At 63.1% G+C, this 57671-nt stretch carries 43 protein-coding genes (2 of these 43 cut by a window edge); 22 read left to right on the top strand and 21 right to left on the bottom strand.

Features of this window, described 5'->3' with window-relative positions; genetic code table 11:
• From ppsR to AC4BBN_RS02705, 3 genes are all read right to left on the bottom strand, one after another.
• A protein-coding gene (ppsR, locus tag AC4BBN_RS02715; protein WP_490590408.1) for a posphoenolpyruvate synthetase regulatory kinase/phosphorylase PpsR crosses the window boundary here: on the bottom strand, positions 1–540 show its 5' portion. It extends 282 nt beyond the left edge of the window; 540 of the gene's 822 nt are visible here — the first part of the coding sequence; its start codon is at positions 538–540; its stop codon lies beyond the left edge, outside the window.
• A gap of 102 nt (positions 541–642) precedes the next feature.
• A complete protein-coding gene (locus AC4BBN_RS02710; protein ID WP_490590407.1) occupies positions 643–1311 on the bottom strand; it encodes a transaldolase family protein in 669 nt (222 codons plus the stop codon).
• A 14-nt stretch (positions 1312–1325) separates the two neighbouring features.
• Positions 1326–2282: a carbohydrate kinase family protein gene (locus AC4BBN_RS02705; RefSeq protein WP_490591377.1), complete on the bottom strand. Its 957-nt coding sequence runs from the start codon at positions 2280–2282 to the stop codon at positions 1326–1328.
• Positions 2283–2656: 374 nt separating this feature from the next.
• On the opposite strand from AC4BBN_RS02705, the gene AC4BBN_RS02700 reads away from it, so the two are divergent.
• Entirely contained in the window at positions 2657–4834 is a 2178-nt protein-coding gene (locus tag AC4BBN_RS02700) for a sensor histidine kinase (RefSeq protein ID WP_490590406.1), read from the top strand.
• A gap of 32 nt (positions 4835–4866) precedes the next feature.
• On the opposite strand, the gene AC4BBN_RS02695 is transcribed toward AC4BBN_RS02700, so the two are convergent.
• Positions 4867–5499, bottom strand: coding sequence for a LysE family translocator (locus tag AC4BBN_RS02695; protein WP_490590405.1), 633 nt, complete (start codon positions 5497–5499; stop codon positions 4867–4869).
• 220 nt (positions 5500–5719) lie between these two features.
• Between AC4BBN_RS02695 and AC4BBN_RS02690 the strand changes: the two genes are divergently transcribed.
• Complete coding sequence (locus AC4BBN_RS02690; RefSeq protein WP_490590404.1) at positions 5720–6340, top strand: response regulator transcription factor; 621 nt, start codon at positions 5720–5722, stop codon at positions 6338–6340.
• Between the two features lie 122 nt (positions 6341–6462).
• On the top strand, positions 6463–7761 hold the full coding sequence (locus AC4BBN_RS02685; RefSeq protein ID WP_490590403.1) for an MFS family transporter: 1299 nt from the start codon (positions 6463–6465) through the stop codon (positions 7759–7761).
• Between the two features lie 58 nt (positions 7762–7819).
• On the opposite strand, the gene AC4BBN_RS02680 is transcribed toward AC4BBN_RS02685, so the two are convergent.
• Positions 7820–8728 (bottom strand): LysR substrate-binding domain-containing protein, encoded by a 909-nt coding sequence (locus AC4BBN_RS02680; RefSeq protein ID WP_490590402.1) that lies wholly within the window; start codon positions 8726–8728, stop codon positions 7820–7822.
• Positions 8729–8832: 104 nt separating this feature from the next.
• Here AC4BBN_RS02680 and AC4BBN_RS02675 point away from each other — a divergent pair, with 104 nt between their 5' ends.
• The 5 genes from AC4BBN_RS02675 to AC4BBN_RS02655 all read left to right on the top strand — a co-directional run bounded on the left by AC4BBN_RS02675 (position 8833) and on the right by AC4BBN_RS02655 (position 15684).
• Positions 8833–9477, top strand: coding sequence for an NAD(P)-dependent oxidoreductase (locus tag AC4BBN_RS02675; RefSeq protein WP_490590401.1), 645 nt, complete (start codon positions 8833–8835; stop codon positions 9475–9477).
• A gap of 207 nt (positions 9478–9684) precedes the next feature.
• Positions 9685–10638: an ABC transporter substrate-binding protein gene (locus AC4BBN_RS02670; RefSeq protein WP_490590400.1), complete on the top strand. Its 954-nt coding sequence runs from the start codon at positions 9685–9687 to the stop codon at positions 10636–10638.
• A 154-nt stretch (positions 10639–10792) separates the two neighbouring features.
• Positions 10793–13168: a putative bifunctional diguanylate cyclase/phosphodiesterase gene (locus tag AC4BBN_RS02665; RefSeq protein WP_490590399.1), complete on the top strand. Its 2376-nt coding sequence runs from the start codon at positions 10793–10795 to the stop codon at positions 13166–13168.
• Positions 13169–13213: 45 nt separating this feature from the next.
• Entirely contained in the window at positions 13214–13702 is a 489-nt protein-coding gene (locus tag AC4BBN_RS02660; RefSeq protein WP_490590398.1) for a hypothetical protein, read from the top strand.
• A 374-nt stretch (positions 13703–14076) separates the two neighbouring features.
• Positions 14077–15684, top strand: a complete 1608-nt coding sequence (locus AC4BBN_RS02655; protein WP_490590397.1) for a methyl-accepting chemotaxis protein — start codon at positions 14077–14079, stop codon at positions 15682–15684.
• A 146-nt stretch (positions 15685–15830) separates the two neighbouring features.
• Here AC4BBN_RS02655 and AC4BBN_RS02650 read toward each other — a convergent pair whose 3' ends face one another.
• The 3 genes from AC4BBN_RS02650 to AC4BBN_RS02640 form a co-directional block, all read right to left on the bottom strand.
• Positions 15831–16352, bottom strand: a complete 522-nt coding sequence (locus AC4BBN_RS02650) for a hypothetical protein (protein WP_490590396.1) — start codon at positions 16350–16352, stop codon at positions 15831–15833.
• Positions 16353–16423: 71 nt separating this feature from the next.
• On the bottom strand, positions 16424–17107 hold the full coding sequence (locus AC4BBN_RS02645) for an alpha/beta hydrolase (RefSeq protein ID WP_490590395.1): 684 nt from the start codon (positions 17105–17107) through the stop codon (positions 16424–16426).
• A 21-nt stretch (positions 17108–17128) separates the two neighbouring features.
• Entirely contained in the window at positions 17129–17980 is an 852-nt protein-coding gene (locus tag AC4BBN_RS02640; RefSeq protein WP_490590394.1) for a DODA-type extradiol aromatic ring-opening family dioxygenase, read from the bottom strand.
• Positions 17981–18076: 96 nt separating this feature from the next.
• On the opposite strand from AC4BBN_RS02640, the gene AC4BBN_RS02635 reads away from it, so the two are divergent.
• Complete coding sequence (locus tag AC4BBN_RS02635; protein WP_490590393.1) at positions 18077–18970, top strand: LysR family transcriptional regulator; 894 nt, start codon at positions 18077–18079, stop codon at positions 18968–18970.
• Positions 18971–19132: 162 nt separating this feature from the next.
• On the top strand, positions 19133–21163 hold the full coding sequence (locus tag AC4BBN_RS02630) for a hypothetical protein (protein WP_490590392.1): 2031 nt from the start codon (positions 19133–19135) through the stop codon (positions 21161–21163).
• Positions 21164–21312: 149 nt separating this feature from the next.
• Here the strand turns inward: AC4BBN_RS02630 and AC4BBN_RS02625 are convergent, their stop codons facing one another.
• Complete coding sequence (locus tag AC4BBN_RS02625; RefSeq protein WP_490590391.1) at positions 21313–22965, bottom strand: sensor domain-containing protein; 1653 nt, start codon at positions 22963–22965, stop codon at positions 21313–21315.
• Positions 22966–23392: 427 nt separating this feature from the next.
• On the opposite strand from AC4BBN_RS02625, the gene AC4BBN_RS02620 reads away from it, so the two are divergent.
• Together AC4BBN_RS02620 and AC4BBN_RS02615 are read left to right on the top strand one after the other, a co-directional pair.
• Positions 23393–24382 (top strand): diguanylate cyclase domain-containing protein, encoded by a 990-nt coding sequence (locus AC4BBN_RS02620; RefSeq protein ID WP_490590390.1) that lies wholly within the window; start codon positions 23393–23395, stop codon positions 24380–24382.
• 2 nt (positions 24383–24384) lie between these two features.
• Entirely contained in the window at positions 24385–30000 is a 5616-nt protein-coding gene (locus AC4BBN_RS02615; protein WP_490590389.1) for a PAS domain S-box protein, read from the top strand.
• A gap of 128 nt (positions 30001–30128) precedes the next feature.
• Here the strand turns inward: AC4BBN_RS02615 and AC4BBN_RS02610 are convergent, their stop codons facing one another.
• From AC4BBN_RS02610 to AC4BBN_RS02600, 3 genes are all read right to left on the bottom strand, one after another.
• Positions 30129–31562, bottom strand: coding sequence for a 3'-5' exonuclease family protein (locus AC4BBN_RS02610; RefSeq protein WP_490590388.1), 1434 nt, complete (start codon positions 31560–31562; stop codon positions 30129–30131).
• Between the two features lie 75 nt (positions 31563–31637).
• Complete coding sequence (locus AC4BBN_RS02605; RefSeq protein WP_490590387.1) at positions 31638–32780, bottom strand: YVTN family beta-propeller repeat protein; 1143 nt, start codon at positions 32778–32780, stop codon at positions 31638–31640.
• A 50-nt stretch (positions 32781–32830) separates the two neighbouring features.
• On the bottom strand, positions 32831–33643 hold the full coding sequence (locus AC4BBN_RS02600) for a creatininase family protein (RefSeq protein ID WP_490590386.1): 813 nt from the start codon (positions 33641–33643) through the stop codon (positions 32831–32833).
• Positions 33644–33855: 212 nt separating this feature from the next.
• On the opposite strand from AC4BBN_RS02600, the gene AC4BBN_RS02595 reads away from it, so the two are divergent.
• On the top strand, positions 33856–34677 hold the full coding sequence (locus tag AC4BBN_RS02595) for an HDOD domain-containing protein (protein WP_490590385.1): 822 nt from the start codon (positions 33856–33858) through the stop codon (positions 34675–34677).
• A gap of 15 nt (positions 34678–34692) precedes the next feature.
• Here the strand turns inward: AC4BBN_RS02595 and chrA are convergent, their stop codons facing one another.
• Positions 34693–36045, bottom strand: a complete 1353-nt coding sequence (gene chrA, locus AC4BBN_RS02590; RefSeq protein WP_490590384.1) for a chromate efflux transporter — start codon at positions 36043–36045, stop codon at positions 34693–34695.
• 75 nt (positions 36046–36120) lie between these two features.
• Here chrA and AC4BBN_RS02585 point away from each other — a divergent pair, with 75 nt between their 5' ends.
• On the top strand, positions 36121–37173 hold the full coding sequence (locus AC4BBN_RS02585; protein WP_490590383.1) for a DMT family transporter: 1053 nt from the start codon (positions 36121–36123) through the stop codon (positions 37171–37173).
• A gap of 233 nt (positions 37174–37406) precedes the next feature.
• On the opposite strand, the gene AC4BBN_RS02580 is transcribed toward AC4BBN_RS02585, so the two are convergent.
• From AC4BBN_RS02580 to AC4BBN_RS02545, 8 genes are all read right to left on the bottom strand, one after another.
• Positions 37407–38561, bottom strand: a complete 1155-nt coding sequence (locus AC4BBN_RS02580) for a HupE/UreJ family protein (protein WP_490590382.1) — start codon at positions 38559–38561, stop codon at positions 37407–37409.
• On the bottom strand, positions 38558–39703 hold the full coding sequence (locus tag AC4BBN_RS02575) for a tetratricopeptide repeat protein (protein WP_490590381.1): 1146 nt from the start codon (positions 39701–39703) through the stop codon (positions 38558–38560). The genes AC4BBN_RS02580 and AC4BBN_RS02575 overlap by 4 nt, the downstream gene beginning before the upstream one ends.
• Positions 39704–39843: 140 nt before the next feature.
• Entirely contained in the window at positions 39844–40101 is a 258-nt protein-coding gene (locus AC4BBN_RS02570) for a hypothetical protein (RefSeq protein WP_490590380.1), read from the bottom strand.
• Positions 40102–40128: 27 nt separating this feature from the next.
• The gene (locus tag AC4BBN_RS02565) at positions 40129–41754 is read right to left on the bottom strand and encodes a DUF4331 domain-containing protein (protein ID WP_490590379.1); all 1626 of its coding nucleotides are present in this window, start codon (positions 41752–41754) and stop codon (positions 40129–40131) included.
• A 211-nt stretch (positions 41755–41965) separates the two neighbouring features.
• Positions 41966–44476, bottom strand: coding sequence for a cation-translocating P-type ATPase (locus tag AC4BBN_RS02560; protein WP_490590378.1), 2511 nt, complete (start codon positions 44474–44476; stop codon positions 41966–41968).
• 22 nt (positions 44477–44498) lie between these two features.
• Entirely contained in the window at positions 44499–44927 is a 429-nt protein-coding gene (locus AC4BBN_RS02555; RefSeq protein WP_490590377.1) for a universal stress protein, read from the bottom strand.
• A gap of 133 nt (positions 44928–45060) precedes the next feature.
• Positions 45061–45909: an HDOD domain-containing protein gene (locus AC4BBN_RS02550; RefSeq protein WP_490590376.1), complete on the bottom strand. Its 849-nt coding sequence runs from the start codon at positions 45907–45909 to the stop codon at positions 45061–45063.
• Positions 45910–46026: 117 nt separating this feature from the next.
• Positions 46027–46647: a flavin reductase family protein gene (locus tag AC4BBN_RS02545; protein WP_490590375.1), complete on the bottom strand. Its 621-nt coding sequence runs from the start codon at positions 46645–46647 to the stop codon at positions 46027–46029.
• 290 nt (positions 46648–46937) lie between these two features.
• Between AC4BBN_RS02545 and AC4BBN_RS02540 the strand changes: the two genes are divergently transcribed.
• From AC4BBN_RS02540 to AC4BBN_RS02505, 8 genes are all read left to right on the top strand, one after another.
• On the top strand, positions 46938–48206 hold the full coding sequence (locus AC4BBN_RS02540) for an ABC transporter substrate-binding protein (protein ID WP_490590374.1): 1269 nt from the start codon (positions 46938–46940) through the stop codon (positions 48204–48206).
• A gap of 74 nt (positions 48207–48280) precedes the next feature.
• On the top strand, positions 48281–49174 hold the full coding sequence (locus AC4BBN_RS02535; protein ID WP_490590373.1) for a carbohydrate ABC transporter permease: 894 nt from the start codon (positions 48281–48283) through the stop codon (positions 49172–49174).
• Entirely contained in the window at positions 49171–49989 is an 819-nt protein-coding gene (locus AC4BBN_RS02530; RefSeq protein ID WP_490590372.1) for a carbohydrate ABC transporter permease, read from the top strand. The genes AC4BBN_RS02535 and AC4BBN_RS02530 overlap by 4 nt, the downstream gene beginning before the upstream one ends.
• 11 nt (positions 49990–50000) lie before the next feature.
• The gene (locus AC4BBN_RS02525; protein WP_490590371.1) at positions 50001–52247 is read left to right on the top strand and encodes a glycoside hydrolase family 2 protein; all 2247 of its coding nucleotides are present in this window, start codon (positions 50001–50003) and stop codon (positions 52245–52247) included.
• A 42-nt stretch (positions 52248–52289) separates the two neighbouring features.
• Positions 52290–53372: an ABC transporter ATP-binding protein gene (locus AC4BBN_RS02520; protein WP_490590370.1), complete on the top strand. Its 1083-nt coding sequence runs from the start codon at positions 52290–52292 to the stop codon at positions 53370–53372.
• 76 nt (positions 53373–53448) lie between these two features.
• On the top strand, positions 53449–54144 hold the full coding sequence (locus tag AC4BBN_RS02515; protein ID WP_490590369.1) for a FadR/GntR family transcriptional regulator: 696 nt from the start codon (positions 53449–53451) through the stop codon (positions 54142–54144).
• Positions 54145–54457: 313 nt separating this feature from the next.
• A complete protein-coding gene (ppsA, locus tag AC4BBN_RS02510; protein ID WP_490590368.1) occupies positions 54458–56851 on the top strand; it encodes a phosphoenolpyruvate synthase in 2394 nt (797 codons plus the stop codon).
• 142 nt (positions 56852–56993) lie between these two features.
• Positions 56994–57671 carry the start of a VC_2705 family sodium/solute symporter gene (locus AC4BBN_RS02505; protein ID WP_490590367.1) on the top strand. 1593 nt of this gene lie beyond the right edge of the window, so the window shows 678 of its 2271 coding nt (coding positions 1–678); its start codon is at positions 56994–56996; the stop codon falls past the right edge of the window.

The raw sequence follows: 57671 nt of genomic DNA, 5'->3' as shown, positions 1-57671 counted from the left end.
GATCAGAGGGTAGTTGGCGGCCTTCAGACCGTATTGCATGGCCAGGTACAGGGTGGTTGGCGTCTTGCCGCTGCGGCTGACGCCGACCAGGATCACATCGGCCTGGGCCAGGTCGCGGTGGGTCTGGCCGTCGTCGTGTTCCAGGCTGAAATTGATGGCCTCGATACGGTCGTGGTAGGCCTGGCTTTTGCTCACGTCGCTGAAGCGGCCGATACGGTGGTTGGACTTGATGCCTAGCTCGTTTTCCAGCGGGTTCACAAAGGTGCCGAACATGTCCAGCAGCATCCCCTTGCAGTTCTCGGTAACCACCTTCAGCACCTCCATGTTCACCAGGGTGCTGAACACGATGGGCCGCTTGCCTTCGATTTCGGCCGTGTGGTTTATTTGGCGTACCGCCTGGTGGGCCTTGTCCACCGTGTCCGTGAAGGGCAGGCGCACATGGCGTGGTGCCATGGAGAACTGCGCCAGGATGGCATTGCCAAAGGTTTCGGCGGTGATGCCAGTGCCATCGGAGATGAAGAAGACGGTGCGGTCGGACATGGAAGGGCCTCTTTCAAGGGCGGCGCAGCCACCCAGGCTTGGTTCTGGATGGCCTCCATCGTAAACGCAATACCGCCCACCGTTGTGGTGGGAAGCGGTGGCTTACGCCCCCAGTGCCGCCGCGTCGGCCAGGAAGCCGCGCTCGGCGTCCAGCGTGGCCTGGTGGTCGAACAGTTCGGTGAACAGTTTGGGCGGGATGGTGATGGAGCCCACGCCCAGCTCCAGCAAGGCCAGGTAGGCCGCGCGTGAACGCACGCTCGCCACCAGCAGCCGGGTGCTGGCGCCGCTGCGGCTGATCAAACCCTGCATCTGGCCAATCAGTGCCATGCCGTCTACGCCTGAATCCTCCAGCCGGCCCAGGTAGGGCGCGGCATAGGCGGCGCCCAGCTGCGCTGCGAAGTGCGCCTGCTCGGGGGCGTACACCGCGGTGTAGGTGACCGGAATGCCTTCCGCACTCAGTTCGGCGCCGGCACGCAGACCGTCGCGGGTGGCGGGGATCTTCACCACCAGTTGGCCGGGGTTGAATTCACGCACCAGCTGGTGCGCGTCGGCCAGGATGCCGTCGGTATCGGCGGCATGCACCTGGGCCTGCACCTGGCGTGCGCCCATCTTGATGCAGGTGTTCAGCAGTTTGGGTAGCGTGGCGCGGGTGATGCCGGCGCGGCGCAGCAGCGTGGGGTTGGTGGTCACGCCGTGGACGGCGGGGTGGGGCAGGCAGGTTTGCAGATCGGCCAGATCGGCGCTGTCCAGGTAGAGGTGAAAGGCTTGCATGGTGTTCGGTCGGCTCAGGAGGCGGCGTCCAGCGCCACTTGCAGCTCAGCGCGGGTGGGCGGGTTGGCACCTTCGCGGGTGCAATTGATAGCGGCAGCATGGGCAGCGAAGCGCAGCACGGCCAGCCAGGTTGCGTCGGGCAGGCTGTCGAGCTGGGCTACCTGCTCCACACCGTGTTCCAGTAGGCCGACGGTCAGGCCGGCATCAAAGGTGTCACCGGCGCCTATGGTGTCGGCCACGGTGATCTTCGGTGCAGCGATCTCCAGCGGCGCCTTGCCACGGCGGAACAGGGTGGCGCCGTCGCCACCACGGGTGATGACCACGGCGCGTGGGCCGCTGTTATCGCTGGCCATGAAGCTGGCAGCCACCTCGGCCAGGCTGAGGCCGGGCGCCAGGGCGGCGGCGTCTTCGTCGCTGAACTTCATCAGGTTGCTGGCGGCGGCCCAGCGCTGCACGTTGACGCGGTAGGCCGGCAGATCCTTGATCAGGCTCAGGCGCACATTCGGGTCGAACAAGACGATACGAGGATTGGGTTGGCCCTGCTGCGCCAGTACCAGGTCGGTGATGCGGCTGGCCGCAGGCTCGTGCAGCAGCGCGATGGAGCCGAATTGCAGAAAGCGGCAGCTGTCGGGCAGCGTTGGCAGCACGGCGGGCGCCCACTGCGTATCGGCCGTGCCCTGGGTGTAGAAGGCGTAGCGGTTGGTCTGCGGCGTGCGCTCGACAAAGGCCAGCGTCGATGGCGCGTCGCTGCGCAGCACCCATTCGGTGTTCACGCCGTTGCTTTGCAGATGCTGCAACAGGCGCTCGCCGAACAGGTCGGTAGACAACTGGCTGATGAAACCGATGGGTTGGCCCAGGCGGGCGGTGGCAATGGCGCTGTTGGTGGGGGCGCCGCCTTCATGGCCTTCAAAGTTCAGGCCGCTGGTGGCGGTGAAGTCGATCAGAGATTCGCCGACGATGGCGATGCGGATGGCTTGCATGGTGTGTTCTTGCCTCTTGTTGTACGTCAAGACGGTGGGGTGTATCGGGTGCTTGCAGTGGCGGCCAGCAAGGCCGCGCGCACATCCATCTTACCGTGCAGAGGGGGCTTTGAGCAGGCGGTCAGGCTCTTTCGAGTTACATGGTGTTTTATGCCTCTTGCGCAGAGAATGCCTGCGCGAGAAGCTATAAAAATAATAGTAAATTGCCAGGCTGGCCTCCGCTGCCTGGCGCACAAAAAATACGCCTTTTTTGGGGGCGCGTACGGGACTGGTACGCAGTTGCGCAAAGCCAATACTGTTTGTGCCGATGCCTTGCTGTGGTTTTGCTCATGCACAATGATTCGGCCCCTTTTTCTAGTTCTGCCATGCCCTCCGCTCCACCTGAACCCGCCGCCACCCAGCCCGCATACCGGGCGTGGTGGGTATCTGGGGTATGGGCCGCAGTGGCTGTGCTGGCTCTGGCTTTGATTGCGGCGGCAGGCCAGTGGGCGGCGCGGCGTGAGGCCAGCTTTCAGCTGGACTCCATACACCGGGCCATCGAGGTGCATGCGCTGGGCCTGCGCGGCGCGGCGGCCAAGTACAGCTATTTGCCGTTCACCGCAGCGCAGCACCCGGACGTGCTGGCGGCGCTGGCCCAGCCGCACGACCCGCTGGCCCAGCAGCGTGCCAACCGCTACATCGAAGAGGTGAACCGCCGCGCCGGGTCGGACGCGCTCTACCTCATCGACCTGCAGGGCATAACCCTGGCCGCCAGCAACTGGCAGACGGCGCAGAGCTTCGTTGGCCAGTCGTATGCGAACCGGCCCTACTTCCTGGATGCGCGGGCTGGCCGCAACGGCCAGTTCTACGGCGTGGGCCAGACCACAGGGGAGCCGGGCCTGTTCATCTCCGCGCCGGTGCAGCAGGGTGGGGTGGTGCGCGGCGTGTTCACTGTCAAGGTCAGCCTGCGGCAAATACAGGAAACCTGGGCCTTTGTGCGCGACCCGATTCTGTTGGCCGATGCGCGGGGCATCGTGTTTCTGGGCTCGGTGCCGTCCTGGCTGTACCAGGCCCAGCGCACCCTGGGCGAGGAGGACTTGGCCTGGGTGCAGCGCCACCAGCAGTACGGCACGCATCACAGCTTTCCACTGTTGCCCTGGCAGCGCAATGTGGCACCCGATCTGGCGCCAGATGCCGAGGGCTACCGCGTGCGCACCAGCTTGGCTGGCCAGCCGCGCGAGTTCTTGGCAGTAGACGAAGCATTGCCCGACCTGGGCTGGACCCTGACCGTGATGGCCGACTACAGCGCCGTCACCCGCGCCCGCGAACGCAGCTGGATGCTGGGCCTGCTGTGTGCCGGCCTGCTGCTGCTGGGCGCTTTGTACTGGCGCCTGCGCGAGCGCCGCTTTGCCGAGCAGCGCAATGCCCGCCGCGACCTGGAGGTGCGCGTGCGTGAACGCACGCTGGAGCTTGACCAGGCCCATGCCTTCCGCAAGGCCATGGAAGATTCGCTACTGGTAGGCATGCGCGCACGCGATCTGGACGGCCACATCATCTACGTCAACCCCGCCCTGTGCGAGATGACCGGCTACCGCGCTGACGAACTGCTGGGCCGCCTGCCGCCGTATCCGTACTGGCACCCGGACGACGTGGACCAGCACTGGCAAAACAATGAAGCCACCATGTCCGGCCAGGCCGCGATGTCCGGCTTCGAGTCGCGCATCCGCCACCGCGACGGGCACGAGGTGTTCACCATGGTCTACACCGCGCGGCTGATCGACGCCCATGGTCAGCACAGCGGCTGGATGAGTTCGGTGGTGGACATCACCGCGCAAAAGCGCGCCGAGCTGCGCCAGCGCCAGAATGACGAGCAGCTGCAACATGCGCAGCGCCTGGCCAGCCTGGGCGAGATGGCATCCACCCTGGCGCACGAGCTGAACCAGCCGCTGGCGGCGCTGAGCAATTTCGCCAGCGCGGCCAAGGCCTTTGCCGAGCAGGGCCGGTCGGACCTGCTGGTCAGCAGCCTGGACGAGACCATGGCCCAGGCCCAGCGCACCGCCGAGATCGTGCGCCGCATCCGCGGCTTTGTGCACCAGCGCACTGCCGGTGCCGAAGACTGCGTGGTGGCCACCCTGGTGGCGAACGTGCTGGCCCTGCTGCAGGGTGAAATCAGGGCGCAGCAAGCGCGCACTGTGCTGCGCATTACCGCCACGCTGCCCGCTGTACGCGGCGACCGCGTGCTGCTGGAGCAGGTGTTGCTGAACCTGGTGCTCAACAGCCTACAAGCCATGCAGGCCACACCTGTGGAGCGCCGTGTGGTGGAGATCGACGCGACCGTGGTCAACGGCCGCATGCACATCTGCGTGGCGGACCGTGGGCCCGGCATTGATGCTGCGATTGCGGAGCAGGTGTTCGCGCCATTCTTCACCACCAAAGAAGGCGGCCTGGGCCTGGGCTTGAACATCTGCCGCACCATCGTCGAAAGCCACCGTGGTCGATTGGCCTTTGCCGACCGGGTGGATGGCGGAACGGTTTTTACGCTGGAGCTCGAAGTCGCAGGGTGACCGTTCTACTGGATGGCGTTTCCATCAGGAAATCACCGCCGACTCTCCATGGCCATGCGCATAGCCAGTCCGCCCAATACGGTTCCCATGAGCCAGCGTTGAACAGTCTGCCAAGAGGGGCGGGACGCGAGAAAAATCGCAATAGAACCCGCCAGTACGGCTATCACGGCATTGACGCTAACGCTGACAACAATTTGCGTAAGGCCCAATAGGAGAGATTGCGCAAGCACACTGCCGTGGTTGGGATCAATGAATTGTGGCAACAAAGACAGATACATGATCGCGATCTTGGGGTTGAGCAAATTGGTGATGAATCCCATCGTGAAAAGCTTTTGGGGGCTGTCCTTTGGCAAATTACGTACTTCAAACGGCGAGCGTCCGCCGGGCTTAACAGCTTGCCAAGCCAGATAGAGCAGATAGACCGCACCTCCGAGGCGTAGTGCGTCATAGGCGTACGGTACCGCCATCACCAAAGCCGTGATGCCAAATGCAGCGCAAAGCATGTAGAAAACAAAGCCCAGTGCCACTCCACCCAAAGAGATCAGCCCGGCCGTTCTTCCTTGGCAAATCGAGCGCGAAATCAGGTAAACCATGTTCGGCCCGGGGGTGAGCACCATGCCGAGCGAGATAAGACCAAAGGCAAGCAAGCTGGAGATTTCTGGCATGGGATCCTTCATGTAGGTGGGAGATGGGCGCCAGCATAGGCAAGCGGGGGCGCTCTGAAAAGATACAGATCCATCCAGATTTGAACGCTACAGCGAAGCGATTCCTTGTTTCCATGGGCGCTGGCCGTATGTACGCTATTGCCGTGTAATGGCTATTTGTAAAAGTTTGTGCGTTGGTGTCGGTTAGTCTCTACGCGCTCCATTCCTTGTTTACTGCCCCATGAAGTCAAACCCTCTGCCCCTGAACCTGTACGTCGTTGACGACGACGAAGCGGTGCGCCGCTCGCTGGGCCTGCTGCTGTTGTCGCGCGGCCATGCGGTGCAGGCTTTTGCCTCCGGCGAGGCGTTTTTGGCTGGCGTCGACCCGCAACGGCCGGGCTGCGCCATTCTGGATTTACGGCTGGGCGGTATCAGCGGGCTGCAGGTGTTCGAGACGCTTCGCGCGCAGCAGAGCCCGCTGGTGGTGGTGTTTTTGTCCGGTCACGGCGATATCGCCATGGCGGTGGATGCGGTACAGCAGGGCGCTTTTGGCTGGCTGGAGAAGCCCTGCAACGACGAGCGCCTGCTGAACACGGTGGCCCAGGCCTTGCAGAAAGCCAGCGCCATCGCCGCCGAGCAGCAGGCCCGGCAGGCCGCGCAGGCGCTGTGGGCCAAGTTGACGCCGCGCGAGGTGCAGGTGGCGCGCCTGGTGGCCGAGGGTAAGCCCAACAAGCGCATCGCGCTGGACCTGGCGCCCTTGGAGCTGCGTACCGTGGAGACGCACCGCGCCCATGTGTTCGCCAAGTTGGGCCTGTCGAACAGCCACGAGCTGGAGCGGTTTTTGCGCGAAAACGGCATTTGACAGAGTCTAAGTAATTACCCTTGCGTAGAGCTACGCAGACGCCGGGGCGGATTGCTACGGACGACAGAAGCACGGCATCACAAGACACTGCCAGCTACAAGTTCACCGAGACAAGGACGCCCATGACTGCCGTACTGCCCCTTCCCTATACGTTTGAAGAAAAGCGCAAACGCATCTTCGCCATCGTCGCCGCATCGTCGGGCAATCTGGTGGAGTGGTTTGACTTCTACATTTACGCCTTCTGCGCTATCTACTTCGCGCCGGCGTTCTTCCCCAAGTCGGACCCCACGGCCCAGCTGCTGAACACGGCCGGCGTGTTTGCCGCGGGCTTTTTGATGCGGCCTATCGGCGGTTGGATCTTCGGTCGGCTGGCTGACCGCAAGGGCCGCAAGACCTCGATGGTGGTGTCGGTGATGATGATGTGTGGCGGCTCGTTGCTGATCGCCTGCCTGCCGACCTATGCCAGCATTGGGGCGCTGGCTCCGGTGCTGTTGTTGACGGCGCGCCTGTTGCAGGGCCTGTCGGTGGGCGGCGAATACGGCACTACCGCCACCTATATGAGCGAGGTGGCGATGCGCGGCCAGCGCGGCTTTTACTCGTCCTTCCAGTACGTCACGCTGATCGGCGGCCAGTTGCTGGCGGTGCTGGTGGTGGTGGTGTTGCAGCAGCTGCTGGACGAGGCCGAGCTGAAGAGCTGGGGCTGGCGCATTCCCTTTGTACTGGGTGCGTTGACCGCCGTGGTCGCGCTGATGCTGCGCCGCACCTTGCATGAAACCACCACCGCGCAGACGCGCAGTTCCAAAGCTGCGGGCAGCGTGGCCGAGCTACTGAAAAACCACAAGCGTGCTTTGCTGGTGGTGCTGGGCTATACCGCCGGCGGCTCGTTGATCTTCTACACCTTCACCACCTATATGCAGAAGTACCTGGTGAACTCGGCCGGCATGTCGATCAAGACCGCCAGCAATGTGATGACCGCCTGCCTGTTCCTCTATATGTGCATGCAGCCCCTGTTCGGCGCCTTGTCGGACCGCATCGGCCGGCGCAACAACATGCTGCTGTTTGGCGCCTTGGGCACGCTCATGGTGGTACCGATTCTGACCACGCTGCAAAGCGTGACCAGCCCTCTGGTGGCCGGCGTGTTGATCACCATCGCGCTGGCGGTGGTCAGCTTCTACACCTCGGTTGGCGGCATCGTGAAGGCCGAGATGTTCCCACCCGAAGTGCGTGCGTTGGGCGTGGGCCTGTCGTATGCGGTGGGCAACGCGATATTTGGCGGCAGCGCCGAGTACGTGGCGCTGGGCCTGAAGGCTATGGGCCACGAGTCCTACTTTTACTGGTACGTCACGGGGATGATGGTTCTGGCCTTTGCGGTCAGCCTGCTGCTGCCACGCCAAGCCACGTATCTGCACGACGACCACTAAGAGAAAAAAGTGCCGCTGGCGCAGGTAATACCTGCGCAGGCTGCTATCAAAATAGGAACTACCCGCCCACCACGCCGGGGTACACCCGGTCAAAGTAGCTGGCCAGCAGGTCCAGCGTGTGCCGCACCTTGGCGGGCTGGGCATCGCGCCTGGGGGTGACGGCGTAAACCGGCATGGGGCTTTGCTGCCACTGCGGCAGCACGGGTACCAGCCGGCCGTCGGCTAGGGCCTGGAAGTCTTCTTGCCGCACGGCCACGCAAATGCCCCAGCCCTCCACACACAGCGCGTGCAGGGCCGATACCTGGCTGGCCTGCACGCGGCCCCGCAACTGCACAGTGCATTGCTCGCCTTTCGGTCCATGCAGTTCCAGCGTGTCGAAGCTGGTGTTGTCGGCGGCGCTACCCAGCCACACATGCTGCAGCAAGTCCTGCGGATGGCTGGGCCAGCCGTGCTCGGCCAGGTAGGCTGGGGCGGCGCACAACTGGCGCGCCATGCTGCCGAGCTTGCGTGCCACCAGGCTGGAGCTGGGCATGGCGCCCACGCGCAGCGCAATGTCCACGCGGGCGTCGATCAGGTCGATCACGGTGTCGTCCAGCAGCAGGTTCAAGGTCAGCTTGGGGTGGCCGCGCAGCGGCGCCAGCGCGCTGGCCAGCAGGCTGGCAAAGCCTATGGGCGCGGCCAGGCGCAGCTCGCCCTCGGGTTCGTCGCGCAGCCGGGCCAGGGCCGATTCGGCAGAGCGTGCCGCCGCCACCATGGCCGCGCAGCCCACGTGGTAGCGGGCGCCGGCTTCGGTCAGCGTTAGCTTGCGGGTGGAGCGGTGCAGCAGGGCCAGGCCCAGGGCTTTTTCAAGCTGGCGCAGATGCTGGCTGACGGCCGAGGGCGTCATGTCCAGTTGCCGGGCGGCTGCGGTGAGCGAGCCGCTGGCCACCACCTCGGCAAAGATGGCCATGCGTTTGAGTTGGTCCATAGGCTTGATTGTGTAGCAGGGCTTCAGAGTAATAGCGAATTAGACCGTCTATTCATATCTTGGTGAAGAAATCACACTAACGCTCTTTTCCACAGGAGCTTGATATGAAGATTGCATTGATTGGCGGTACCGGTTTTGTTGGCAGCGCCGTGTTGACCGAGTTGCTCAGCCGTGGCCACCAAGTGACCGCACTGGCACGCAACCCTGGCAAGTTCAGCGCCCAGCCCGGGCTGACCGTGGTGCCTGCCGATGTGCTGGACCCGGCCCAGGTGGCCCAGGCCGTGGCCGGTGTGGACGCCGTCATCAGCGCCTACAACCCCGGCTGGACCGAGCCGCAGATCCACGACCTGTTCCTGCAGGGCAGCAAGGCGATTCTGGATGGCGTCAAGCAGGCGGGCGGCAAGCGCGTGCTGGTGGTGGGCGGTGGTGGCAGCCTGTTCGTGGAGCCCGGCTTGCAATTGGTGGACACGCCAGAGTTCCCGGCCGAATGGAAGCAGGGCGCGCTGGCGGCCCGCGAGCTGTTGAACCGCATCAAGCTGGAGACTACGCTGGACTGGACCTTCCTGTCGCCCCCCATCCTGCTGGCGCCCGGCGAGCGTACCGGCCAGTACCGCGTGGGTGCAGACACGCTGTTGCCTGGCGTGGGCGACGCGCCATCCGGTATTTCGGTTGCCGACCTGGCCGTGGCCATCGTGGACGAGATCGAGACACCCAAGCATGTGCAAAAGCGTTTCACCGTAGCCAACTGAGCTGCCCACAGTTTTTAAATGAAATAGGGCTCTGGCGCATATAAAACCTGCGCTAGCTGCTATCAAATAAGGAGTTTTCGTCGCCCCACCCGGGTTGGTCGGTGGTTCGGCCCAGGCAGGGTATGCCCTTTCCGCCCAGGCGCCAGGTTGGCGTATCGTTTGGCCCATAGCGTTTGCTATGGTGCAAGAACCAGGGCTGGAGGGCATATGAAATCTCTACTCTTTCTGCTGTGGACCTGCTGCGTGATGGGCATGCCTGCCGCGCAGCCGGTGGTGAAGGATGTGCATCTGGTCTTCATCCCGAAGGCCAGCGACCAGGTCTTTTGGGACCTGATGCGTACCGGTGTGGACAAGGCGGTGCAGGAGGACGGGCACATCCACCTCACCTGGCGCGGGCCGGCGCACAACGACGACACCGACTCGCAGATCAAGATCGTGCAGCTCTACAGCAAGCCTGGGGTCGACGCCATCCTGATTGCCGCCACCGACAGGGGGCGCCTGGTCGAATCAGTGGGGCGTGCTGTTGCCATGGGTATCCCGGTGGTGGCCGTTGACTCGGGACTGGACGGTAAGCAGCTCAGCAACTTTGTCACTTCCAATAATTACGCGGGCGGCCAGCTGGCGGCCAAGTCCCTGGCCGAGCTGTTGAACAAAAAAGGCCGGGTGTCGGTGCTGCGCACGGTGGCGGGCAGCGCTTCCACCGACGATCGGGCCAAGGGTTTCCAGGACTATATGAGGGCCAACGCGCCGGCTATCACCGTGGTGGCGGATGTACATGGCGGTGGCTCGACCGGCAAGGCGCGGCAAAGTGCAAGCGCCTTGTTGGCCGTACAGCCGCCGCTGGACGGCGTGTTTTCCGTGAATGAAACCGCGACCGATGGCATGCTGCGTGCCCTGCGCGATACCGGCCAGGCCGGCAAGCTAAGGTTCATCGGCTTTGACGCCACCGATGCCCTGCTGGACGGCCTGAAGAAGGAAGAGATCAGCGGCCTGGTGATCCAGAACCCGGTGCAGATGGGCTACAAAGGCACACAGGCTGCAGCGGCAGCGGCCCGTGGCCAGGCCATCAAAGAAGCCACCATCTTTACCGACACCGTTCTGGTGACGAAGGCCAATTACCAAAATCCGGAGATCCAGAAGTTGGTGTGCACCAAGTGTTAGGGCGACGCTAAACAAGTCACTCGCGGTCTGCGCATGCTTATCCAGGGCACGCAGTTTCGCGAAGACTTATAAGCGTCGCCTTGGGTCGCTGCTGATGGCCTTATACGGGTCTTAGATAGGGGGCTTAGGCACGTTATAAGGTTAATCTCAGGCCATGCACTTCTTACAACGTGTAAAGCAACGCTTGGCGCCGCTCAAGACCCGGGACCGGTTGCGCAGCCTTAGCGTGGGTATCGCGGTTGCCATGGCGGCGGGCTTGATAGTGCCGGCCCTGATCGGCGTGATGACGCTCACCAATTTGCGCCAGGCACAAATCGACAAGGAGCTGGACCGCTATCTGGACGACAAGGTCTTGCTGTTGTCCAACAGCCTCTCGGCACCGGTATGGAACTACAACACCGCTAGCGTGACCACCATAGGGCAGGCAACGCTGCTGGATCCGCAGGTGGTGCGCATCGTCATCCGTGACTCTGACAAGATGCCCATACTGACGCTGGAGCGGCCAGAGCGGCGGCTGGGTAGTTCACGGGTGGTGCGGTGGCCGCTGATGTTCCAGGATTCGGGTAATAAACAGCGCGAGCTGGCCGGCTTTGTAGAAATCGAGGTGGACAGCAGCCTGAAGCAGCATGAATTCGAAAGCGACCGCCGGGCCTATTCCTTCATTTTGCTGGGGCAGTTCGTGCTGTCGCTGGGCTTCATCTTGCTGGCGCTGCATGTCCGTGTGCTGCGGCCATTGAACCAGTTGGCGCTGTTTTCCAACCGCCTGGCAGGCGGCGATTTTGACCAGCCCGTGGGCTGGCAGCGGCCGGACGAAATCGGCCGCCTGGCGCTGCAGATGGAACATATGCGCGGCGACCTGAAGGCCGCTTTCGCCGAACAGCAGGCCATACTGGGCAATGTGCCGGTGGGGGTGATTTTTGTGCGCGAAGGCGTGGTTCATCTGGCCAACCGCCATGCGCAGGACATCTTTGGCTACACCCAGTCGGACATGGCGGGATTAGCTACGACACAGTTGTATCCGCCCGGCGCACCCTCGACCGCGCCCGAGCTGGGGCCCCATGACGAGGTGCTGTTTCTGCAGCGCCAGGACGGCTCTCAGTTCTGGGCCCATTTGCGCAGCCGTAGCTTGTACCCCGAGGCGCCACGAGCCGGGTCGATTTGGGTCATCGAAGACTTCACCGAACGCAAGGCCATCGAAGACGAGGTTAATAGCCTGGCTTTTTACGACCCACTGACCCGGTTACCGAACCGGCGCCTGCTGCTGGACCGGCTGAAGCAGGCTCTGGTGGCCAGCACGCGCAGCGGTAACCTGGGGGCTTTGCTGTTCATCGACCTGGACCACTTCAAGACCCTGAACGACACGCTGGGCCACGACAAGGGCGACCTGCTGCTGCAACAGGTGGCGCGGCGCCTGACCTGCTGCGTGCGCGAGGGGGACACTGTGGCGCGCTTTGGCGGTGATGAGTTCGTGGTCATCCTGGAGGGTCTGGGCGGTCATGCCGATGAGGCCGCCGCCCACTGCCGGGCCGTGGCCCGAAAGATGTTCGATGTGTTGAACCAGCCCTACGTTTTGGATGGCCATGAGCGCCGCAGCACGCCCAGCATCGGCATTGCATTATTTGACGGGCGACACAATGCTGTGGATGAACTCCTGAAACAGGCAGACCTGGCCATGTACCAGGCCAAGACATCGGGCCGTAATACCTTGCGCTTTTTTGATGCCGCCATGCAGGCCGTGGTGACGCTGCGTGCGGCGCTGGAGTCGGACCTGCGCGACGCCTTGCTGCAGCAGCAGTTCAGCCTGTACTACCAGCCGCAGGTGCTAGGCACGGGACGGGTCACCGGAGCCGAGGCGCTGCTGCGCTGGCAGCACCCGCTGCGCGGCATGGTGAGCCCGGCCGAGTTCATTCCGCTGGCCGAGGAAACCGACCTGATCGTGCCGCTGGGCCAGTGGGTGCTGGAGACGGCTTGCCAGCAGCTGGCGGCCTGGGCGCAGCAACCCGGCACGGATGGCTTGTCGATTGCGGTGAATGTCAGTGCCCGGCAAATGCAGCGCGATGATTTTGTGGAGCAGGTGCTGGAGGTGCTGCGCCGCACCGGCGCCCAGCCGCAGCAACTCAAGCTGGAGCTGACGGAGAGCCTGCTGGTGAACGATGTGGAGACCACCATCGCCAAAATGGATGCGCTGAAGGCCGAGGGCGTGGGCTTTTCGCTGGACGATTTCGGCACGGGCTATTCATCGCTGACTTATCTGAAGCGCCTGCCGCTGGACCAGCTGAAGATCGACCAGGGCTTCATCAAAGACATTCTGGACGACCCGAACGACGCGGCCATTGCCAAGATGATCATCGCGCTGGCAGCCACGCTGGGGCTGGCGGTGATTGCCGAGGGCGTGGAACGTGAGGAACAACGCGTGTTCCTGGCCCGCAACGGCTGCGATGCCTACCAGGGCTATCTGATGAGCCGCCCTCTGCCCATCGCTGAATTTGAGGCCATGCTGGAGCGCAGCCGTCGCGTCATGGCAGGGTAACAAATTGTTGCTCCAATCGCTCTTTGTCTTCAACGGGCGGACACCATGGGGCTTCAAAAAACCGATAAGGCACGAGCCGAACTGCAACCCGGGCGCCGCAGTCTAGGCCAGCGGGAGCGTGCGCTGCTGCTGTTGGCCAATGGTCGCAAGAGCGTACAGGAGGTGGCTGCGTATTTTGGCCACGAGGGCGAACAGTTGGTGTTGCAGCTCTTGCGTGACGGTTACCTGAGCCAGCAGGTTTCAGCGGCTGCTGTCGTGGTTCAACCCACGGCGGTAGACCCGTTTGACGGCAAGCGATCGCTGGCCACCACGCGCATGTTTTTGTTTGATATTTGCGAGCGCATGTTTGCCAAACGAGACCCGGCCCAAGCCGAGTTCTTTCGCGAGGCCTTGCGCAATGCCCGCGACCGTGCGTCCATGCTGGAAGTGGGCCGCGCGATGCTGGACGAGGTGGAAAACATCGCCGGCGCCGATCGCGCCGACTCCATCCGCGAGCGTATCGCCATGCTGCTGCCCGAGGAGATGGCGGCCTGAGAACGTGTTCTCAGGTTGTTGCTGAAGTTGGGGCTCCAGCGTTGGCGCTACACGGATCGGTATCCGGCCCAGGTCTTGCATACCAAGCTTTGGGCGTACATGCCAGGACGCGATACATGCTTGTTCATGGACGCTGGGCTACGCTATGGCCCATCCCATAATTCTCGAATTGAATCTACTTCGCATTCACTGTTTTCGTAGTAAATGTTGAGGATGCTTGCGTATCTTTTAGGTCGATTTTTGGAGTGTTACAGCGGTTTCTAAGTGTTAATTTGATGTAAATTGATAGCGTGGAGCCAGCCAGCGTTAATGTCTGAGCCGGGGTCTGCTGACCTCCGCTACGGGAACAAAAAACTTCAACACGAAGGGTATCCATGAGGCTTAATCTTCCTGTCACTCAGCACGAGTACACCTTCCCCACTGAACAAACCCTGGTATCCGTGACGGACCTGAAGGGGCGCATCACCTACTGCAATCCGGCATTCATTGAGGTCAGCGGCTATTCGAGTGCCGAGCTTTTGGGCCAGGCCCACAATCTGGTGCGCCACCCTGACATGCCGGAAGAAGCCTTTCGCGATATGTGGGCCACCATACAGGCCCGGCTGCCCTGGACCGGGCTGGTCAAGAACCGCCGCAAGAACGGTGACTACTACTGGGTCCAGGCCAATGCCACGCCCATGGTAGACGGCAGCCAGATTACCGGTTTCCTGTCCGTCAGGACGGTCCCTAGCCGCTCGGCTGTGCAAGCCGCAGAAACGCTGTATGCGCAAATGCGTAGCGAGGCCAAATCCGGTAGCAAAACCTACTTGCTGCGCAACGGAAAAGTCATTCGAAATGATCTGGTGGGAAAGCTGCAGCGTCTGTGCAGCCCCGGCCCGGTGGCCCGTCTCGCACTGGTTCAGGCCGTGGCTCTGATAGTGGTATTGGCTTCGGTCGCGATGCACATGCCTCTGGCGGTGACTGCCGTCTTGGGGGGAGCGCTGGCCGCCGTGGTCGTCTGGCTGTCCTGGTCCATGGCGATTGATCCCTTGCATTCTTTGGTCAAGGACGCTAACAACCTCGCGGCAGGTGATTTGTCCCACGCAGTTCGTACCGATGGCAGCGGCGTAGTGGGCCAGTTGCAACAGGCCTTGATGCAGATGTCGGTCAATTTGCGTACGGTGGTCAGCGATGTGCGGCAGGAAATCGACCAGGTCAGTGTCGCCGTGGCTGAGATCGCCGAAGGCAACCAGGACCTGTCTGCACGCACCGAGTCGCAGGCCAGTAACCTGCAGCAAACCGCTGCGTCTATGGAGGAGATCACCGGCACCGTGCAGCATAGCGCTACGGCTGCCACGCGTGGTTCCAAGCTGGCGCAGGAAACCACACAGATCGCCCAGCGCAGCAATGAGGCCGTCCATTCGGTGTCCGAGTCCATGCAAAAGATTGCCCAGTCGTCTGCGCAGATCACCGAAATCATCCAACTGATCGAAGGGGTTGCATTCCAGACCAACATCCTGGCGCTGAATGCGGCCGTCGAGGCGGCCCGAGCTGGTGAGCAGGGCCGGGGGTTTGCCGTGGTGGCCAGCGAGGTGCGGGCTTTAGCGCAGCGTACGACCGCTGCGGCCAAGGAGATCAAGACCTTGATCACCGAGTCGTCCCATCGCATCAGTGCCGGTGGCGAGCAGAGCAGCAGTGCCTTGGAGCGCATGCAGTCGGCGCTGGAATCGGTAGGCAAGGTGAGCACCGTGCTGGATGAAATCGCCCACGCTTCCGGCGAGCAGACGCTGGGTATTTCCCAGATCAACGAGGCGGTTTCTCAGATGGATTCGCTGACCCAGCAGAACGCGGCTATGGTGGAGGAGCTTGCCGCAACGGCGAAGTCGCTGCGCGGGCAGGTAGAGGGCGTGAGCAACACCATGCGCTTGTTCCGCCTGCGTTCAGGCGAGCCGACTCTGAGCCAGATGGACGCAGTCGCACTGCGCCGTGAACACAAGAGTTGAAGTTTGAACCATGAGCCCGGACCACTGCATGTAGATGTCGCTTGCGCAGGCTGAATCCAGGCCCTGCGGGGTCTCCAAGCAGAGCGGCACGGCGTCATGCAGCGTTGTAGTGGCGCGTAGGGCTTGGCCGCCGGTAACTCAAGCGTCTACCAGCGGATTTCCGTAAATCCCAGGTGGTGCATGAATTCACGCAAGATCAGCAGCATGGCGGCAAAGTGGGGTGTATCTGGTATGCCTGCACTGGCAGCGGGCCGGCCCTGGGATAGGGCCGCGAGCAGGTCGAAAAGACCCTCCACAGTTTCCAAAGACATGCTGCGGCTGTGCACGGTGTCTATGCCCACCATGTTGGCCATGGCCAGCAGGGCCGCGTCGGCGCTGAACAAGGTGGTGTGGCCCGCAACCAGGTGGCGTGCCAAGGTGACTTCATCCTCCACCACCATGATGGCGTTCTCGATTTCGCCGGGCGTGGGCGGTGTGTGCTTGAAGAATGCGGCCGCCGTTTTCTGCGACCCGATGGCCAGCGACAGCACCGCGCTGGGCTCTGCCTCGTGGCCTACGGCCAGCACCGTGGCCGTCTCGCCGATATGCAGCACGGTGATCGCCGTACCCAGGGGCAGTTGGAGGCGTGCGGCGGCGTAGTCGCGCTGGATGGTTGTGTCGGTGTCCATGGTTTTCTTAAGAAAAATAAGCCTTTTGCGCTGGTAATACCTGCGCTGGCAGCTATCAAATTAGGAGTATCTTATTGCGCAGGCAGCACCTTGTGCAGCCAGGCCAGAAAGTCGGCATGCGTGGCTGCGCTGATGCCGTGGTCCATGGGGTAGAGCCGGGTCTCGTGGGCCACGCCCAGCATGGTCAGCAGCTCGTCGGCGCGCTCGGCCCAGGCGACGGGCAGTTTGCTATCCGCCGTGCCGTGGGCCACAAAGGCTTGCAGCTGGTGCAGACGCGCCGGCGCGGCCAGGTGCGGCTCCAGCTCGGGCAGGATGCGCCCGGACAGCAGGCCGAAACCCGCCACCCGCTCGGGTGTGCTGAGGGCCAGGCTGGCCGACATGATGCCACCCTGGCTGAAGCCTGCCACCACGGTGCGTTGCGGGCTGACGCCATAGGCGGTTTGCAGCTGCTCCACGAAACGAATCAAGGTCAGGCGGCTGCTCTCGGCCTCGGCGGCATCAATGCGCGGCCCCTGCGCGCCAAAAGCCACGCGGAACCAGGCGAACTGCTCAGGGCCCAGTGTCAACGGGCCACGCGCCAGCACCACTAGGGTATTGGGCGGCAGGTCGCTGGCCAGTTCGGCCAGGTTGGTTTCGGAGCCGCCCACGCCGTGCAGCAGCACCAGGCAGGCCTGGGGCTGGGCGGGTACGGGTTGCAGCAGGCGGAATGCCAGGCTGAAGTCGGGACTGGTCTGCAGAGGGCTCAAGGTGGGCATGGCGTGTGTTCCAGGTTGCATTCAGTGGGTGGTTTCAGTGCTGGCTGCGGGCAGGCCCCAAGCATAAGACTCCATGGCCAGTACATGGTAGGTGGTACCCCCATCCAGTACTTGCGCGGGTTCGGCGTTGCCGCGCGCGCCCATGGCCACCAGCAGCGGCAAAAAGTGCTCTTCTGTGGGGTGGGCGCGCTGCGCGTGGGGGGCTTGCTGGCGGTAGTCAACCAGCTTCTGTGTATCGTTCTGGGTCACGGCTTGGCGCACCCATCGGGTGAAGTCGGTGACGTACTCGGCGGTGGCGCTATCGGGGCCGGCGTGGAAGTCCACCTCGTACAGGTTGTGCGTCATGCTGCCCGAGGTCACCACGGCCACACCCAGGGCGCGCACGGCGGCCAGGGCCTCACCCAGCTGGAAGGCGGTGCCAGCGTTCAGGCCCAGGGGTAGAGACACCTGGAACACCGGCACATTGCCGGCCGGCAGCAAATGGCGTAGTGGTACCCAGGCGCCGTGGTCCAGGCCACGCTGTCCGTCCAGGCTGGTGGGCCAGCCGGTGGCTGCCAGCAGCTCGGCCACCTGGGCCGCCAGGGCGGGGTGGCCGGCGACGGGGTAGTGCAGTGCGTACAGCGGCGCGGGGAAGCCGCCGAAGTCGTGCACCGTCTCGGGCGCGGGGCTGGCGGACACGCGCACGCCACGGGTTTGCCAGTGTGGCGACACCACTAGCACGGCTTTGATGTCCTGCAGTTGCTGGCCTGCGGCCTGCAGCAAGGGGCCTAGCCGGCCAGGTTCCAGCGCAAACGTGGGGGCGCCGTGGGAGATGAAGAAGACCGGGGCCAGGCTGGCGGTGGCAACGGCGCTGGCCGGGGCGGCGGTGGTCATGGTGGTGTCGGGTGAAAGCATGGCCTTCACTGTATCTATGGCTATTGCAGAGATAAATGGCCTGAAATAAGATTCATTGTTTCAGCAGGCAAGACAATGGATCGTTTTCTGGAGATGCAAACCCTGGTGGCTGTGGTGGATGCCGGCAGCTTTGTGAAGGCGGCCGATAGCCTGGGCCTGTCCAAGGCGGCGGTGTCGCGCTATGTGGCGGACCTGGAGGCCCGCCTCGGCGTGCGCCTGCTGCAGCGCACCACCCGGCGCCTGTCGCTTACCGAGGCGGGGCAGGGGTTTTACGCACGCAGCAAGGAGTTGCTGGCCGGTGTGGACGAGGCCGAGGCCGAGCTCACCTCGCGCAGCGGCGCGGCCAGCGGCCTGCTGCGCATCAATGCGCCGGTCACCTTTGGCATCCTGCACCTGGCGCCGCTGTGGGGACTGTTCCGCAGCCAGTACCCGGATGTCGCGCTGGACCTGACCCTGGCCGACCGGGTGGTGGATCTGGTGGAAGAGGGCTATGACATGGCGATTCGCATTGCCACCTTGCCCAGCTCCACGCTGGTGAGCAAGCGCCTGGCCAGCACCCGCATGGTGCTGTGCGCGTCGCCGGCCTATCTGGCTGCGCACGGCACGCCGCTGCATCCACGCGAACTGGCAGGGCATGCCGTTATCGCCTACACCTACTGGGCGGCCAAGGACGAGTGGCATTTTGACGGCCCCGAGGGCACGGTCAGCGTCACGACCCGGCCCTGCATCCATGCCAACAACGGTGATACCTGCCGCGCTGCTGCCCTGGCCCACCAGGGCGTCATCCTGCAGCCGAGTTTTTTGGTGGGCGAAGACCTGGCCGCCGGCCGCCTGGTGGAGCTGCTGCCCGCCTACCGTTCGCTGGAGATGGGAATCTACGCCGTCTACCCCAGCCGCAAACATGTGCCTCCCAAGGTGCGGGTGTTGGTGGACTTTTTGGCGGTGGCGTTCCGGCTTACCAGTTGGTGAACCAGGGCAGGCTATCGCTCTGAAAAGTGTTCGTGCTTTCTTCCCTCCAATTGAGGATGTTGCAGAAGGATGTTGCTTGGGCATGTTGCATTCGCTGCATAGACTATTTTTGCAAATGTGAAGATTTGCAATCTTTTGTATTAAAAATTCCAGGAAGAATCTATGCACACCCCACTTCAATGGACCATGCTGGCCGTAGCCATCGCGGCTTTGTCGGCTTGCGGAGGCGATGGCGACGGCGCTGCCACGGTTGCGCCTGCGACTACCACTGTCTCTTCCACCGTAATGGATGGTTTGATCCAGGGGGCCATAGTCTGCCTGGACAAAAATGGCAACGGCCTGTGTGATACCGGCGAGCCGCAAGCAACCACGAATGCCGCAGGCGTGGCGACATTTGCCGTGCCGAATGCCGATGTCGGGAAATACACCGTTCTGGCGGTGGTGCCCGTGGGCGCAGTGGATGCCGATAGCGGGCCGGTGACAACCGCCTATACCTTGAGCGCTCCAGCTGACCAAACAGGGGTAGTAAGTCCCCTGACTACGGTGGTCCAGCAAGTGGCTGCAGCTACTGGCTTGAACACAGCCGACGCAAGTGCCCTAGTGCAAAACCAGGCTGGCCTACCTACTTCACCCATGGCGAACTATGTTGCGAACGGCGACAGCGCGGCTAACAATGCCGCACGCTTGTTGGTGGTGACCATCCAAAGCCAGGGTATCAGCCTGGGCGGATCTGCCGGCCAGAACGACAGCAGCGGCACAGCCATGACCGCAGACGATATTCATAAGGCCATATTGGGTAATCTTTTCAACGTACTCCCAGGTGCGGTTGCAGCCGGGAGTGACACAACGATAGCGTCGGCGTGTACCGATAAAACTTCAGTAGCATGCAAAGAGGCGATTGGCGCGGCGGCTGCAACCTTGGTCGCCGACAACGGTTTGACGAGCAGCACCTTACAGTCGCAGGTGGCCCTGGGTAAGTTACCAAAAGACACCAACACTTCCGATACCCCCGTGGCTAGTTTTTCGCTGGATTGGGTGAACGTAGGCGATGCAAACAATTGGTATACGCGTATCTTTACCTCCACCGCAGCAGAAGCCACGCCTGATGCCAATGGACTGACACGCTACCGCTCGATCCGCCATAACAATGTGAATGGCGTAGAAACCCAATGGGTCAACAGCAGTAATCCATTGCGCAAAGACGACGTGCATTGGAATGGGGCCTCTTGGGCCAGCTGCCCGCTAGGGACGGTGAATACCAGCACGGTACGGGACGCCCAGGGGCGTAGCTTTTACAGCTATTGCGATAGCCTAAACAAGGGCGTTACCCAGCGGGTCGTCACCGACATCACTGGCAAGACCATGGCAAGTATTTTTACCTTGATCCAGAACACCCGTACGGCCGCTAGCAACTGGGGCAATGCGCCTAGCGGGTTTACTGGCACCGTAACTGCAAGTGTGGGTAGCGCTGTATTTCCAAGCGGTTCTAAGCTGTATACCCAATCGGACGCCACTACGGCAACGGCGATTGGATATGACGTGCGGTCCGACAATATCGTGACGGTTGCAGATGCCGACGTAGCGGCCGGTGGCAATGCCATTACCAACAGCACGGTGGCTTGCGCGGGAACTAATTCATCCAATGCCACAAATGCAGTGACTTTGGAGACCCTGATTGCGCGCAACCCGGGTACCCCTTGCACCTATAGCGCACAAACTGTCACTGGGGTCGGTGGCGTTGTGTACACCAGCCTTTCACCCAACGTAGGGTGGGGCAACACCACGACCAGTTTGGGTAACCTGGGCAATAACCCCCTTGGTACCACCGGAACGGTGACCGGCTTTTATTCGGGCAATACCCGCTTTCGCGTGTCGTTCGCGGGCGGTAGCAGCAACGCTGCCACCTACTACTCTTGCCTTGAGCGTTCTACCAACGGATCAACCCGCAATTGCACCGTCATCGGCACAGGCACTTACGCCATTGCTACGATGGGAGATGCCCGTGTAATGACTTTCGCCGGGCTGCCTGCCCAACTTGCCGGCTTGAGCTACGAGCGCGTCTTTGTCGAGCGAGCCGGTCAGGTGTACTGGGCTTACAAAGATAAGTTGTCAACCAGCCAAGTGCTGCGGCTGAATGGAACTGCGGGTAATGCGGTACTCAGCCAACTAGGCTTAGCCACCTTCACTCCTTGAGATAAGGTCATTAGCTGAAATCCCCTGCGTGTACCAGTTGCCCTGCGCAGGGGATTTTTTAGGGCGGCGGACTAAAAAACGGTGCTGGCGGAGGTTTTATATGGTCTGCCAGCTATTGAAATAGTAGCAAAAACTGTTTCTACCTTGACTTAAATAGCGTCGTCAGCAGCAAAGAAGCGGTAGGTATTTTTGCCGTCGCGCTTGGCGGCATACATGGCCGTGTCGGCGCTCTGGATCAGGGCTGCGGGTGTGGCGCCGCCATACGGGTGCATGGCGATGCCGATGGAGGCGCCAATTTGCACCGTTTGCCCTTGCAGCACGATGGGTGCACGGATAGTAGCGACGATGCGGTCGGCGATCTGCGCCACGTCGTCCTGGTTCAGCGGGTTGTCCAGCAGGATGATGAATTCGTCGCCGCCCAGGCGGGCCACTGTGTCATTTTGTCGCACCAGAGCCAATAGTTTTTGGGCAACTTGCACCAGAAGCTCGTCGCCTACGTCGTGGCCCAGTGTGTCGTTGACATGTTTGAAACCATCCAGGTCGAGAAACATCAGGGCCAGCTGGCGTGGCTCGCGTGCGGTCTGGGTGATGAGCTGGCTGAGCCGGTCGGTCAGCAGCTGGCGGTTGGCCAGGTCGGTCAAAGGGTCGTGCAGTGCCAAGTGGCGGATGCGTTCGTCCTTGCGCCAGCGCTCGGTGATGTCGTTGAACACCGAGACATAGCGCGTGGCCGTGTCGGCCGAGCCCGGGATGGTGGTGATGCTCTGCCATTCGAGAAAGGCTTCGCCATTTTTATGCCGGTTCCACAGCTCGCCGGCCCAGTGGCCCTGCTGGGTCAGCGCGTGGTCAATGGCCTTATAGAAGGCATCGTCGTGGTGGTGCGAGCGCAGCAGCTGCGAGGGGCGGCCCACCACCTCGTCAGGGCTGTAGCCGGTGATGGCCGTGAACGCCGGGTTGACCGACAGAATCATGCCGTCTGCATCGGTCACCATGATGCCGTTGACAGTGTTGCTGAATACGCTGGCGGCCAGCTTGAGCTCGCTCTCGGTGGTCTTGATGTAGGTCATATCGTTGACTAGCACAAAGAAGCCGGCTACTTCGCCCAGGTGGTTGTGGTCTGGGATGTAGTGGGTCAGTGTGTAGCCGGTGCTGCCGTCGGCCTTGGTCAGGGCGCGTTCGAACTGCTGCCGCTCGCCGGCCAGGGCACCCCGCACATGGGCTTCGTTCAGCTTCCAGTTGGCTTGGCCCAGTAGCTCCAGCATGGTGCTGCCAATCACGTCTTCGGACTGGATGCTGAACCATTCCAGGTAGGGCTTGTTGGCAAAGTGGCAGCGCAGGTTCTTGTCCCAGTAGGCGACCAGGCTGGGCATGGCGTCGGTGATGGTCTGCACAAAGCGCGCGCTTTCTGCCAGCTCGCGGGCAATTTCCTCGGCACGCTGGCGTTCGCCCAGCAGCTCCGTCTCTATCTTGTGGCGTTCCAGTGCAACGAAAAACACCCAGTAGTAGCAGTCTGCGCCGGCAAACACACCCCGCTGGCAGTTCACCATCACCGGGACGCTGGCCTTGTGGGCGTCCTGGATCTTGAGATTCATTTCGCTGACGATGCCTTGGTTGCGCAGCAAGGCCCATACATGGGTTTGCAAAAAGATGCGGCTGGGTAGGGGGAGCAAGTCTTCCAGCGCGCCTTGGCTGAGCTGCTGCGCCGAGCGGCCCACCAGGCTGGCGAGACTACGGTTGGCGGCCTGGATATAGCCAGCGTGGTCGGTCACCAAAACCGGGCAGGGCAACTGGTCTAGCGTGTCCATCGTGCTGTGGTGCTCGGGCGGGTGGATAGGCTTCTCCTGTTGCGATGTCTTGCGTTGTAGCTTATCCCAGTCCTATCGCGCTGCAGCCCGCAATTGCTGGCTGGCGACAGAAAAATCACGGCCGACATTGAAGGCCAAATTTGTAGCACAGCCCATGGACCCCGAAGCCCTGCGCAGGGTCTTCCACAGCAGTCTCTAAATTGCAAGTTTTTGCATCTGAACCAGCGCTGTCATGTCTCCTATATATTGGGTATGAATCAGCCTGGTACGCAGATATTGTCTGCGCAGAGTGCTGCAAAAAACATAGTATTTTGATGGGCACCGCAGGGCCGCAACAGGACTAGACAATTGCTACCCAAGTCGATGCAAAACAGAGATACTGCTTCGGCGACCCACATGGGCAGGCCATCCATCATTTCGCGGGACAATGAATAACAGCAGCATTTTGTTGGTCGACGATGACCCTGTCATCATTCATCGCATCAGCCGCATCCTTTCAGAGGTGGCGACGCTGCGTTTCGCCACGAATGGTGAAGCTGCGTTGCGCCTGGCCCGCGTGGCCGTGCCGGACCTGATTTTGCTGGACTCTGAAATGCCGGGCATGAGTGGCTTCGAGATTTGCGAGATATTGAAAGCCGACCCCGAGTTTGCTGACGTGCCGGTGATCTTCGTCACCAGCCACAGTGATACAGCGTTGCATGTGGCGGGGCTGGAGCTGGGTGCGGTGGACTTCATCGCCAAACCCATCAGCGAACCGCTGCTGTTGGTGCGGGTCAAAACCCAGTTGCGCATCAAACACCTGACCGATGAGCTGCGCCGTACCTCTACTGTGGACGCCTTGACCGGCCTGGCCAACCGCCGCCGCCTGGACGAACGGCTGGAGCGTGAATGGTTGCGCAGCCTGCGTGACAAAGACCCCATTGCGCTGCTGCTGGTGGATGTGGATTTCTTCAAGCTCTACAACGACCATTACGGCCACCCCGAGGGCGATGCCTGCCTGCAGGCCGTAGCGCGGGTGCTGATGGAAAGCTGCCAGCGCCCGGCCGATCTGGCGGCCCGTTACGGGGGCGAGGAGTTTGCGCTTTTGCTGCCGCAAACCACGCTGGCCGGTGCGCAGTTGGTGGCGCAGCGCGTACTGGACGCCATGGCCCGCCAGGCCCTGCCACACGCGGCTTCATCTATCGCCGGCCATGTGACGGTGAGCGTGGGGATAGGTTATGTGGAGGTGCCCGGTAGCGAGATCCAGGTGCGTGACCTGGTAGCCGTAGCAGACCAGGCGCTGTATGCGGCCAAGAGTGCGGGACGGGCTCAGGCCTGGCATATGGGCACCGCCCCCCTGCAGCTGCCCGCTCCTGCGGTCGGCCACGGCCCCACCACGCTCAGGCCCCACAGCCCCCCTGATTTACCGGCGACCTGACCATGCAGCTCGCCGCCCTGTGGAAGTCCCCCCAGGATTGGCTGCGCCGGCCTATGGTACGGGCCAGGCTGGTTTTGCTGCTGGGACTGGCATTGACATGCTGGGCCACCCTATGGCAAGCCCGGCAGAACGCCGCCACTGCAGCGGGCCACTTTGACAGCCTGGTTCAAAGCACCATGGAGCAGTTGCATGCGCGATTGGGCATCTATGAATACGGCTTGCGCGGTGCTCGCGGCGCGGTGCTGGGTGCCGGTTTTGATTTAGTGGACCGCCAGCATTTCCGCGATTACGCCGACTCCCGACGGATCGACAAGGAGTTCCCGGGTGCCCGTGGCTTTGGCGTGATACGCCGGGTGGCGCAGGAGGATGAGGAGGCCTTCGTGCAGTCGGCGCAGCGCGATGGCTGGCCCAACTTTGCCGTGCGGCAGTTCAAGCCGAATCCGGGTGAGCGCTATGTCATCCAGTTTCTGGAGCCGGTTGAGAGCAACCGCATGGGCATAGGCCTGGACGTGGCCTCCGACGCCGGCCGCAGAACCGCAGCCGATCAGGCCATGCGCACCGGCCAAGCAACCATTACCGAACCCATCAGACTGGTGCAGGACCCGGCCGATGCGCCCAGCTCCTTTTTGCTGCTGCTGCCTATCTACCGACCCGGTGCTTCCGTGGCGGACCCGACAGCACGCGAGCTGGCCTTGGAGGGCTGGTCTTTTGCACCTCTGATGATCTCTGAGGTGCTGCGCAATGTAGAAATACACCGCGATCAGCTGGCTCTGACGCTCAGCGATGCATCGGACAAGGGTGAGCAGGTGTTTTACCGTTCGTCCTCCGAGGAACCCGTATCGGACTCGCTGGGTCAGCGCATCTCCCTTCCCATTTACGGGCGCACCTGGGTGGTAGAGGCCAAGGTTTTGCCGCCGTTTTTCGACCAATTGGATTCGGTGGACCCGCGCTGGGTGGCACTGGCAGGCTTGGCGATTAGTATGCTGGTGGCGGCCTTGGTTGGTATCCGCCAGAAAGAGCTGGCGCAGGCCGAACTGGTACGTCTGGAGCGCTCGCGCCGAGCTGCCATGGTGGACTACTCAGCCGATGCCATCGTGGGCGAGACACTGGATGGCCGTGTGGCCGACTGGAACCCGGCGGCTGAGCGGCTCTTTGGCTACACCGCCGAGCAGGCAAAGGAGCAAATGCTTGCGGCGCTGCTGCTACCTCCGGACCGGGCCCAGGAAGACACCGACCTTCTCGCGCGCATATCCAACGGCGAGGTGGTGCCCCCTTTTGATACCACGCGTATGCACCAGAACGGCAGCTTGCTGGATGTGTCTGTGGCGGGGGCTCCCATGCTGGGGGCCGATGGCCGCTGCATTGGCATTGTGAAAGTCGTACGGGATATTGGTCCCACCAAGCGAGCCGAGTTGCGTGTGCGCGAGCTCAATGCCAGCCTGGAGCAGCAGGTACTGGAGCGCACCGCATTGCTGGATACGGCACGCCGTGAACTGCAACTGATTCTGGACGCCGTGCCTTCGCAGATTGGTTATTGGGACAAGGGCCTGCTCAATCGCATGGCCAACGAGGCCTATCGCAACTGGTTTGGCATCGACCCCGCAGTGCTGCGTGGCACGCATATGCGAGACCTGCTGGGCCCGGTCGTGTATGAGAGCAGCCGGCCCGCCCTGGAAGCTGCGTTGGGTGGCCAGCCCCAAAGCTTCTTCGAGCAGGAAATCCCCATGCCGGGTGGCGGCAGCAAGCGGCACGCTCTGGTGAACTATTTGCCAGACATTGTGGATGGCGAGGTGCGCGGCCTTGTCACGCTGGTGCATGACGTATCGGAGCTGGTGGATGGCCGCATGAAGCTGGGCGCTCTGCAGCGCGAGAACGACGCCCTGCTGCGAACCATCCACTTGCATGCCCTGGTTTCGGTGGCCGACCGTGCGGGCCGCATCACCGAGGTCAACGACGCCTTCTGCCTGATATCCGGTTACAGCCGAGAGGAACTGTTGGGCCGCAACCACCGGGTGGTCAACTCCGGTGTGCAGGACAAGGCTTTTTGGACCGATATGTGGCGAACGATTTCGTCCGGCCAGCCCTGGCGTGGAGAGATTTGCAACCGCGCCAAAGATGGTTCGCTGTACTGGGTGGCCAGCACTATTGCGCCATTCATCGGGGCCGATGGACAGGTGGAGCGCTACATCTCTGTGCGCACCGATATCACCGCGTCCAAGCGGGCGGAGCAAACCTTGCGCGCCAGCCATGCTTTCCAGGACCGCGCCAACCGTGTGGCCAAGATTGGCGCTTGGCAGGTGGATCTGGACCCCATGCGAGTGGTCTGGTCGCCCCAGCTTAAGCTCATTCACGAGGTGCCGCCCGACTATCAACCGGGGGTGGAAGAGGGGTTGAGCTTTTACTTACCCGAAGATCGCGCGCTCATACAGCGAATGGTCGAACAGGGCATAGCCTCAGGCGAGAGCTGGGACCTGGAGGTGCAGATGCAGACGGCCCAGGGGCGGCTGATCTGGGTGCGGGTCCTGGGCGAAGCGGAGACGGAGCAGGGGCGCCCCGTGCGCCTGGTCGGCATCATGCAGGACATCACCACGCGCAAGCAGATCGAAAACACCCTGATCTACGAGCGTCACCTCATGACGTCTTTATTGAACACCGTACCCGACCAGATCTACTTCAAGGACATGTCCAGCCGGTTTTTGCGCATTAACCCCGGCCTGGCGCGGCGCTATGGGCTGCAGGATCCATCCGAGGCCATTGGCTTGTCAGACGAGGATTTCTTCACCCCCGAGCACGCCAGCGTAACGGCAGCTGTGGAGCAACACATCATGGCGACCGGTGTGCCCCAGATCGACCTGGAGGAGCAGGAGTTTTGGCCGGACCGGCCTCCGACCTGGAATCTGACGACCAAGATGCCCTTGCGCGATGTGCAGGGCAAGGTGATTGGTATCTTTGGTATTTCGCGCGACATCACCGCCCGCAAAAAGACCGAAGAACAGCTGCACGACACCAATCTGCGTTTCGAAATGGCGGCCGAAGGTGCGGGTTTGGGCGTGTGGGATCTGGACCTGGTCCACAACACCCTGAGTTGCGATGCGCGCGTATACCAGCAGTTCGGTGTGCCCGTGGATAGCGGCGAGGCGCCGGAATCACTCTGGGCACGCTGTCTGCACCCAGAGGACCTGGCGCTTTACCAGTCCCATGTGGATGCGACGGTGCGCGGAGAACATCCCATGAATATCGAATTCCGCATCGTGCGTCCCGATGCGGAAGTGCGCTTTATCAAGGCCGCGGGCCGTGTCTACCGCGACGCCTTGGGTACGCCGCAGCGCCTGACCGGGGTGAACCGTGACATCACCGAGCGCAAGCGGGCCGAGCTGCTGCTAGTAGAGACCAGCTCCTTGTTGCAGAACGTGCTGGAGTCCGCGTCCGAAGTGTCCATCATCGCAACCGACAGCCAGTTGACCATCCGCGTATTCAATGTCGGTGCCGAGCGCTTGCTGGGCTACTCCAGCAGCGAGATGGTGGGGCGTGAAACGCCCATGCTGATCCATGACCCCGAAGAGGTATGGGCGCGCAGCCAGGAGCTAAGCGACGAAGTAGGCCACCCGGTGCTGGGGGCCTCGGTTTTCACCGAGCCGCTCAGCCTGCACCAAACCCGCGAGTGGACCTATGTGCGCAAGGACGGCAGCCGGGTCACCGTGTCCCAGGTCATCACCGCCATGCATGCGGCCGATGGCAGCATCTTTGGCTATCTGGGTGTGGCCCACGATGTCACGCGGCAAAAGCAGGTAGAGCAATCGCTGCGCGACGCGATGCTGAAGGCCAAACAGGCCAGCGTGGCCAAAAGCCAGTTCCTGGCGAACATGAGCCATGAAATCCGCACGCCCATGAACGCGGTGATGGGCCTGTCCTACCTGCTGGGCCACACTGCTCTGGACGAGGAGCAGGCCGCTTTCCTGGACAAGATCAAGCTGGCCAGCCAGTCCTTGCTGACATTGATCAACGATGTGCTGGACCTGTCGAAGATCGAGGCCAATGAAATGGCCATAGAGCAGGTGCCGTTTGACCTGCACACATTGCTGCGCAATGTCTCCGACCTGATGGCTATGCAGGCCCATGCCAAGGGTTTGGAATTTCTGCTGGACTGGCCCGAAGACGTGCCCGATGTGGTGACGGGAGATGCCACCCGCTTGCAGCAGATCTTGACCAATCTGCTGACCAACGCCATCAAGTTCACCGAGCAGGGTTATGTGCGGCTGGTGCTGCAACGCCTGCCGGCGGCGGCGTCCGACCGTATCCGCCTGCGCTTTTCCGTAAGGGACTCGGGCATTGGCATTCCACCGGCGGTGCAGGCGCGCCTATTCGTACCCTTTGTGCAGGCCGATGCCTCCACCACGCGGCGCTTTGGGGGCACCGGCCTGGGCCTGTCTATCGTGAAGCACCTGGTCACCTTGATGGGCGGGCAGCTGGGCCTGGACAGCACCGAAGGCGTGGGCAGCGAGTTCTGGCTGCAGCTGGACTTTGACGCAGTCGCCGCCGACGCGGCCAAAGGCCACAAGCGCCAGCACGCTGTAGCCCCGGGTCGTGGTCTGCTCGGCCTACGGGTGCTGGTGGTGGACGACAGCGAGATCAATCTGGAAGTGGCCAAACGTATCCTGGCGCTAGAAGGGGCGCTGGTCACCCTGGCGGCCAATGGCCGTGAAGCCATCGACATTCTGCGGGCCCAGCCCAACGCAGTGGACGTGGTGCTGATGGATGTGCAGATGCCCGAGCTGGACGGCCTGAGCGCCACCCGCATCATCCGCCAGGAGCTGGGTTTGCCCCGTTTACCTGTCATTGCCCTCACGGCTGGCGCCATGCTGGAGGAGCACCAGCAGGCCGAAGCCGCAGGCATGGACGACTTCATCGCCAAGCCCTTCGATGTGCAGCACCTGAAGCGCACCATCCTGCGCCATGTTTCGGCCCTCGGAGGCGAGGCCCAGGCAGCGCCGGAGTCACCGGTGGCGGTGGCCATTGCCGGGCCGACGCAGACCGGTTGGCCCGCGATTCAGGGGGTGGATGCCCAGGACGCCCATGCCCGCCTGGGCGGGGACTGGAAGCTGTTTTACGCCATGCTCAAGCGCCTGCTGCGGGAGTTTCATGCCACCAGCCTGGCCCCTGTTGATGGGGATCTTGGATCGCTGACCACCTTGGCGCAGCGCATGCACAAGCTGCGTGGCAGCGCCGGCATGCTGGGCGTGAATGCTGTGCAGCAACTCGCTGGCGAGGCCGAACAAGCCTGCGCGGAAGGGCTGGTCAACAAAGCCCGGCAACTGCTGCGCAAGCTGGATGCGCAAATGGACAGCCTGCAGCAGAGTGCCGCCCCGTACCTGGACGCCCACGACAAGCTGGTGGACGCAGCGCCGGCCGAATCTGGCCCGCCATTGGCGCCCGAGGACTTGGCCGGCCTGTGTGACCTGCTCCAGCAGCAGGACATGCTGGCCATCCAACGTTTTGAGGCCCTGGCGGCGCAGATCAAGCCGCTGCTGGGACCAGAGCGCTTCGCCCGCCTGCGTGACGACATGAACAATCTGCAATTCAGCGACGCGGCCCAGGTGTTGGGCACTTTGCGAACCTGATTCCATTTCCAGATCAATCCGAATATGTTGTTGCTTCGCCTTGCCGTGGCAAACCACTGTCTGCGGCTTCGCACCTCATCTCGTGTTGATCTGGAAATAGAGTGACGCCCCAGCTGCCTGGAGGGCCTCTATTCAGCCTTGGATTCAGCCAGGTGCAGCAATTGGCCCGGCTTGGCCTGGGCCAGGGCTTTGCTGATGATCTTGTAGGTGTCAAAGTCAAACGCGGCCTGGCCGCCCTGTAGCAGCTCCTGCACCTCTTCTTCGTTGCGGGCCGTGCCCAGGTGGCGCCAGGCGTGCAGCACGTGCAGGTCATCGCCCTCGCGCAGACCTATGGGGCCCGGGTAGGGCCAGCGCTTGACCTGGTGGCGGGTCAGGGCGGTACGCAGCGCCAGGTTGTGCTGGGCCATGCTTTGCGCGCCCACACAGGCGCCGGCGCACTGCTGTACCTGGTAGGCAAAGCAGGGCTTGCCGGGGGCGATTTTTTCCAGGCCCAGCACGGCCCGGCACAGGCGCTGCTCGGTGGCCAGGTCTTCTAGCAGTTGCAAGGCCGCGCGGCGTGAGCGGAACGGGCCAAACAGCGCGTCCTGCACGCCCAGTCCGATGTCGGCTCCATGCACCAGGCGCGGCACCAGGGGCGCGTGCCCAGACGCGGGTGTGGACGCGGATGGTTGTGCGGGCTGGTCCAGCCGCCATGCGTGCAGATCGTTTTGCCGGCGCAGTTGCACATTCAGGCTGGGCTGGTGTTGCTTGACCATGCGGGCCTCTAGCAGCAGGGCGCCGATTTCACCGGCGGTCTCCACCCAATCGATGTCGGCCACCTGCTGGCTCAGGCGCATCTCCTTGGGGTTGGACAGCGCAGCGCTGAAGTGGGCCAGCACGCGGCTGCGCAGGTTCTTGCTTTTGCCGATGTAGAGCGGGTTGCGCTGCGCGTCCCAGAACAGGTAGACGCCCGGCGTTTCGGGAATGCGGTCGATGTGCTCCGCATCTAGCTGCGGCGGCACGGCGGCGCGGCCCGACAGGGTGGCCACCGCGTCCTGCAAGGTGGCAGGGGCAAAGCGGGTTTGCAGCAGCTGCCAGAACTGCGCCAATGCATCGGCGTCGGCCAGCGCGCGGTGGCGGTCGGGCATCTGCAGGCTGTGTGTGGCCACCAGCGTGTCCAGGTTGTGCCGGGCCTGCTGCGGGAACAGCATGCGCGAAAGCTTCACCGTGCACAGCACGGGTGCCTGCCAGGTGATGCCGCAGGCCTTGAATTCGGCGCGCAGAAAGCCGTAGTCAAAGCGCGCGTTGTGCGCCACAAAGAGCTTGCCGCGCAGCCGGTCCAGAATGTCAACGGCCACGTCGGCAAAGCGGGGCTGGCCGGCGACCATGGCGTCGGAGATGCCGGTCAACTGCTGGATGAAGGCGGGGATGGGCGTGCCGGGGTCCAGCAGCTGACTCCAGCGGCGCACATGCGGGCCATCGACCTCGACAATGCCCACTTCGGTGATGCGGTCCCGCCCGGCGGTGCTGCCGGTGGTTTCAATGTCCACAAAGGCCAGGGCTGGGAAGTCGGTGCTGCTCATAAGGAAAATCGGGCTCCGGCGCAGGTAATACCTGCGCAGGTAGCTATGAAAAACGCAGCAAAATGGCTGCAGGCGTTACCGCATATTACCGGTGTGGCCCAGCGAGTAGCGGCCAGGCTGGGGCCAGACCGTCAGGCCATGCGGCTCGGCGCCGACCTTGATGGACTTCACCGCGCCGCTGTCGGTGTCAAAGGCATACACCACATCGTCGAAGCGGCCGGACAGCCACAGCGTCTTGCCGTCGGCGCTGACGTTGCCCATGTCCGGGCTGCCGCCGCCGGGGATGGGCCAGGTGGTCAGCACCTTGCGCGTGGCGAAGTCCAGCACCGACACGCTGCCCTTGCCGTGGCGCATGCCGTGCACCATGTTGCTGCCGCGATTCGAGATGTACAGCTTGCTGCCGTCACGGCTTGGGTACAGGCCGTGTGCGCCCACGCCGGTGGGGATGGTGCCGAGCTTGGTGAAGCTCTCGCCATCCACCACGTAGATGCCATCGGCCATCATGTCGGCCACATAAAACACCTTGCCGTCGGGCGAGACGCGGATGTCTTGCGGCATGCCTTTCTTGTTCAGCTCCAGGTAGCCCACCACCTTGCGGTTGACCATGTCGATCTTGGCCAGCTTGCCGCCGAACTCGCAGGTGAAAAGGGCGTAGCTGCCGTCGATGGCGAAGTCGGCGTGGTTGATGCCCTTGCATTCGGGCACCGACAGGCTGGACTTGAGCGCCATGGTGTGGGCGTCGCGGAAGTCCAGCCGCGCATGCGCCTCGGCCACCACGATGGCTTCCTTGCCGTCGGGCGTGAAGTACATGTTGTAGGGGTCGTCTACCTCCACGTTCTTGCCGGGTTTGCCGGTGACGGGGTCGATGGGGGTCAGGCTGCCGCTGTTCTTGCCCTCGGCGTTATTCGCTACCCACAGGGTTTGCAGGTCCCAGGCGGGCACCACGTGCTGGGGGCTTTGGCCCACGGGGAATTTGTCCACCACCTTCATGGTCGCCGGGTCGATTACATAGACATCGTTGGAGCGCAGATTCGGCACGTAGATGCGCGGCAGGGCCTTGGCGACGGCCGGGCTCAGACGGTCGGTGCCGGCCTCGCTGTAGAGGTTGCTGGCGTTGACCACCGGCGGCATGCCGGGGATGGTTTTGATGGCTTGGGCTGAGGCTGTGACAGCCATGGCCGCCAGGGCCAGAGAGGTGAGGGAGGTTTTGAATTGCATGCTGGTTCCTGTAGAGATGCTGGTCGCGTCTGTCAGCTGTTAATGGGTGCCTAGTGCGCGGCCGTACTGGTTTTGAGGGCTTGTATGGTTTTGCTGACGATGGCGTCTATGCCCAGCTGGCCCAGCTCGGCGCTGGCGCGGTGCGGGTCGCCGCCGTACACGCCATCGGCCTGGCCGACCTTGGGGCCGCTGCGCATCGCGTCCTGGCGCACCATCTGGGGCGCCACGGCCATCAGCAGGGCGGTGTCGGCCAGGCCGGCGTGGGTGCCTATTTCATCGTCGCGTATGCCGTGCTGGCGCAATATCTGGGCATAGCCGTCAGAGCTGGTGGCGTAGTACACCGGCGGCACCAGGGCCTGTGCCGTGGCGCCCCAGCTTTTGTTCAACTGGGCCACCACCTGCTGTATATCCTTCTGGTAGCCGCCGTGGTCACCCAGAAAGACGATGTTTTTGAAGCCATGCACCTTGAAGCTGTTGGCCGCCGACTCCAGTGTTTTCTTGAATACATCGTCCGGCACGGTGATGGTGCCGGGGAAGCGCATGTGCGACGAGGTGGGCGCCGTGCCGCCCTCGGGCACGTAGGCAATGACCGGGGCCACCAGCGCATTGCCCAGGCCTTCGGCAATGCGTTGCGACAGCACTTTGACCCGTGCGTTGTGCTTGCCCAGCGCCACATAGGGGCCGCTTTGCTCGGTGCCGCCAATGGGCACCAGGATGGTGGTTTTGCCGGCCTGCACCTGGTCGCGCAACTCGGTCCAGGTCAGGTCTTCCAGAAACACGGTTTTGGGGGCTTGTGCCCACACCACGGGGGCTGCCAGCAGCAGGGCGGCGCAAGCCAATGGCAGGCGAAATCGACAATACATAAAAATCCTTACGGGGGCCGCCTGCGCGCAAGTGTGCGGGTTTTGGCGGTGCAGGGTGTTGCGCCAGGTCAAACCGTGGCACCGGGGCCGTACTGACTGAGTTCCATACCCAGCGGAGGTTCCCGCCGCCTGGATGGGAAAAATGGGCTTTACCCGTTGGAAACGGACTATATTGACAGCATTTTCCCGCAGTCCCATCCCCGGAGAACGCCATGCAACTTGCAGAAATTCTTGCCTCCGACACGCTGATTCCGTCCTTGCCCGCCACGGTGGCGCAGATTCTGGGTGAGTTTCAGAAGGCTGAGCCCGATGTGCGCCGTATCACCGAGCTGGTTTCCAGCGAGGTCGGGCTGACGGTGCGCATACTGCGGCTGCTGAACTCCGCCCGCTACGGTGGTGGTGGCCGCATTGGCACGGTGGAAGGCGCGATTCCGCTGCTGGGCCTGAAGGCCACCAACCAGCTGATCAGCGCTGCAGCGGTGGGCGGTGCCTTCAAGCAGGTGCCGGGCGTGGACATGGCCGACTTCTGGCGCCACAGCCTGGACGTGGCCAAGATCGCCCAGTCCCTGGCCGACTCCATGCGTATCGACAAGGGCCTGGCCTTTACCTCCGGCCTGCTGCATGGCGTGGGCGACCTGGTGATGAAGATCGCCATGCCCCAGCAGCCCTGTTTGCAAACCAGCTTTACCTCGGATGGCGACCGCCATGCCCGGCAAGTGGCCGAGCTGGGCTATTCCTACGCTGACGTGGGCGCGGCATTTGCCGCCAAATGGCATTTTCCGCAGGCCATTGTGGATGCCATCAAGCACCACCCCAACCCCAGTGAAGACACAGACAGCGAAACCCTGGCCGGCATCGTTTACCTGGCCTCGTGGGGCAGCCTGGCCCATGAAATGGACCTGGACGCCCCGGCCCTGTTTGAAAAATACCCCAGCCGTGTGGCCGACTCGATTGGCTTCGCCGACCAGGAGCTGCTGTGCTCTGAAAACCCCATTGAATGGACGGGCCCGGCCGAAGCCGGCGACTTCGCCTGAACTGAGGCAACTGAGCTACGCCAAGGCCTGCTGCAGATACGTCCAGGCCAGGCCGGCCAGCCCAGCGGCCAGCACCACCGGGATCACGCCCCGTTTGAAGCGGAACAAGGCCAGTGCCGCGCCCAGGCCAATCAGGGCCGAAGCCCACTCGAAGTGCCCGGACAGCCCCTGCGGCCACAGCACGTGGTAGGCGAAGAACACGGCCAGGTTCACGATGACGCCCACCACCGCCGCCGTGATGCCGGTCAGTGGTGCGGTGAACTTCAAATTGCCGTGGGTGGATTCAATGAACGGCCCGCCCAGCAAAATGAACATGAACGAGGGCAGAAAGGTGAAGAAGGTCACCACGCTGGCCGCCACCGCGCCCGACAACAGCAACGCCTCTGGCCCGAACAGCGCCTTGCCCCAGCCGCCCACAAAGCCCACGAACGACACCACCATGATCAGCGGCCCCGGCGTGGTCTCGCCCAGCGCCAGGCCGTCCACCATCTGCGGCGCGCTCAGCCACTGGTAATGCTCCACCGCGCCCTGGAACACATAGGGCAGCACCGCATAGGCGCCGCCAAAGGTCAGCAAAGCCGCCTTGGTGAAGAACCAGCCCATCTGCGTCAACACCGCGTCCCAGCCGTACAGTGCGGTCAGCATGCCCATGGCGGCCAGCCATAGCCCCAGGCACACCGCCAGCACCTGGCCAAAGCGCCGCCAAGTGAACAGGGCGTGCGGCGGTGTGGGCGTATCGTCGTCAATGAGTGCGGCCCCGTAGGAGGCACCGGCCTTGCCGTGGCCGCCGCTGCCGCCGAACTGCGCCGGTGCCAGCCGGCCACCCAGGTAGCCAATGCTGCCCGCGGCCAGCACGATCAGCGGAAACGGCAGCTGCAGCGTGAAGATGGCCACAAACGCCGCCACTGCGATGCCCCACAGCCAGGCATTCTTCAGCGCCCGTGAACCCACCCGGTAAGCCGCATGCACCACCAGGGCGGTAACGGCCGGTTTGATGCCGTAGAACACACCGGCGATGGCCGGCACATGGCCGTAAGCCATGTACACCCAGGACAGGCCGATCAAAATGAACAGCGAGGGCAGCACAAACAGCACGCCCGCAGCAATGCCGCCGCGTGTGCGGTGCATCAGCCAGCCAATGTAGATGGCCAACTGCTGGGCCTCTGGCCCGGGCAACACCATGCAGTAGTTCAGTGCGTGCAGAAAGCGCTTCTCGGAAATCCAGCGGCGCCGCTCCACCAGCTCCTCGTGCATGATGGCAATCTGCCCTGCCGGGCCACCGAAGCTGATGAAGCCCAGCTTCAGCCAGTAGGCAAAGGCCTGGCCAAAGCTGACGGGCTGGGGTGCGATCTCGGTGGGCAAAGGCATGGTGTTTGGCATCAATGCAGGGGTGGTTAAGGTGGCAAAGGTACCATCATCGCCTTACGTCTTCGTCTGCCCACCATGACCATCAAACCCGCTCTTCCCGCCCTGGCCGCCGCGCTGCTGTTTGGCGCCAGCACGCCGCTGGCCAAGCTGCTGGTGGGCGACGTCACGCCTCTGTTTTTGGCGGGCTTGCTCTACCTGGGCAGCGGCCTGGGTCTGTGCTTGCTGCTGGGCTTGCGCAGCCTGCGAAGTGCCCGGCGGCAGTCGCAAGAGCTGCGTATTCCCCGGGCCGAATGGCCTTGGCTGCTGGGCGCCATCGTGTTTGGCGGCGTGCTCGGGCCGGCGCTGCTGATGCTGGGCCTGGCGCAGACCAGCGCTGCGTCCGCTTCTCTGCTGTTGAATGTGGAGGGTGTGCTGACCGCCGTGATCGCCTGGTGGGTGTTCAAGGAGAACGCCGACCGTCAACTGGTGCTGGGCATGGTGGCCATCGTGCTGGGTGGCGTGCTGCTGGCCTGGGAGCCGGGCGGGCTGGGCTTTTCGCGCGGCGGCTTGTTCATCCTGGGCGCCTGCCTGTGCTGGGCCATAGACAACAACCTGACGCGCAAGGTCTCCAGCAACGATGCCATGCTGGTGGCGGGCCTCAAGGGCTTGCTGGCCGGAGTGAGCAACACCGCACTGGCTTTGGCCAGCGGTGCGGTGTTGCCGACCATGGGCGTGTGGGGCGCCAGCATGTTGGTGGGCTTCCTGGGCTACGGCCTGAGCTTGACGCTGTTCGTGGTGGCGCTGCGAACCCTGGGCACGGCACGCACTGGCGCGTATTTCTCGGTGGCGCCGCTGTTTGGTGTGGTGATTGCGCTGCTGCTGTGGCCGGGCCTGCCGGGGCCGCTGTTCTGGGTGGCTGCAGCACTGATGGCCGTGGGCGTATGGCTGCATGTGCGCGAGCGGCATGAGCATGCGCACACGCACGAGGTGCTGGAGCACAGCCACACCCACCGGCACGACGCGCACCACCAGCACGCGCACAGCTTCGCCTGGAGCGGGCAGGGCGCCCACGCGCACCCGCACCGGCACGAGGTGTTGACGCACAAGCACCCGCACTACCCCGACATCCACCATCGTCATTCACATTGAGTCACCCCCAGGCTCCACACTTCGTGTTTCCGCCAACCCCCCTCGCGTCGGTTTGAAAAACCGATGAGACACGCAGGGGGCGAACACAGTGGCCCGGCAAAGCCGGTTCCACGGGTTCTTGGCCTGAAAGCCGCTGTGCCCGTCGCTGGTTGGCGAGTAGTTGCTGAATGGGTGCGCAATAGGCTTCTGGCGCAGATAGTACCTGCGCGAGTAGCTCCTAATTACATAGCAAATCAAAACACCCGCATCCAGAACCAGTAGGCCGCCAGCAGCGCCAGCAGGGCCGAGCCGCCGCGCACCACCACGCGGCCGTACCAGGGCTGGTTGACGACCAGCTGGGACAGCAGCACCCAGGCGGTGACGGCGGTCAGCTGGCCGGCCTCCACGCCCAGGTTGAAGCCGGCCAGTGCCCAGGGCAGCAGACCGGATGGCGCGGCGGCCTCGATCAGCAGACCGGCAAAGCCGTAGCCATGGACCAGGCCAAAGCCCAGCGCCAGCCGTTCGGGCCGCAGCACCGGCACCGGGAAGATGTTCAGCAAGGCCGTCACCGCGATGGAGGCGGCTATGGCCGGCTCTACCCACACCGGCGAGGCCTGGCTCCAGCCAAAGGTGGCCAGCATCAGCGTGATGGAGTGGCCAATGGTGAAGGCGGTGATGGTGCGCAGCAGCGACCACCAGGGGCTGCGCTGTGTGGATTGCGCGGCCTGTCGCCCCAGCCGCAAATGCAGCGGCAGTACCAGGGCCAGCAAGAAGGCCATGTGGTCATAGCCCTCCAGCAGGTGGTGCATGCCCAGGCCCAGGTAGTCGAGCACGGTGGCGGCGATGCCGCGCTGCGCGGTGGGATTGTTGTGGCTGGCGGCATTGGCAGCACTGCTGGCTTGGCGCAGCTGCAGCGGCTGCGCTTGCTGGGGCGAGGCGGTGGCCAGCAGGTCGTGGCCGTCCAGGGCGCCGGTGACGATCAGGCGGTGGTTGGCGTCCTGCTCGCGGAACAGGGTGTAGCGCCAGGCCAGGGCCGCGCCAGTTGGGCACTGCGCCTGGGCGGCGGCGCGCAGGTAGGCGCCGTCGCTGCGCCGCTCCAGACCGTCGTAACGCCAGGTCAGCGGGCAGCCGGGGGCGGCGGTGTCCAGCCCGGTATGGGCTTGCAGCAGGGCCAGCACGGCGGGTGTGGCTGCCTGTATTTCGGTCCAGGTGAGCTGGCCATCGGCATTGGCGTCCAGCGGCAGCAGCAGGTCCAGGTCTTTCAGGGCCACGGACAGGCGCAGGTTCAGCGCGGCGTCAGGGGCGGCGTTCGCCTGGCGCACATCCAGGTAGGCATCGCTGCCCTTGTGGGCCCAGGCGGGGGCGCTGCACAGCAGCAGGGCGCACAGTAGCGTAAGCAGGCGTTTCATCGTGCCCCCCCGGTGCTGCGGGCATCGACTAGGCCAATGCCGTGCATATCCGCCTGCAGCTGCTGCAGTGCGGCCGTATCGCCGGCCTGGCGGGCACTTTGCAGGGCCACCCACCAGTCCACCGGCTCGCGCTGCAGGCCCAGGTTGCGGCGGGCGATGGCCAGGGCGCCGGGGGCGTCGTCGTCCAGCCACAGGGCCACCAGGGCTTGCTCGCGGCCGTGCAGCGTCAGGTCGTCGCCGCGCTGGGCGAGTTCGGCATTCCATTCGCGGATGGTCTGGCGCAGTGCCTGCCAGCTGGGGTCTTTCAGTCGGCGCAGGGCGGTGGCCTGGCGCAGCAGCACGGCGTCGGTCAGCGGCAAGGGCTTGAGCACGGCCAGGGCCTGGGCGGGTTGGCCGGTGCGCAGCAGCAGATCGCTCAGGGCAATGCTGGTGTAGAGGTCGGGCTCGCTGCGCAGGCTGCTGCGGTAGGCGGCCTGGGCAGCGGCGTCGTGGCCGGCGCGCTCCTCGCTCTCGGCCAGCAGGGACAGCAGCCAGCTGCGTTGGCCGGCATCCTGGGTTTGTGCCAGCAGGGTGTTCAAGCTGGTGCGGGCAGCGGCGTTTTGACCCTGGAGCGACTGGGTTTCCAGTACGCAGGCCTGGGCATACATGGTCTGGCCGGCGCGGGCCACGGCGTTGCAGGCCAGCAGGGCCTGCGGGTACTGGCCGGACAGGCGCTCCAGCGCCGCCAGGTTCAGCCAGCCCTGGGCACTGCCAGGGTCTCGCTTCAGGGCGGCTTGCAGCACGCTGCGCGACGCGGCGAATTCATGCCGGCCCTGCTGCACGGTGGCCTGCAGGATGGCCAGGTCCACCGGGGCGTTGGGCTGGTTCCACCAAGGCCCCAGCACGGCCTGGGCGCGGCCCCAGTAGCGGGTGTCGCCGCTTTGCCGGGCGGTGGCGATGTGGGCGCGGGCCTGGGCCGCTGCGGCCACCGGGTCGGCGGGCTGTGCCGGGGCAGATGCGTTGGGCGCCAGCGGGCGCACACGGGTGACGGTGGGCAGACGTTCCACCACTTCGTCGCCCCGGCTGGGGTGCAGCTCGGTGGTGGCGTGGGCGGCGCTGCACGCCAGCAGGCTGGCAAGACACAGGAAGTTTGTGAGGCGCATGGGGGGTGCAGCGTCTGGTTTGCTATATAAAAAGTAGCTGCTGGCGCAGGTATCTTGTGCGCTAGCGGCCCATTTCTTGTAAATCTTGAAATACCTTGCACCGCCGCCGGGGCGGCAACGGTGCAAGGCTGGGGGGCGGATCAGATGTCCGCAGGTTCGTCCGAGTCGCTGGTGGCCAGCGTGGCGCCGCCCAGAATCAGCGGGTCGCTGCTGTCACTGGTTGTGGCGATCTGCCTTTGGGCAAACGCGATGACCTCGCCGACATTGGTTTCTGCCGCGAGGGGCACGTCGGTCCCAGGCACGGTTTGCACCACGTCCGCGCCGCCGCCGCCACCTCCGCATCCCACCAGCAGGCCAATGGCGACCACGGTGGGGGCTATCCATTTGTACTGAGCCATGGTGTGTCCTTTCGTGCCGCTGCGGGCTTAGTTAGAGCCAGAGTTGGGCGTGTTGAGGTAGGGGAAGCGGGTCAGGAAGGGCACGGTGGCCTGGTCCACGCCGTCGTGGATATTGGCCGACTGGGCGCCCAGCGGGACGCTGGAAGCCTTGCAGGCGGATGTCAGGCTGGGCACGCCCGGCACGCTGTTCAGGCCCAGGCTGTTGTTGTCACCGTTGATCACGCACAGGCCACCCAGTACGGCGACCAGGGCGATGTCCACCACGTCGTCCTTGGGGCGGCGGCCGTTCGGGAAGCCGGCCAGGTCCACGGCCTGGGCCAGGTTGGCCGTGCCACCCACGCGCAGCACTTCACCGGCCACACCCAGGCGGTTTTGCGTGGCGAAGGGCACGGGGCTGATGGCGGTGTTCAGGCGCAGCACTTCCGATGGCGTGGCGTTGGCCGGCTTGTTCACGCCGGTGATGCCGGTCAGGAACACGGTGGCCAGGTCGGTACGCGGCAGATTGGTCGGCGCCAGGGCGGTGGCGCTATTGGCCAGGGTGATGCCCAGCAGCGCAGGCAGCGTGGGGTTGGTCACATAGGTCAGGAACTGGCCGTCGTCCTGCGGTTTGGAGGCGTTGAACTTGTCCTTGTCGGGCAGGCCGATGACCAGCTCGTTGACCAGCGGATTGCCCAGGCGCGACACCTGCACCCAGGCGCCACCGGCTTTCTCGCTGGCCTGGTGGCCGGATGGTGGCTTGCCGTTGAGCAGGCGCGCCTGGCGCAGGCTGGCCGTGGTCCAGCCGCCAATGACGGTCTCGGAGCCAGCGGTCAGGCAGCCCTTGTTCACCTCCAGTGCGATGGTGGTGATGTTGGTCTTCTGCACTGCGGCCTGGCCGCCCATGCCCACGGCGTCCTTGTTGGCCGGGTCGAGCAGGAAGGCGGCGGGCGCGTTCACCAGGTCAAACACCGGGCCCAGATTCACCGCAAAGCCGTCCTGGCGCTGGCCGACGAAGACCCGGCCGCTGTCCATGCCGGCGGGGCAGCCTGGGACCTTGATGTCGAAGATGTGCTTTTGCGCATAGGCCTCGTAGGCGGCGGCATTGCCCAGGGTCTTGGCGCCGATGTAGTCCACCGGCTTTTCAAAGGTCTTGCTGCCGTTGGTCTTGGTCACGTCGGACACGGCGCCTTTGCGGCGGTCGCCGCGCACCACCTTGACGGTGTAGCTCTCATTCAGATTCAGGTTGGCGTCGTTCACATTGCTCACGCCACCGGCCTGTATCAGCGGGATGGCGACGCTGGACGCGCCAATCGGCAGGGCCACGTTATTGAGCTTGTTGTTGAAGCGGAACTGGAAGGTCATGTGCTCCTTGGCATCGCCCACGTTGTCGATGTGGATCTCGTACAGCGCGTTCGGGTCCATGGAGAAGTAGTTGGGGCCGCCGTACGGAGCCTGTAGCGGCTGGTAGTTGGCGATCATGGTCACGTAGTCCGAGCGGCCACCGCTGCCATTGCTGGCCACGCCCTCGTAGCTGCGGAACATATAGAAGTCGGTGCCGTCCACCTTGGGCGAGGTGGTGATGAAAGGCGCTTCGCGGTGGCTGGAGGCGAATGCCGCGCTGCCAATGGCCAGCAGCACGCAGGCTGCAGTCACGGGGCCGAATTTGAATCGCATGGTGATCTCCTAAAAGTTGTATCCGTTGATGCCAAGCTGGCTCGCGGACGTCTTGCACAGCTTGGTACAGGACTTCCATCACGGATACGCAGGAAACTTTGCTTTGGATTCACGCGGCGTTTACAAAATCCAAAAAATTCCTAAATTTAAATTTGCGCGCTACATTTTTGGTAGCTATTAGCGCATATTTTGTATGCTAGGAGGTCTGTTTTTATGGGTAATTCCGTATCGCCTGCGCCGGGCGCCCCATGGCCCACTTCACCGCCTCGAACCACAGCAGGCTGACGGCGGCCAGGCCAAATGCTGCCAGCAGCATCCAGGGCGCGGGCTGGTCAAAGGCGAACAGACGGCGGACGGGTGCGAAGCCCAGCACGGTGCCCAGTAGCAGCACGGTGGCGGCGCAGGTCCAGCCAAAGTAGCGGTTGCGTGCAGCGTCCCTGCGCCACGAGGGGCGGGTCCAGCTGCGGTTGGCGTAGATCAGGCCCAGGTTGGACAGCACCAGCACGCTGAACACCATGGCCCGGGCAACGCCCTCGGAGACCGTCCGGGCCGTTGCATACACGCCCAGCAGCAGCACCAGCAGGCCCAGGCCCTGCCACAGGCCGCGCAGTAGCACGCTGCGGTCGAACAAATGGGCGCTGGCCGGGCGCGGCGGCACGGCCATGGCGTCGGCCTCCAGCGGCTCGGCTTCGAACACCACCGAGCACGCCGGGTCGATGATCAGCTGCAGAAACAAGATATGCACCGGCATCAGCAGCAGTGGCCAGCCCAGCACTACCGGCAGCAGCGACAGGCCGACGATGGGCAGGTGCACACCCACCACGAACACAATGGCCTTGCGCAGGTTGGCAAACACGCGGCGGCCATAGCGCACCGCCGTGACGATGGAGGCAAAGTCGTCGTTCAGCAGCACCAGGTCGGCCGCCTGGCGGGCCACCTCGGTGCCGCGCGCGCCCATGGCCACGCCGATGTGGGCGGCCTTGAGGGCGGGCGCGTCGTTCACGCCGTCGCCGGTCATGGCCACCACGTCGCCGCGTGCGCGAAAGGCCTGTACCAAGCGCAGCTTGTGTTCGGGCTGCACGCGGCAAAACACGTTGGTGCTGGCCAGGCGGGCCTGCAATTCCGTGTCGCTGAGGGCTGCGAGTTCCTGCCCGGTGATGGGGGGGGCATCGGTGGGCAGGCCGACCTGGCGGGCGATGGACACGGCGGTGGCCGGGTGGTCGCCGGTCATCATCACCACGCGGATGCCAGCGGCGTGGCATTCGGCGATGGCCTGGGGCACGTCGGGCCGCACCGGGTCTTCCAGCGCCACCAGGCCCAGAAAGATGAAGTCGAAGTCATGCTGGTTGTCTGGCAGGGGCTTGGCGGGAAACACGGCGCTGGCCACCCCCAGCACGCGCAGGCCGTCGCCCGCCATGGCGGCCACCTGTGCGGCAATGTGTTGGCGTTGCGCCTCGGGCAGGTGGCACAGGTCGACGATGGCCTCGGGCGCGCCCTTGGCGGCAATCATGCGTTCGCGCAGGTCGGGGGACTGCCATACGCGCGACATGGCCAGCATCTCGGGCGACAGCGGGTAGTCGTCTACCAATGTCCAGTTGGCGTGCAGGTGTTCGGTATGTGCCAGCAGGCGCGTGCCTGCATCGACGATGGCGGTTTCCATGGGGTCGAAGGCGCGGCGGTGGCTGGCCAGCACCGCGTATTCCAGCACGCCGTGCAGGCCTTCGGCCAGCGGGGCGGTGCCGGCCTGCAGGCTGTCATAGGTCTCGGCGCCAGCGCAGAGCCGCCGCACTGCCATGCGGTTGGCCGTGAGCGTACCGGTCTTGTCCACACACAGCACGGTAGTGGCACCCAGCAGCTCCACAGCGGGGATGTTGCGGGTCAGCACTTTTTGGCGCGATAGGCGCCACGCGCCCAGGCCGAGGAACAGCGTCAGGATCACCGGTAGTTCTTCGGGCAGCACCGCCATGGCCAGCGTCAGACCGGCCAGCAGCCCGCCCAGCCAGTCGCCGCGCAGCAGGCCGTAGGCCACAGCCAGCGCCGCCGCTAGGGCAATGCCTACGATGGCTACGGTTTTGACGACGTGCTTGGTTTCACCCTGGATGGGGGTGGTTTCACTGGCGATGCCTTCCAGCGACTTGCCTATGCGGCCCAGCGTGCTGCGCTCGCCCGTGGCTACCACCAGGCCTTGCCCGCTGCCTTGCGTGACCAAAGTGCCAGAGAAGGCTTGGGCTGGAGCGGCGCCGCCGGTTTGCTTTTGCACCGGCACGGACTCGCCGGTGAGCAGGGATTCGTCCAGTGCGAGGTTGGACGCTTGGGTCAGTTCCAGGTCCGCGGGCACGCGGTCGCCCTCGGCCAGCAGCACCGTGTCGCCGCAGACCAGATCGCGGGCGGCGATCTTGAGAGACCGGCCGCCGCGCAGCACCAGCGCCAGCGGGCTGGACAGGTCGCGCAGGGCATCCAGCGAGCGTTCGGTGCGCCGCTGCTGCACAAAGCTGATGCCCATGACCACGAACACAAAGCCCAGCAGCATCAGTGCTTCCTGGCTGTCACCCAGCAGCATGTACAGCGCGCCGCAGGCCACCAGGAGCATGAACATAGGTTCCAGCACCACATCGCCTACGAGGCGCAGCAGGCTGCGTGGCTTGGAAGTGGGCAGGGCGTTAGGGCCGTCTTGCGCCAGCCGCTGTTGGGCTTCGGCCTGTGTCAGGCCGCTGCTGTCCATGCTGCGGGGGCTGGCTTGGGGGCTACTTCACCAGCAGCACGGGCTGCTTGGCGGTGGCCAGTACGCGCTGGGCAACCGAGCCCATCAGCAGGTCGGCTACCGCACCCCGGCCCTTGGTGCCGAGCACCAGCAGGTCGAACTTGCCGGTATGGGCGCAGGCCAGGATTTCCTGGGCCACGTGGCCGGTGCGCAGCACCATATCGTGCGGGATGGCGGCGGCGTCCAACAGTTTGCGGGCGGGCTTGACATCCTTCTCGCTGAGCTCGCGCAGGTAGTCGTCCACTGCGGCTTTGCCGACGAAGACCGTGGCGTGGCGCAGGGCGGTGTCGTCGTGCACGCTAACCAGGGTGATGTGGTGGGCTTCGCCGGTCATGCGCTTGAGCAGTTTGACCGCATATTTGGCCGCGTTCAGCGCCGACCTGGACCCATCAACGGCAAGCAGAATTTTCATCACGGTCTCCTTGGGCGGGGCGGCGGCCGGGCAGCACGCCAAGCACAGGCCACCCTGTACCCGCAGCCTGGGGCATGCAGACCGATGCGACCTTGATCCAGGTCAAGCTTGCGATGTCGCGCTGCCCAGACTCCTAGGCGACCGAGGTGTCTATCTTGTGCAAATAGGCCAGGGCGATGCGCGGTGCGGCGTTGAGCAGCTCGGCGATATCGTTCACATCGTCGGGCAGTGCCGGGTTGTCCCAGCCGTGCATGGTGTGGCGGGCGACCCGCACGGCCAACACCACGTTGCGTACATTGGCCTGGTCCGCGTGCTTGGTATCGCTGATGCGCACCAGCAGCGAGGGCAGGTGCCACAGCTTCATCAGCGCCAGGGCCAGGTCGTCCAGTTCAATATGGAGCAGGCTTTGCTGGATGCTGGCGCTGCGCAGGCTGGGGTCGGCCTTCTGGGCATTGCGGATTTGCAGCTCCAGCGTGGGGGCGTGGCACCACATCAGCATCTCGGCAAAGTCGTGCAGAAAGGCGGCGCGCTGGATCACGTCCACGTCCAGGTCGTTGCGGTGCACGGCAAAGCCCAAGGCGAACAGGCGGGCCCGCTCGGCCCGCTGCAGCAGTTCGCGCAGGCCGGCCAGCGCCTCGGGCTGGTCGTGCAGCCGGTCTTCAATGGTGGGCTGCAGGCCAAAGTGCCGGAAAAAGGGGGCGATGCCCGTCATCACCAGGGCGCTGGTGATGCTCTCGGTCTCGGTGAAGTCGCCGGGCCGGCGCTGCTTGGCGGCGTAGGCCATGAGCTTGATGGTCATCAGCGGGTCGGGCTGGATGGCCTCGGTCAGCATGGCGGCGTCCACATCGTCTTCGATGGCGCGCAGCACCTCCAGGGCCTGCGAGGTGGTGGCCAGCACCGGGATTTCGGCGTCGCAGAAATAGCGCGTCCAGGCGGCCAGGTCGGCCAGTGGCTCGGTCAGGTACGGGGTGGAATCAGGCATAGACGCCAATGTACTGCAGCCACGCAAAGTCTGCCGAAGTTTGCGCTCAAATTAGCCGCTAGCGCAGGTAAAACCTGCGTAAGCCGCTATCAAAATAGGAAAGTAGCTTTGGCGCTGTCAGCGCGGGCGGTGCATGCGAAACAGCTGCTCCGGCCCCACGCTGAAGTAATCGGCCGGGCCGCCGCCACGCAAGATGTGGCCGGCTGCGGCGGTGTCGTACACGCCGTCTTTGAGCAGGCTTTTGGCGATATGTACAGCCACCACCTCGCCCAACACCAGCCAGGTGCTGATCTGCTCGCCGCTGGCGGCCTGCAGCTGCACGATCTGGGTACAGCGGCATTCGAAGGAGACCGGGCTCTCTTGCACCCGGGGCACGGCCACTACGCGGCTGGGTGCGGGCGTCAGGCCGGCCAGCGCGAACTCGCTCACCTCGGGTGGCACGGCCTGGCAGGTTTGGTTCATGGCCTCGGCCAGGTCGCGGGTGGCCAGGTTCCAGACGAATTCGCGGGTCTGCTCGATGTTGCGCAGCGTGTCCTTGTAGCCCACGCTGGCAAAGCCAATGATGGGCGGGGTGTAGTTGAAGCCGTTGAAGAAGCTGTAAGGCGCCAGGTTCAGCGCACCCGTGGCGCTGTGCGAGGCGATCCAGCCGATGGGGCGCGGCCCGACGATGGCATTGAACGGATCGTGCGGCAGGCCGTGGCCCAGGCGGGGTTCGTAGAAGTGGATGCTGTCGGACATAGTGGGTTTAAAAATATGATGATTGAGGCGAATTTACCGCCGGGTGAACGGATTCTTAGCTGCCATCATTCAAGTTGAGTATGGGGTTACTCGAAAGTTCACCTGTAAACAAGGGTAATCCCCGGTGAATTTGGCGGAGCTTATTTGTAATATGAATGCTGGTCGACGGCCTTGGCCCGCAGACCTTGACTGCCTAACCATCGGGGTGGTCCGCGTTCGATGCGCGGGCGCGCGGGTGGCTAGTGCAGGCCTGCAAACCATATTACAAGAGACGAAAGAGGATGAGCACCATGCATTTTGCGAAACCAACCACCGCCGTGGCCAGCCTGGCGTTGGCGTCTATGGGTTTGATGACCGCAGCAGCGGTTTCGGCCAAGGAAGTCACCATCTGGGCCTGGGATCCGAACTTCAACATCGCCATCATGAAAGACGCGGCTGCCCGTTACACGGCCAAGCACCCCGATGCAACGTTCAAGATCGTGGACATGTCCAAGGCGGACGTGGAGCAAAAACTGCAAACCATGCTGGCCTCTGGCGTGAGCAAGTCGCTGCCCGATGTGGTGCTGGTGGAAGACTACAACGCCCAAAAATACCTGCGCTCGTTCCCCGGTGCGTTCGAACCCATGTCCGGCGTGGTCAATTACGCGGGCTTTGCCAAGTACAAGGTGGACCTGATGACCATCGACGGCAAGACCTATGGCCTGCCGTTTGATTCGGGTGTGACCGGCATGTACTACCGCAAGGACTTGCTGGCCAAGGCCGGCTTTTCTGACAAGGATATGGAGAACATCACTTGGGACCGCTACATCGAAATCGGCAAGAAGGTCGTCGCCACCACCGGCAAGAAGATGCTGGGCATCGACCCCAATGACAACGGCCTGATCCGCGTGATGATGCAGTCTGCCGGCCGCTGGTACTTCGACAAAGACGGCAAGCTGGACATCAAGAACAACCCCGCACTGAAGGCCGCGCTGGAAACCCAGGGTAAGCTGTTCAAGGCCGGCATCGTCAAGCCCGTGACCAACTGGGCGGAATACGTGGGCGCGGTGAACAAGGGCGACGTGGCCTCCATCACCACCGGCGTGTGGATCACCGGCTCGGTCAAGTCTGAAAAGAGCCAGTCCGGCCAATGGGGTGTAGCGCCTACGCCTTCGCTGGGCATTGCTGGTGCGGGCCATGCGTCCAACCTGGGCGGCTCCAGCTGGTATGTGCTGAGCGGCGGCAAAGAGAAGGCGCAGGCCATCGACTTCCTGAATGAAATCTACGCCAAGGATGTGGACTTCTACCAGAACATCCTGACCGCACGTGGCGCTGTCGGCACGCTGCTGGCCTCGCGCAACGGCAAAGCCTATGCCGAAGCCGACCCGTTCTTTGGTGGCGCCCAGGTCTGGCAGCGCTACAGCGACTGGCTGGGCAAGATCCCCAGCGTGAACTATGGCATCTACACCTACGAGGGTGACGCGGCTGTGTCGGCCCAATTGCCGGCGCTGAACCAGGGCGTGCCGGTGGACCAGCTGCTGGACAAGATCCAGCAACAGCTGTCGGCGCAAATCAAGTAAGCCTTCCAGGCAGGCATTTTTGAGTGGGGGCGGCGCTGGCGCTGCCCCCTTGTGTATTGTTCCCGGGAGCCTTTATGCGGCAAGTAAGCAAGCCGAGTTCCAGCCGCTTTTTCGATATCAATGGATGGGCCTTCGTCTCCGTGGCGATGGCCTTGATCTCTGTGTTCATGCTGTACCCCATAGGCAAATCGCTGTGGATGTCGGTGCAGTCGGGGCAGGGCACCATGACCAAGTTTGTGGGCCTGGGCAATGTGCAACGGCTTTTGGACGACCCCATGTTCCTGCGGGCCTTGACCAATACCTCCATCTTTCTGGTGGTGCAGGTGCCCATCATGATCGTGCTGGCCCTGGTGATGGCGTCTTGCCTGAATATCCCCAACCTCAAAGGCCGTGGCCTGCTGCGCACCGCCGTGTTTCTGCCCTGCGTGACTTCGTTGGTGGCGTATTCGGTGCTGTTCAAAAGCATGTTTTCTTATGACGGCGTGGTCAACAGCACGCTGATGGGGCTGGGCCTGATTTCTGAGGCCGTGCCCTGGTTGACCGACCCGTTCTGGGCCCGCGTGGTGGTGATCGTCGCCATCACCTGGCGCTGGACCGGCTACAACATGATCTTCTATCTGGCGGCGATGCAGAACGTCGACAAGTCGATCTATGAGGCGGCGCGCATCGACGGTATATCGGCCACGCGGCGATTTCTGTCGATCACCATTCCGGTGCTGAAGCCGGTGATTCTGTTCACCACCGTTACGTCCACCATTGGCACGCTGCAGATGTTTGACGAGGCCATGAACATCACCAACGGCGGGCCGGCCGACAGCACGCTGACGCTGTCGCTGTACATCTACAACCTGTCCTTCAAATACGTGCCGAACTTTGGCTACGCCGCCACGGTCTCCTATGTGATCGTGGTGCTGGTGGCGATTTTGGCCTTCATCCAGTTTTATGCAGCCCGGGAGCGTGATCAATGAGCCAATGGAGCGGAAAGTTACGCACGGCCCTGGTGTATGGGTTTTTGTGGTTGATGGCGCTGTTGTCCATCTTCCCCTTTGTCTGGATGCTGATCAGCGCCACCAATGAAAGCCACGACATCACCAAAGGCAAGATGAGCTTTGGCAATGCCTTGTTCGAGAATTACCACAAGTTCGCTGAGCTGTTCGATGTGGGTCTGGTGTTCTGGAACTCCGGCAAGGTGGCGATTCTGGGCTCGTTCCTGACGCTGGCGGTGTCGTCGTTGGCGGGCTATGGCTTCGAGATATTCCGTTCGCCCGGCCGTGAGCGTGTCTACCAGGGCGTGCTGCTGTCGATGATGATTCCGTTCTCGGCGCTGATGATCCCCTTGTTCATCCTGCTGGCCTCGTTCGACATGCTGGACACGCACATGGCGGTGATCCTGCCGAGCATTGCGTCGGCCTACATGATTTTTTACTTCCGCCAGAACACCAAGTCCTTCCCGCTGGAGCTGCGCGACGCAGCGCGGGTGGATGGGCTGAAGGAATGGCAGATCTTCCTGTTCGTCTATCTGCCGGTGATGCGCTCCACCTACGCGGCGGCTTTCATCATCGTCTTCATGACCATCTGGAACAGTTTTCTGTGGCCGCTGATCGTGCTGCAGTCTGTGGAGCTGAAGACCATCACCCTGGTGCTGTCGTCCCTGGGCTCGTCATATACGCCGGACTTCGGCGTGATCATGGTTGCCACCATCCTGGCCACCATTCCCACCTTGGTCGTTTTCTTTGCCATGCAGCGCCAGTTTGTCGAAGGCATGCTGGGTTCCGTTAAATAGGTTTTCTACATATGCGTACCGTAACTCCATTGACAGCCGGCTGGGAATTCCACGCCGATTTTTCCAGCGACCTGACCACCCAGCCCAAGGCGGGTGTATCTGTCCGCCTGCCGCACAACGCGGTGGACCTGGACATGAACTACTTCGACGAGCGCAGCTTCCAGAAGGAATTCGGCTACCAGTACATATTGGCCTGGCAGCCCGGGTTTGCGGGCAAGGAAGTAGCGCTGCAGTTCGACGGCGCCATGGCCAACACCGTGGTCTGGCTCAACGGCCACCAGGTGGCCAGCCACAAGGACGGCTACACCCCTTTCAAGGCGCGCCTCACCGAATATCTGCAAGAGGGCGACAACCTGCTGACCGTGAAGGTGGATGGCAGCGAGAACCCGGAAATCCCGCCCTTCGGCGGCCAGATCGACTACCTGACCTATGCCGGTATTTACCGTGACGTCTGGCTGCAGGTGACAGACCCGGTGTCCATCGCCAATCTGAAGATTGAAACATCGAATGAGCTGAGCGATGCCAAAGGCGTGACTGTCAAAGGCTTTCTGGCCAACCCCACCGGCCTGGCCTTTACCGGCACCGCGCTGGTAGAGCTGTGCACCGTGGAGGGGGCTGTGCTGCAACAGCAAACCGTGGCGGTGGATGCCGATGGCTTCAGTACATCGTTTGAACAACTGGCGGGCTTGCAACTGTGGGAGCTGGACAGCCCCGCGCTGTACCTGGTCCGCGCCACGCTCGCCAGCAGCGCAGGCAGCGACCAGCTTAGCGCCCGCTTTGGCTTTCGCACCGCACGCTTCACCACCGAGGGCTTTTCCCTCAACGGCAAGCCGCTGAAAATCCGGGGGCTGAACCGCCACCAGTCCTTCCCCTATGTGGGCTACGCCATGGGCCGCCGCGCGCAGCAGAAAGACGCAGACGTGCTGAAGGAGGTGCTGAAGTGCAACCTGGTGCGCACCTCGCATTACCCGCAGTCCAGCTATTTCCTGGACCGCTGTGACGAGATCGGCCTGCTGGTGTTTGAAGAGATTCCGGGCTGGCAGCACATTGGCGGCGCGGCCTGGAAGGACGAGTCGGTAGAGAACGTGCGCCGCATGGTAGAGCGCGACTGGAACCACCCCTCCATCATCCTGTGGGGCGTGCGCATCAACGAGTCGCAGGACGACCACGAGTTCTACACACGTACCAACGCCATGGCCCACGGCCTGGATAGCACCCGCCAGACCGGTGGTGTGCGCTACATCGAGAACAGCGAGCTGCTGGAAGACGTCTACACCGTCAACGACTTCTGCCATGTCGCTACGCCCGAATGGATGCGCGGCCAGCCGCCCGCGCCACTGCGGCCACCGCGTTACGTGACCGGCCTGGACAAGGACGTGCCCTACCTGGTGACCGAGTTCAACGGCCATATGTTCCCCACCAAGCGCATCGACCCCGAGGTGCGCCAAGCCGAGCACGTGACCCGCTACCTGGATGTGCTGAACAAGGCCTACGGCAACCCGCAGATTGCCGGCTCCATTGGCTGGTGCATGTTCGACTACAACACGCACAAGGACTTTGGCGCGGGCGACCGCATCTGCCACCACGGCGTAATGGACATCTTTCGCGAGCCTAAGTTTGCTGCTTTTGCCTACGCCAGCCAGTGCGCCCCGCAAGAGCAGGTGGTGCTGGAGCCGGTGACCTACTGGGCGCGCGGCGAAAAGGACCGCTGTGAGGCTTTGCCGCTGATTGTGCTGACGAACTGCGACTATCTGGAATTCCAGTTCGGCAGCTTCCCGGCCATCCGTATCGAACCCGACCGTGCGCAGTACCCGCATCTGCCGCATGCGCCGGTGGTGATTGATAGCCGCCACGTCGACCCGCAGGAGCTGGGCGCCTGGGGCATGCAGTGGATGGACGGCCGCTTGACTGGCTATGTGGACGGCAAGCCCGTCAAACAGGTGCTGCTCAGTGGCAACCCCCTGCCGACCACGCTGGAAGTGCATGCCGACAGCAGTGAGTTGATTGCGAATGAGAAGGACGCAGTGCGCTTCATCGTGCGCGCGTTGGACCAGCATGGCCGCGTGCTGCCGTTTCTGGACGATGTGGTGTCTCTGCAGGTCTCGGGTGGCGGCAAATTGCTAGGTCCTGCGGCCTTGGCGTTCAAGGGGGGGGTGGCCGGTTTCTGGGTGGAAAGCACGGGCGAGCGCTGCGACAGCGTGGTGACCGTGTCTACGCAGCGCCTGGGCCAGCACACCACGACGCTCACTACATGCTGATGCAACAGGAGTAAGAGGCAAAGCGCCTGCGGGAAAATAAAAATGGCAGATGTCAAATTAAGCAACGTTAAAAAATCCTTCGGCGGCACGCATGTGATTCGCGGAGTGGACCTAGAGATCAACAAGGGCGAGTTCGTCGTCTTCGTCGGGCCGTCTGGCTGTGGCAAGTCCACACTGCTGCGCATGATCTCCGGCCTGGAGGACATCACCGATGGCGTGATGGAAATCGGCGGCCAGCGCGTGAACGAGCTGGACCCGTCCAAGCGCGGTATCGCCATGGTGTTCCAGTCGTATGCGCTATACCCGCACATGACGGTCCGCGAGAACATGGGCTTTGCGCTCAAGTTCGCCGGCGTGCCCAAGGCCGAAGTGGCTAGCAAAGTGGACGCCGCCGCCAACATCCTGGGCCTGGGCCCGCTGATGGACCGCAAGCCCAAGGCCTTGTCCGGCGGCCAGCGCCAGCGTGTGGCAATAGGCCGGGCCATCGTGCGCGACCCCAAGGTGTTTTTGTTCGATGAGCCTTTGTCCAACCTGGACGCCGAGTTGCGGGTGCACATGCGCATCGAGATCGCGCGCCTGCACCGCGAACTGGGCTCCACCATCGTCTACGTGACGCATGACCAGGTCGAGGCTATGACCCTGGCTAACAAGATCGTGGTGCTGCGCGCCGGCCTGATCGAGCAGGTAGGGGCGCCGCTGGAGGTGTACGACAACCCGGCAAATACTTTTGTGGCCGGCTTCATCGGTTCGCCGAAGATGAACTTCTTTGACGGGCGGGTGCTGGGCAGCGATGGGCCGTTATGCCATGTGGCTTTGGCCGGCTTTGGCGAGCTGGTGGTGTCCGTTCCCCTGAAGGGCGCGGCACCGGCGGTGGGCACCGAGGTGCAACTCGGCGTACGCCCCGAGCATTTTCGTGAAGATGGCGATGGTCGCCTGCCACTGACTATCGACATGTTGGAACACCTGGGCGGTGAGACCTTTGCCTATGCACGTTCCGCGTCGGGCGGCACTATCGTGATCAAAACCGAGCATGGCCGGGCGTTACAGACCGGGCAGGCCTACGGTGCATGCTTCCAGACGCGCCTATCATTGCTCTTTGACAAGCCCGGTAATCGCATTTACTAGGCACTTATTAGGTAATTACGAGGCGCCATGAGGCGCAGCACCCTGCATGCATCCTGTACTTCCCCATTCTGCTTCGATGTATACCGGCCGTAACCTGCACGGCCAAGTGGTGAGTGAGTTGGGTAAGCGTATCGTCAGCGGCATCTATCCCGCCGAGGCGGTACTGCCCAATGAAGAGCAGCTGTGCCAAGAGCTGGAGGTGAGCCGTACCGCGCTGCGCGAGGCTGTCAAGGTGTTGGCAGCCAAGGGGCTGCTGGAATCGCGCCCGCGCATCGGCACCCGTGTACGTAACCGCGACCTGTGGAACTTGCTGGACCCGGACATCCTGGCCTGGCGCTGCGCGATTGGAGCCGATGCAGAGTTTCTGCGCCACCTGACCGAGCTGCGTGAAATTATCGAGCCGGCGGCCGCCTCCCTGGCGGCCGCAAGCCGCAGGCCGGAGCAGCTGGTGGTCATACGCGCAGCCTTGCAGACCATGGAGGCTTCCACCTCCATTAGCGAATGGGTGGAGGCCGACCTGGCCTTTCACACTGCGATCCTGAAGGCCACCAATAACCCCTTGCTCATGCCGCTGGCCGCCATCATCGGTAGCGCGTTGGAGTCTTTGTTGGACATCACGGCCCGCAATGCCGGTGATTTCAAGAACGCCCTGCCCGAGCACCAGAAGGTTTTTGCCGCCATCGAGGAGGGCGACTCGCAGGACGCCTTGCACCGCATGGCCGGCATGCTGTCGGACACGCGAGCCCTCATGAAGCGGTCGGTCTTGTTCTAGGGGCGCGGCTGCGTCAGCGCTGATGGTTTTATGATTTTGCTATCAAAAATGAAGCTACTTGCGCAGGTATTTATTGCGTAAGAACGCGATTTGATTATTTTTTCTAAATTTCGTAACTCGGCGGTAACTTGCATGTGATGGAGCGCTGAGTTATCTACAATCGCGCCATTCGAAATTATTTCGACACCCCACACACCATGCCCCGTTGCTACCCAGACCAACAACAACACCGTCGCGCGGCAGGCATGTATAGCGACGTCCAAGGCCGGGCCCTTGGACGCGCAGACCCGGTTTTAACCTTCGGAGTCTTCCCATGTCTGCACTATTCAGCCCGACCGCCCTGGTCGTACCCTTTGAACAACTGAGAATGGACGACGTCGAGTCGGTGGGTGGCAAGAATGCAAGCCTCGGCGAGATGATTTCCCAGCTGCCCACGGGCGTGCGGGTGCCCACCGGCTTTGCCACTACGGCTTATGCCTTCCGGGCCTTTCTGGCCCATGACGGCCTGGCCGACAAGATCAGTGCCCGTTTGGCACGCCTGGATATCGAAGATGTGCGCGCCCTGGCCGTGGCCGGCGCCGAAATCCGTTCCATGGTGGAAGCCCAGCCTTTTCCAGCCGATTTGCAAGCCGCCATCGCCGAGGCTTTTGCCAAGCTGAGCGCGGGGAACCCTGAGGCTTCGTTTGCCGTGCGTTCGTCGGCTACGGCCGAAGACTTGCCCGACGCCTCGTTCGCGGGCCAGCAGGAAACCTTCCTCAACGTGGTCGGCATCGACGACGTGTTGCACAAGATGAAAGAGGTGTTCGCCTCTTTGTACAACGACCGTGCCATCAGCTACCGCGTACACAAGGGCTTCGCCCATGACATCGTGGCCCTGAGTGCTGGCGTGCAGCGTATGGTGCGCTCCGACCTGGGCGCGGCAGGCGTGATGTTCACCATCGACACCGAATCCGGTTTCGACCAGGTAGTGTTCATCACCAGCAGCTACGGCCTGGGCGAAACCGTGGTGCAGGGCGCCGTGAACCCAGACGAGTTCTATGTGCACAAGCCCATGCTGCAGGCCGGCAAGCGTGCGTTGATCCGCCGCAACCTGGGCTCCAAAATGGTCCAGATGGAGTTCACCACCGCTGCCGAGAAAGCCGCCACCGGCAAGCTGGTGAAGACCACCGATGTGCCGACTGAGCAGCGCAACCGCTATTCGTTGACCGACACCGAAGTCGAGCAACTGGCCCATTACGCCCTGGTGATCGAGAAGCATTACGGCCGCCCGATGGACATTGAATGGGGCAAGGACGGCACCGACGGCCTGCTCTACATCCTCCAGGCGCGTCCTGAAACCGTGAAGAGCCAGCAGAAAGACAAGGCCGAGCTGCGCTACAAGCTCAAAGGCAAGAGCGCCATCCTGGCCGAAGGCCGCGCCATTGGCCAGAAGATCGGTACCGGCCCGGTGCGCCTGGTGCATAACATCAGCCAGATGGACGAAGTCCAGCCAGGCGATGTGCTGGTGACGGACATGACCGACCCGAACTGGGAGCCAGTGATGAAGCGCGCCAGCGCCATCGTTACCAACCGTGGTGGCCGCACCTGCCACGCCGCCATCATTGCGCGTGAATTGGGTATTCCGGCAGTGGTCGGCTGCGGTGACGCCACCGAAAAGCTCAAGACCGGCACTCTGGTGACCGTGAGCTGCTCCGAAGGCGATACCGGGCTGATCTATGACGGCCTGCTGGAAACCGAGGTCACCGAAGTCGAGCGCGGCGCCATGCCCGAGATCAAGACCAAGATCATGATGAACGTGGGCAACCCCCAGCTGGCTTTCGACTTCTGCCAGTTACCCAACCAGGGTGTGGGCCTGGCCCGGTTGGAATTCATCATCAACAACAACATCGGCGTGCATCCCAAGGCCATCCTGGACTACCCGAACATCGACAGCGACCTGAAAAAGGCCGTCGAGTCCGTGGCCCGTGGGCACGCCTCGCCACGCGCTTTTTATGTGGACAAGGTAGCCGAGGGTGTGGCAACCATTGCCGCCGCCTTCTGGCCCAAGCCGGTGATCGTGCGCTTGTCGGACTTCAAGTCCAACGAATACCGCAAGCTGATCGGCGGCAGCCGTTACGAGCCCGAGGAAGAAAACCCCATGCTGGGCTTCCGTGGTGCGGCGCGTTACATCAGCGCTGATTTCGGCGAAGCCTTCGCCATGGAGTGTGCGGCGCTGAAGCGCGTACGGCTGGACATGGGTCTGAGCAATGTGCAGGTGATGGTGCCCTTCGTGCGCACTCTGGGCCAGGCCGAGAAGGTCACCAAGTTGCTGGCCCAGCACGGCCTGCAGCGCGGCCAGGATGGCTTGAAGGTCATCATGATGTGCGAGGTGCCCAGCAACGCCATCTTGGCCGACGAGTTTCTGCAGTACTTCGATGGCTTCTCGATCGGCTCCAACGACCTGACCCAGCTGACCCTGGGGCTGGACCGGGATTCTGGTTTGGAGTTGCTTGCCGCCGATTTCGATGAGCGCGACCCTGCCGTCAAAGCCATGCTGAGCCGCGCCATCACCGCCTGTAAGGCGCAGGGCAAGTATGTGGGTATTTGTGGCCAAGGCCCTAGCGACCACCCCGACTTTGCCCAGTGGCTGGCCGACCAGGGTATCGAGTCGATCTCGCTGAACCCCGACAGCGTGGTCGCAACCTGGAAGCAACTCGCGGGCTCCTAGGGCTGTTGCGGATAGGCCCGGGCCTGCGCCTGGGCTAGGATGAAGGACCCACCAAGGTTGCAATGTCTGCGACTTTGCGGTGGGTCTTTTTCTATCTGCTGTGCACGTATCTCCACTGGCTACGCTTCCCCGCTTTGACCGCTTGCGCACTGTGTTGCTGGTGCTGTGGGCGCTGCTGTCGTTTGGCGTGGTGTTCTTCGCGCGCGACCTGGGCTGGGTGGTGGCTGGTTGGCCGTTCAATTACTGGTTCAGCGCCCAGGGCGTGGTGTTGTGCTATTTGCTGATCGTGGGCCTCTATGCCTGGCGCAGGCGTCACGTGGGGGCCGACCAGGATGTGGCGGCGTCCGTCCAGGCAGGCTATCGCCGGGGGCTGCACCGCAATTTCGCACTGTATGTGGTGTGCCTGCTGTGCTTCCTGTTCTTGATGGCCTGGGCGGAGCGCCGAGGCTTGTCGCGCTACTGGATAGGTGGCATCTTCCTGTTTGCCACACTGGCTCTATATGCCAGCATTGGCATCTACTGCCGCACTTCAGACCCGGCTGAATACTTTGTGGCGGGGCGGCGCATTCCTGCGGTTTACAACGGCATGGCGACGGCAGCCGACTGGATGAGCGCCGCGTCTTTTATTGGCTTGGCAGGTGGCTTGTACCTGAATGGCTTTTCGGCACCGGATGGACAGCCGGGTGGCCTGGCATACATGATGGGTTGGACCGGCGGTTTTTGCCTGGTGGCCTTGCTGATTGCACCGCGCTTGCGTCGTCTGCGGCTCTATACGGTGCCCGACTTCTTTGGCCAACGCTATGGAGGCCATTGGCCGCGC

The sequence above is a fragment of the Rhodoferax sp. SPJ21 genome (assembly GCF_058216335.1).
The sequence above is the reverse complement of the archived record's forward strand: the minus strand, read 5'-3'. Positions and strand labels throughout refer to the sequence as shown.

Excerpts from the sequence above, each read along its gene's own strand:
- AC4BBN_RS02710 (WP_490590407.1), bottom strand. The coding sequence starts at position 1,311 with ATGCAAGCCTTTCACCTCTACCTGGACAGCGCCGATCTGGCCGATCTG.
- AC4BBN_RS02700 (WP_490590406.1), top strand. The coding sequence starts at position 2,657 with ATGCCCTCCGCTCCACCTGAACCCGCCGCCACCCAGCCCGCATACCGG.
- AC4BBN_RS02695 (WP_490590405.1), bottom strand. The coding sequence starts at position 5,499 with ATGCCAGAAATCTCCAGCTTGCTTGCCTTTGGTCTTATCTCGCTCGGC.
- AC4BBN_RS02690 (WP_490590404.1), top strand. The coding sequence starts at position 5,720 with ATGAAGTCAAACCCTCTGCCCCTGAACCTGTACGTCGTTGACGACGAC.
- AC4BBN_RS02685 (WP_490590403.1), top strand. The coding sequence starts at position 6,463 with ATGACTGCCGTACTGCCCCTTCCCTATACGTTTGAAGAAAAGCGCAAA.
- AC4BBN_RS02680 (WP_490590402.1), bottom strand. The coding sequence starts at position 8,728 with ATGGACCAACTCAAACGCATGGCCATCTTTGCCGAGGTGGTGGCCAGC.
- AC4BBN_RS02675 (WP_490590401.1), top strand. The coding sequence starts at position 8,833 with ATGAAGATTGCATTGATTGGCGGTACCGGTTTTGTTGGCAGCGCCGTG.
- AC4BBN_RS02670 (WP_490590400.1), top strand. The coding sequence starts at position 9,685 with ATGAAATCTCTACTCTTTCTGCTGTGGACCTGCTGCGTGATGGGCATG.
- AC4BBN_RS02665 (WP_490590399.1), top strand. The coding sequence starts at position 10,793 with ATGCACTTCTTACAACGTGTAAAGCAACGCTTGGCGCCGCTCAAGACC.
- AC4BBN_RS02660 (WP_490590398.1), top strand. The coding sequence starts at position 13,214 with ATGGGGCTTCAAAAAACCGATAAGGCACGAGCCGAACTGCAACCCGGG.
- AC4BBN_RS02655 (WP_490590397.1), top strand. The coding sequence starts at position 14,077 with ATGAGGCTTAATCTTCCTGTCACTCAGCACGAGTACACCTTCCCCACT.
- AC4BBN_RS02650 (WP_490590396.1), bottom strand. The coding sequence starts at position 16,352 with ATGGACACCGACACAACCATCCAGCGCGACTACGCCGCCGCACGCCTC.
- AC4BBN_RS02645 (WP_490590395.1), bottom strand. The coding sequence starts at position 17,107 with ATGCCCACCTTGAGCCCTCTGCAGACCAGTCCCGACTTCAGCCTGGCA.
- AC4BBN_RS02640 (WP_490590394.1), bottom strand. The coding sequence starts at position 17,980 with ATGACCACCGCCGCCCCGGCCAGCGCCGTTGCCACCGCCAGCCTGGCC.
- AC4BBN_RS02635 (WP_490590393.1), top strand. The coding sequence starts at position 18,077 with ATGGATCGTTTTCTGGAGATGCAAACCCTGGTGGCTGTGGTGGATGCC.
- AC4BBN_RS02630 (WP_490590392.1), top strand. The coding sequence starts at position 19,133 with ATGCACACCCCACTTCAATGGACCATGCTGGCCGTAGCCATCGCGGCT.
- AC4BBN_RS02625 (WP_490590391.1), bottom strand. The coding sequence starts at position 22,965 with ATGGACACGCTAGACCAGTTGCCCTGCCCGGTTTTGGTGACCGACCAC.
- AC4BBN_RS02620 (WP_490590390.1), top strand. The coding sequence starts at position 23,393 with ATGAATAACAGCAGCATTTTGTTGGTCGACGATGACCCTGTCATCATT.
- AC4BBN_RS02615 (WP_490590389.1), top strand. The coding sequence starts at position 24,385 with ATGCAGCTCGCCGCCCTGTGGAAGTCCCCCCAGGATTGGCTGCGCCGG.
- AC4BBN_RS02610 (WP_490590388.1), bottom strand. The coding sequence starts at position 31,562 with ATGAGCAGCACCGACTTCCCAGCCCTGGCCTTTGTGGACATTGAAACC.
- AC4BBN_RS02605 (WP_490590387.1), bottom strand. The coding sequence starts at position 32,780 with ATGCAATTCAAAACCTCCCTCACCTCTCTGGCCCTGGCGGCCATGGCT.
- AC4BBN_RS02600 (WP_490590386.1), bottom strand. The coding sequence starts at position 33,643 with ATGTATTGTCGATTTCGCCTGCCATTGGCTTGCGCCGCCCTGCTGCTG.
- AC4BBN_RS02595 (WP_490590385.1), top strand. The coding sequence starts at position 33,856 with ATGCAACTTGCAGAAATTCTTGCCTCCGACACGCTGATTCCGTCCTTG.
- chrA (WP_490590384.1), bottom strand. The coding sequence starts at position 36,045 with ATGCCTTTGCCCACCGAGATCGCACCCCAGCCCGTCAGCTTTGGCCAG.
- AC4BBN_RS02585 (WP_490590383.1), top strand. The coding sequence starts at position 36,121 with ATGACCATCAAACCCGCTCTTCCCGCCCTGGCCGCCGCGCTGCTGTTT.
- AC4BBN_RS02580 (WP_490590382.1), bottom strand. The coding sequence starts at position 38,561 with ATGAAACGCCTGCTTACGCTACTGTGCGCCCTGCTGCTGTGCAGCGCC.
- AC4BBN_RS02575 (WP_490590381.1), bottom strand. The coding sequence starts at position 39,703 with ATGCGCCTCACAAACTTCCTGTGTCTTGCCAGCCTGCTGGCGTGCAGC.
- AC4BBN_RS02570 (WP_490590380.1), bottom strand. The coding sequence starts at position 40,101 with ATGGCTCAGTACAAATGGATAGCCCCCACCGTGGTCGCCATTGGCCTG.
- AC4BBN_RS02565 (WP_490590379.1), bottom strand. The coding sequence starts at position 41,754 with ATGCGATTCAAATTCGGCCCCGTGACTGCAGCCTGCGTGCTGCTGGCC.
- AC4BBN_RS02560 (WP_490590378.1), bottom strand. The coding sequence starts at position 44,476 with ATGGACAGCAGCGGCCTGACACAGGCCGAAGCCCAACAGCGGCTGGCG.
- AC4BBN_RS02555 (WP_490590377.1), bottom strand. The coding sequence starts at position 44,927 with ATGAAAATTCTGCTTGCCGTTGATGGGTCCAGGTCGGCGCTGAACGCG.
- AC4BBN_RS02550 (WP_490590376.1), bottom strand. The coding sequence starts at position 45,909 with ATGCCTGATTCCACCCCGTACCTGACCGAGCCACTGGCCGACCTGGCC.
- AC4BBN_RS02545 (WP_490590375.1), bottom strand. The coding sequence starts at position 46,647 with ATGTCCGACAGCATCCACTTCTACGAACCCCGCCTGGGCCACGGCCTG.
- AC4BBN_RS02540 (WP_490590374.1), top strand. The coding sequence starts at position 46,938 with ATGCATTTTGCGAAACCAACCACCGCCGTGGCCAGCCTGGCGTTGGCG.
- AC4BBN_RS02535 (WP_490590373.1), top strand. The coding sequence starts at position 48,281 with ATGCGGCAAGTAAGCAAGCCGAGTTCCAGCCGCTTTTTCGATATCAAT.
- AC4BBN_RS02530 (WP_490590372.1), top strand. The coding sequence starts at position 49,171 with ATGAGCCAATGGAGCGGAAAGTTACGCACGGCCCTGGTGTATGGGTTT.
- AC4BBN_RS02525 (WP_490590371.1), top strand. The coding sequence starts at position 50,001 with ATGCGTACCGTAACTCCATTGACAGCCGGCTGGGAATTCCACGCCGAT.
- AC4BBN_RS02520 (WP_490590370.1), top strand. The coding sequence starts at position 52,290 with ATGGCAGATGTCAAATTAAGCAACGTTAAAAAATCCTTCGGCGGCACG.
- AC4BBN_RS02515 (WP_490590369.1), top strand. The coding sequence starts at position 53,449 with ATGTATACCGGCCGTAACCTGCACGGCCAAGTGGTGAGTGAGTTGGGT.
- ppsA (WP_490590368.1), top strand. The coding sequence starts at position 54,458 with ATGTCTGCACTATTCAGCCCGACCGCCCTGGTCGTACCCTTTGAACAA.